Here is a 56,264-nt window from a genome sequence, read left to right on the forward strand (position 1 = left end):
GCCGGGAGCACGTCGTCGGCGCCCGGGACCAACTCGGCCGGGACAGCGCAATCGAGCGGCGGCTCCGGCCCACGGGGATCGACGACCGTCGGCCGACCCGGCAATCCTGCAGGCGGCACCAATATCGGACGCATCGATGGGACCGTCACGCCCGGACCCTCGCTGCAGGGCGACGACCAGATTCGTTCGGAGACCTCCCGCGATTCCGAGGCGGATCGAAAGATCAAAGGCATCTGCAGGGGATGCTGAGTCCATGATGCTGACCCCTTGATCAGCAGGGCTATCGCATTTGAGATTTTCCCTGCGGCCATCCTTCGAGACGCCCGCTTGAGGCGGGCTCCTCAGGATGAGGTCGGAGTACGCGGCAGCAGTTTCAACGGGCACTGACACCGATTAGCCTCATCCTGAGGAGGCGCGTCAGCGCCGTCTCGAAGGACGAGGCGTGCGCGGAGACCGCCGCCACAAGTCATATGCGATTGCCCTGCCCATGATCAGGACGCCGGTTTGACCGGCGTCCAGTCCAGGTCCGCATCATCGCGAGGCTCGGGGTCGGCCGGGCAAGGCCTGATCTTCAACTCGTCCTCGAGCACCGCCTCGCCCTCGGCATGCTCGACCAACCCCGCCTCATCGGCTCTCTCCAGCGCTTCCTCCTTGGTCGGAAACGTGCGGCTCATCTTCTCTCCGTCCTTGAACAGGGCGTATGCCATGATCGCCTCTCTGGTTTCCGTCGCTACGCACTATGCGATTTCCCTGAGGTTACTCAGGGTCGACAATCCGAGGCCACCCAAAGCAAGCAAGAACGATCTTCTCGGCATGTGCATCTCCAACATGTGAGCGACAGACGCAGCGTGATATCGAACGTTCCTATCGGGAATGAAGCCGATGACCAATCGCGCACGCGTGCCGACGAACGTCTCGCTCGCCTTAACGCATGTTAGTCTCGATCAATTGGCACGATTGATCGCAAGCTCGATCCCAGTGAGATGCTGATCGCCATAGGAACGTGTCCGTCTAGCATGGCTTGATTCCGCATCGGAAGTGCCGAGCCGCGCACGAGTTCACCACATGCAAGACAGACAAAGCAATTTCCCGACGTCCGCAGGCGTCCTTCTCGGACTTGGCCTCGGCGCATTCTTCGACGGCATCGTCTTTCATCAGCTGCTGCAATGGCATCATATGTTAAGCGGCTGGTATCCGCTCGATTCCATCGAGAACATCACCCTCAATACGACTTGGGACGGCATCTTTCACAGTACCGCCTATGTCCTCGTGCTCGCTGGGCTTTATCTGTTATGGCAGCGGGCACGCCGAGGCGCGCCGCGGTGGTCCCGCTCGCAGTGTCTCGGGACGATCCTGATCGGGTGGGGCATCTTCAATCTCGTCGAAGGCGTGATCGATCACCAGATCCTGAGATTGCATCAGGTGAACGAGACCGTGCCCGACGGCCAGCGCATTTTCTGGGATATCGGCTTCCTGCTGTGGGGAGCTGCGATGATCGTCATGGGCGTTGCCATGGCACGCGCGGGCGCGCAGGAGGGAGTGCATGCGAAAGGCAGCTTACAGGCTCGTTAGAAACACGCCGCCGGCTCTGGTCTACGTGATCTTTCTGCTGCTGCTCGTGCTCGCGACGGCGCCGGCGTTTCGGCCAGTGCTGTTCGGCCTCTCCGTCGACGATCTCTTGCAGTTGCGCTGTTTTTCGCCGGTCTGAGCGCGGAGGTGACCATGGTGGAGTTCAGGCTTCCAAGAAACTCCCGCATCGAGCAGGGGGTGGTCTGGCCAAAGCCGGCCGGCAAGAGCTTGCGGGAATTTCAGGTCTATCGCTGGAATCCGGACGATGGCCGCAATCCCAGGCTCGACACCTATTTCGTCGATCAGACGGATTGCGGGCCGATGGTGCTGGACGGGCTGATCTGGATCAAGAACAACATCGACTCGACCCTGACCTTCAGGCGATCCTGCCGAGAGGGCGTTTGCGGCTCCTGCTCGATGAACATCGCCGGCCAGAACACGCTGGCATGCACGAGGTCGATGAACGAGGATGTTGCGGAAGGCGAGCCGCTCCGCGTGCTTCCCCTGCCGCATCAGCCGGTGGTGAAGGACCTGGTGCCGGATCTGACCAACTTCTACGCGCAGCTCGCACTCATCGAGCCGTGGCTGCAGACCACGTCCCCCACGCCGCAGAAGGAATGGCGGCAAAGCCACGAGGATCGGGCGAAACTCGACGGATTGTACGAGTGTATTCTCTGCGCGTGCTGCTCGACCTCATGCCCGAGCTATTGGTGGAATTCCGAGCGTTTTCTCGGGCCGGCAGCCCTGATCCAGGCGGCGCGCTGGATCAATGACAGCCGGGACGAAGCCACCGGCGAACGCCTCGACATGCTCGAGGATCCCTTCAGGATCTATCGCTGCCACACCATTCTGAATTGCGCGAAAGCATGCCCAAAGGGCCTCAATCCCGGAGAAGCCATTTCGGCTCTGCGGCTCAAGATGGTCGAGCGGAAGTTCTGATCGCGAGCGAGACGCCACTGCGCAAAACAGGAACCATGGCTGCGGCGCTCGCTTATCAGACGCGAGTTGGAGGCGCCTGATGGGAAAGAAGCAATTTGCCGCTCTGCCGTTTCGGCTGGACAAGTCCGAGCTGCGGGTGATGCTGATCACGACCAGGCGCAAGCGCAGGTGGAGCGTCCCAAAGGGATCGCCGATGCGCAACAAGGAGCCGCACCTGACGGCTGCGCTCGAAGCCTATGAGGAGGCGGGCCTGGTCGGTGTCGTGGCCACGCGCGCACTGGGCAGCTTCAAGCATCGCAAGCGAAAAGGTGATCGCAAGCGGACCATGAACGTTGCCGTCTTCCCCATGAAGGTGCACGGGCGCCAGCGCTGGTGGCCCGAGAAGGGCGAGCGGGAGGCGATCTGGGTCTCGCCCAAGACGGCGGCGCGCCTGGTGCACAAGGCGCAGCTCCGGCGCCTGATCGCCCGGTTCGCGGCGCAGACGGCGCGCGAGACATCCTCGCCGCTCGGCCGGTGAGGGGGGCCGGGATTAGGAACACGTCGCGCGCCCAATCATTCAAGCTTGATGGACCAACAAACCACGGGGCTCATATCGGAGGAGCGGCCGCCTCACGACATCCTGGCAGCGGCGATCGAGCGACGCCGCGCCGTCTTGTTCGTGGGCGCCGGTGTCTCGATGGCCGTCGGCCTGCCGTCCTGGCAGTCCCTGATTGATCATCTCTTGGACGATCTGGGCCTTGAACGCAACGTCATCGACGGAATGCATGGCGGCTATCAGATGCTTGCGGAATATTATCGGATCAAGCGCGGCGGGATCGGCCCGCTGCGCAGCTGGCTCGACCGCAATTGGCGTGTCGACCCCGAGAAGATCGCCGCTTCAGAGCTGCACCGGATGATCGTCGAGCTGGATTTTCCGGTCATCTACACCACTAATTACGACCGCAACCTCGAAACCGCGTTCGACGTGCTGAACAAGCCCTTTGCGAAGATCAGCAACGCGAAGGAGATCGCGAGCGCTCGCGCCGGCGTCACCCACATCATCAAATTCCACGGCGACTTCGATGACGATGCTTCGCTGGTTCTGACCGAGACCGATTTTCTCAACCGGCTCGCCTTCAATTCCCCGCTCGATATCCGCTTTCGCGCCGATGCGCTGGGAAGCACGCTGCTCTTCGTCGGATACAGCATGTCCGATCCGAACATCCGGCTGCTGCTGCACCGGATCTGGCAGATCTGGGACGAGTCCGGGCACAGCCAGGACCGGCCGCGATCCTTCGTATTCGTCGCGCAGCGCAATCCGGTGCAGGAGGCGGTGCTCGCCAACTGGGGCATCACCACCATCGCCCCGCCCGAGGGTATGGCTGCCGATGACGGTCTCAGGCGGCTGCTGCACGACATTCGCGAGCGGCTTGACGGCAGGACAGCGCCTAGCTCGGGTCCCGACACCGAGAGACATCGCTAGGGCCGCCGCACGCTGCAGATCTCGTTCGGGGCTAGAGTGAGGCTTGCGGCATATTGCATATCCAGAAAGCCGGCGCGCCAGCGCTGCGCCATGGCCGTCTCCGACAGATCAAAGGATTTTTCCGGCCCGGCCTCCTCGCGGCCCGGCCGGTAGCTCAGGAGATAGACCTCGTCCTTGTAGTGGAGGTCCTGAAGCTCGGCGCGGAGCTGACGGGCCTCCAGAGCGTAGCCGAGGCGCTGGAAGGTCTGGTTGCCGAAGGTCAGGTCGCTCTTGCGCTCGGAGGCGGCCTCGAGCCCATCGGGGACTTTGCCGTCGCGCGGAAACAGATCGATCACATAGAGGCGGAGCGGGCCTGCAGTCTCCAGGATCGGATCGAACGGCGCGTTCAGCGAGAACCCGCCGTCGACGAGCCAGCGGCCGGCGATCTGCACCGGAGCGAATTCGGGGAGAAAGCCGCAGCTGGCCAGGATATGGTCCATTTCGATCCGCTCCGATGCGGAGTCGAACAACACGGCATCGCCGCTCTCGACATCGGTGGCGCAGATCGTGATGCGCAGATCGCCGCCATTCAGACGTCCGAAATCAATCAAGCGCTGCAGGCGTTGGCGGGTCGGGCCGAGATCGTAGATGCCGCCGTAGTGAGACGCCGGAATGGGGAGGCGGGGGTGGAAGAAACCGGAATGACCCAGCACGCGCGTACTGATCGAGCTCAGCCACGCGAAAGTATGGCGGCCCGCGTTCGGCACGTCGGCTGGACTGCTTGGGGCATGCCAATAGCTGCGTAAATTGCGCAGCCGATCGTCGCACGGGCTCCCCGCGATCAGCGCGGCCGTGATGGCCCCGGCCGACGAACCGGTCAGCCAGTCGATCGGCAGCCGAAGCGAACTGAGAGCTTCAAACACACCGCCATGATAGGCGCCGAGGCCGAGTCCGCCGGAGAACGTGATGGCGGTGAGAGGACGCTCGGCTGTGCCGCCAGGCTCAGCTGCACGGTCGGTCAAGACGGGCGCCAATTGCCGGTCGGGCGGTCGCGCCGATCACCGGTATCTCCCGCAATAGCGAAGATTGATCGCGAGAGCGGCGGCGAGCAATCGACATTCATCTCAAAGCTCCAATGTCGACAATTGAACGCGGCTCTTGATGCCGTGTTCCAAAGGCTCAAACGGCACGCATGGCCGCCCTTTGCGGCGAGCCGTTAACCTGTGTGAAGCCGGTCGCTGCAGATCGCGGCTAAGGTGACGGCTGCGACAGCTCCGACCGGAAGCGGGATGCCAGAACAATCTCCGAGCCTCAGAAACTTCACCATCAACTTCGGTCCTCAACATCCCGCCGCGCACGGGGTGTTGCGGCTGGTGCTCGAGCTGGACGGCGAAGTCGTCGAGCGCGTCGATCCCCATATCGGCCTTCTGCACCGCGGCACCGAAAAGCTGATCGAGGCCAAGACCTATCTCCAGGCCATTCCCTATTTCGACCGGCTCGACTACGTCGCTCCGCTGACCCAGGAACATGCCTTCTGCCTCGCCATCGAACGGCTGATCGGCATTGAGGTGCCGCGCCGCGGCCAGCTTATCAGGGTGCTCTATCACGAGATCAGCCGCATCCTCTCGCACCTTCTGAACGTCACCACCCAGGCCATGGACGTCGGCGCCTTGACCCCGCCGCTCTGGGGCTTCGAAGAGCGCGAGAAGCTCATGGTGTTCTACGAGCGCGCCTCCGGCAGCCGGATGCATGCCAATTATTTCCGGCCGGGCGGCGTGCACCAGGATCTGCCGCCCAAGCTGATCGACGACATCGAGGCCTGGTGTGATCCGTTTCTGAAAGTCGTGGATGATCTCGACCGCTTGCTAACGCTCAACCGGATCTTCAGGGCGCGCAACGTGGACATCGGCAGGGTGACGCTGGAGCAGGCCTGGGCGTGGGGATTTTCGGGCGTGATGGTGCGCGGCTCGGGCGCCGCCTGGGATTTGCGCAAGGCGCAGCCTTACGACTGCTATGCGGAGATGGATTTCGACATCCCCATCGGCAAGAACGGAGACTGCTACGACCGTTATCTCATTCGCATGGAGGAGATGAGGCAGTCCGTCCGCATCATGAAGCAGTGCATCGAGAAGCTGAAGTCGCCGGACGGCGGCGGCCCGGTGATCGTGCAGGACAACAAGGTCGCGCCGCCCCGGCGCGGTGAGATGAAGCGGTCGATGGAGGCGCTGATCCATCACTTCAAGCTCTACACCGAGGGCTTCCATGTTCCCCCCGGCGAAATCTACGTCGCCGTCGAGGCGCCCAAGGGCGAATTCGGCGTGTTTCTCGTCGCGGATGGGACCAACACCGCCTACAAGTGCAAGATCAGGTCGCCCGGCTTCGCCCATCTGCAAGCGATGGATTTCCTCTGCAAAGGGCATTTGCTGGCGGACGTCTCGGCGATCCTGGGCTCGCTGGACATCGTGTTCGGCGAAGTCGATCGCTGATCGTGAACGGCCGGCACGCACCTACTCGGGCAGAGGCGTGTCGGCGATGTCCAGCAGCGCGCCGAGGCCTTGGCGGAGGCGCCGCGTCGCGATGCTGTCGTTGGCAAGGCCGAGCACCACGAGCGAGCGCGCGGTCACCGCGTAAGCATGCCCGAACTCGAACTCGGCCATCGGCGCGTCGGGCCGATTGGTGTCGATCAGGCCGAGCCAGCTGCGTCCGTCGGTGACCTCCGGCAGGGTGAAATTCACGACGTCGTGGTGCGCGTTGTAGACCAGCAGCATGGTCGCATCCGAGCCGCGGCGCTTGATCCCGGTCTCCTGCGCGCGGCCGTCGAGCAGCATGCCGAAGCACTTCGCATTGCCGTCCTGCCATTGCTCCGTCGTCATCTCCTCGCCGGACGGCGACAGCCAGGTGACGTCCTTGACGTCGAGCTCCTCGTTGTGCGAGCCGACCAGGAAGCGGCTGCGGTAGAGGATCGGAAACGCCTTGCGGGTGGCGATCAGCTTGCGCACGAACTCGCGCAGGCTGCGGCCGTTCGCGGTGATGCCCATCCAATTGAGCCAGGTGGTCTCGTTGTCCTGGGCGTAAGCATTGTTATTGCCGTTCTGGGTGTGCCCGAACTCGTCGCCCGCGAGCAGCATCGGCGTACCGTGGGACAGCAGCATCGTTGCCAGCAGATTCCGCTTCTGGCGCTCGCGCAAGGCGGTGATCTCGGCGTCGTTGGTCGGCCCTTCGACGCCGCAATTCCAGGAATGGTTGTTGTCGTGACCGTCGCGATTGTCCTCGCCATTCGCCTCGTTGTGCTTGTCGTTGTAGGAGACGAGATCGTTGAGGTTGAAGCCGTCATGCGCGGTGACGAAATTGACGCTGGCCCAGGGCCGGCGTCCGCGCTTGTTGAAGAGGTCGCCGGAGCCCGAAACGCGCTTGGCGACGTCGGCCAGCGTGCCCGGATCGCCCTTCCAGAAGGCGCGCACCGTGTCCCTGAACTTGTCGTTCCACTCGGCCCAGCCCGGCGGAAACTGACCGACCTGATAGCCACCGGGCCCGATATCCCAGGGTTCCGCGATCAGCTTGACGCTGGAGAGCACGGGATCCTGGCGGCAGGCGTCGAGGAAGCCGCCGCCTTCATCGAAGCCATAGGGTTCGCGCGCCAGGATGGTGGCGAGATCGAAACGGAAGCCGTCGACCCGCATCTCGGTCGCCCAGTAGCGCAAGGAATCGGCGACGAGTTGCAGCACACGCTGATGCGAAAGATTGACGGTGTTTCCGGTGCCGGTGTCGTTGATGTAGTAGCGCTTCTCGTCCGGCAGCAGGCGGTAATAGCTGGCATTGTCGATGCCCTTGAACGACAGGGTCGGGCCGAGCTCGTTGCCTTCGGCGGTGTGATTGTAGACGACGTCGAGAATGACCTCGATGCCATGGGCGTGAAACTGGTTGACCATGGCCTTGAATTCGTTGGCCGATGTCGCTTTCAGGTAACGCGGCTCCGGCGCGAAGAAGGCAATGGAGTTGTAGCCCCAGTAGTTGCGCAGGCCTTTCTCGACCAGATAGCTGTCGTCGACGAAGGCATGGATCGGTAATAGCTCGGCGCTGGTGATGCCGAGCGAGCGCAAGTAAGCCGGGATTTCCGAATGTGCGAGCCCCGAGAACGTGCCGCGATCGGCTTCCGGCACCAGCGGATGCAGCTGGGTGAAGCCTTTGACGTGCATCTCGTAGACGATCGTGCGCTCCCACGGCACTTCCGGCTTGCGCGCCACGCCCCAGGTAAAGGCGGGATCGATGACGCGGCATTTCTGCATCAAGGGCGCGCTGTCGCGTTCATCATAGGACAGGTCCTTGTCGGCGTGATCCAGCCGGTAGCCGAACAGCTCCGGCCCCCAGCGGAGCTGGCCGACCAGCTGCCTGGCGTAGGGATCGAGCACGAGCTTGTTGGGATTGAAGCGGTGGCCGGCGTCGGGTTGGTAAGGACCATGGACGCGATAGCCGTAGACGGTCCCGGGACGGGCGGAGGGCAGATAGCCGTGCCAGACCTCGTCGGTATATTCGGGCAGCTCGATGCGCTCGAGCTCGGCTTCGCCGGTATCGTCGAACAGGCAGAGCTCGACCTTGGTGGCGTGGGCGGAGAACAGCGCGAAATTGACGCCGAGGCCATCCCAGGTGGCGCCGAGCGGGAAAGGTCTGCCTTCGGTGATCCGGGTGCGGCGCAGGCGTGAGGCCGTCCGCGTCAGGGCCTCGTCTGAATGTGCTGGCTGGTCCATCTCTGCCCCCGAGTTGCCCGTCAGGATGTCGGCGCAGTCGCGGCGGTGGGCTCCACGTCGGCCGGCTTGGACGGCGCGTTGGCTTTTTGCAGAGCCGCCTCCTTGCTGATGGCCGGAATGGAGTTGCCGATCCGCCCGACGATCGCGATCAGCTCAGCGTCCGAAAGTCCGAGCCGTTTCTTGACGAGGCGCACCTGGGCGCGGTCGGTCAGGTCGAGCTTGTTGCGGATCAGTTGCGGCTTCGGGCGGCGCATGGCCACGGCTCCTGTCTGGGATGGTAACCGTCGCGCTGCTGATTCCGTTCCCGTTGCGCTGCAAATGTCCGGCGTCGGCGCCGTGGAGGAACGAACGCACACGGCTCCGCTTTGTCGCCCTGACGTGCGCAATTGCATGCCGAAGTGGGCATGCGGCGAAAGGGACGGGCTTGAATCAGAGGCTGGGAATGGCCGAGCAAAATCGGCGCCATGGTCCTCAGATCGTCGATCATGGGGTCTCGTTCAACCTGTGGGCGCCGACGGCGCGATCGGTCGAGCTGCTCGAAATCGGCCAGCCGCCACGCAAGATGCCGCGCGATGCGGACGGCTGGTATCAGCTGTTGAGCCAAACTGCGCGGGCCGGCACGCGCTATCAGTTCAGGATCAACCAAGACCTCGTCGTGCCCGATCCCGCCTCGTGCTTCCAGCCGGACGACGTCGGCGCGCCGAGCGAGGTGGTCGATACGGCCGCGTTGCGGGACCCGGTGCTCTATCCGGGCCGTCCCTGGGCGGAAGCCGTGATCTACGAGCTGCATGTCGGCACGTTCAGCGAGGAGGGGACCTATGCCGGCGTCGAGAAGAAGCTGCCTTATCTTCGCGATCTCGGCATCACCGCCATCGAGCTGATGCCGCTCAACGACGTCCCCGGGCGGCACAATTGGGGCTACGACGGCGTGCTCCTGAACGGGCCGAATGCCCGCTATGGCCGGCCGGAGGATATCAAGCGGCTGCTGCGCGCGGCGCATGCGCTCGACATCATGGTCTATCTCGACGTCGTCTATAACCATTTCGGGCCGCAGCTGAACTATCTGCATCTCTATGCGGAGAATTTCTTCAACCCCCGCCACACCACGGGGTGGGGGCCCGCCGTCAACCTCGAAGGAGCCGATGGCGCGTTCGTGCGCGGGTTCCTGATCGAGAATGCCCTGATGTGGCTGCGGGACTATGGATTCGACGGCCTGCGCTTCGATGCGGTCCATGCGCTGAAGGACGACTCGAAGCGTCATTTCCTGGTCGAGCTCGCCGAGACCCTGCGCAGCCAGCTGGCGGGCCGGCGCATCCATCTGATGCTGGAGAACGAGGCCAATCAGGCGCACCTGCTCGCGCGTTCGCAGGGACGAGCGACGTACTACGATGCGCAATGGGGCGACGATTTCCACAATGCGCTCCACGTCCTGCTCACGGGCGAGGACGAAGGTTATTACCGGGCGTTTGCGGACAAGCCGCTCGAGCATTTGGCGCGATCCCTGACCGAGGGCTTTGCCTATCAGGGCGAGGTGTTTCCCCTGCACGAGGCGCCGCGCGGCGAGCCGAGTGCTCATCTGCCGCCCGAAGCGACCATCTTCTTCGCCCAGAACCACGACCAGGTCGGCAACCGCGCCTTCGGGGAGCGGCTGTCGCGGTTGGTCGGTCCGGACAAGCTGGAGCTGGCCCTCGCACTGGTTCTGCTCAGCCCGCATATTCCAATGCTGTTCATGGGCGAGGAAGCGGCAGCCGAAACGCCCTTCCTGTTCTTCGCCGACTGGACGGGTGAGGCCGCCGAACTGACACGGGAGGGCCGCCGCAAGGAGTTTTCACACTTCAAGGCGTTCGCGACGCCCGAAACGCGCGCCGGAATCCCGGACCCGTGCGACGAAAGAACCTTCCGCGCCTCCAAGCTGGACTGGACCAGCATCGAGCAATCGCCTTCCGGCACCAGGTTCCGAGCACTGACGACGCAGTTGTTGACGATCCGGCGCGAGAAGATCGTGCCGCTGATCAAACGCGGGTTCGTTTCGGCGCAGCGACAATTGCTCGGCGCGGATCCCAGCATGGGCGGCGTGGATGTGCGCTGGCAGACCGAGCAGGGCGACGTTCTGCAGATTGTCGCCAATCTCGCCGACCTCGAACTGCCGATGCCCTCGCTGGTCGACGGCGAGAGCCTGTGGCGATTGCACTCTCATGACGCCGGAGCACTTGGGCCCGGCGACATGATCGTGAGGCTTGGCCGCAAGCGCTGACGACAGACGAGGTTCAGCGCTCTCAGGCTAACTGCCGGCACGGCTCGCGACGGCCGGTGTGGGCGAGGTCGCGAACTTGCCGAGCCCAAGGTAGACGAGGCCCGCCACGCCGATTCCGAACAACCAGCTCAGATCGGCACCGCCCAGCAGATAGATCGAGATCGGCCCCTGCAGCGCGCTGACGAGGCCGTCCTGCACCAGCCATCCGGCAACGAGGCCGGCGAAGAACGCGATCATGCCGGCCCAGTTGATGTCGCCATAGGCGCTGCTCTCCGGCGAGCGATAGAGCTCGGCCACCTCGATCTTGCCTTTGCGCTTGATGTAGAAGTCGGCGAGCACCACGCCGGCCCACGGGCTCATCCACAACAGCAGGCTGATCATCCAATGGTCGAACGCCTTCGCGAAGGACGGCGCGAAGATGAAGTAGAGGGTGACCAGATAGCCGGCGACGCCGACGATGACGGTGAGCCAGAAGCGCGAGAGTTTCAGCCCCGCGCTCAGGGCCGCCAGCGCCGCCGAATAGACGTTGAGGATGTTGGTAGCGATCGGGCCGTGCAGCACCATCAGGAGGACAAGGATGCTGACGGGACCGCCGAACACCGCGCTGACCATCTTGGCGGGATCCGTGTCCAGCGTCGTCGAGGCAATGGTCGCGCCGAGAATGCCGAGCCAGACCGTCGGCACGAACATGCCGACATAGCTGTACCAGAACACGGCTTTCGACGGCGTGGAGCGCGGCACGAAGCGCGAATAGTCGGAGGCCCAGGTGACCCAGGAAATCCCCCAGCCGACGCCGATTGCGGTCATCAGCATCGTCAGCATCGCCAGATGCGCGCCTGGTGGCAGCGAGGTGGTCAGGTTCCAGTTGACGACGCCGGGCCGCGTCCAGGCCAGCACGCTCATCAGCACCATGATGGCGATGGTCGGCGGCACCGTGTACTTCTCGAAGGTGCGGATCGCGTAGAAGCCGTAGACGCCGATCATCACCTGCACCGCCATCACCAGCGTGATGACGATCATCTCGACCAGCCAGGTGTCGGGCACGCCGAACTGGCCGAGGATGCCCATCGAGACCTTGACCGGGAAATAGGTGTTCACGCCGATCCAGCCCAGCGTCATCAGGAACATCAGGATGCTCGGCAGGTAGGCGCCGCGGACGCCGAAGGCGGACCGGCTCAGCACCATCTGGTTGACGCCGGTCTTGTGTCCCATCACCGTGAAGGTCGCGAAGATCGCGCAGCCCACGATGTTGCCGAGCACGATGACCGCGATTGTCTCCATCAGGCCGAGCTTGAGGATGATGCCGAGCGCGCCGAGCGCCCAGTTCACCGGCGCGATGTTGGCGCCGGCCCAGATCCACATCTGCTGCGGCCCGCTGGAGTCCCGGTCCGCGTCGGGAATTGGCTCGATGCTGTGAATATCAGCGCGAAGTTCGGAATCCGTCATGACATCCCCCAATAGGCGACGTGTCTTCGCTTGCCGCAATGCACACACTCCCAAGCCGAAACCCTGCCGCGCTTAGCTCGATTCGAGTGCGCCTGCCACATCGGGATCATGGCACGATGCTTGCTTTTGTCAAAATGCGAAGCATGCTTCGTAATTCGAGGGACGAAGCCGTCGCCCCTCGCAAGAAGAGGAGAGCGCCATGTCCGTCACTGCCAGCTTCGATCTTCTGCTCCGGGGTGGCCGCGTGATCTGTCCGGCCTCCGGCGTCGATGGCCTCAAGGACGTCGCCATCCGCAATGGCAAGATCGCGGCGGTCGCATCCGACATTCTGCCGACCAGCGCGAAGGAGGTCGTCGATGTCAGCGGCAAGCTGGTGCTGCCCGGGCTGATCGACACCCACGCCCATGTCTATCAATATGTCTCCGGCCGTTTCGGCATGAACCCCGACATGGTGGGCGTGCAGTCCGGCGTGACGACGCTGGTCGATCAGGGCGGTCCGTCCTGCATGACGCTGCCGGGCTTCCGTCATTTCATCGCGGACGCCTCGGCCTCGCGCGTCTATGCCTTTATCTCCGCCTATCTCGTCGGCGGCCTCGAGGGCCATTTCTATCCGCAGCTCTACAGCCCCGACGGCGTCGACATCGATGCGACCGTCAAGTCGGCAACCGCCAATCTCGATCTCGTGCGCGGCATCAAGGCTCACGCGGAGATCGGCGGCTTCGCGCGCTGGGGCATTCGCGTGATCGAGATGGCGGCCGAGATCGGCAAGCGCGCCGACCTGCCGGTCTATGTGCATTTCGGCCAGCTCTGGGGCCTGCCCGAGAGCGGCGCCAATGGCGAGGACGCCGACACCATCCTCACCCGCGTCATTCCGCTCTTGCGCGAGGGCGACATCCTCGCTCATCCCTTCACGCGCCATCCCGGCGGCTTCGTCAATCGCGAGGGCGAGGTGCATCCGGTGATCCAGGCCGCGCTCGACCGCGGCCTCAAGGTCGATGTCGGCCACGGCAGCCATTTCTCCTATCGGCTCGCGAAGAAGGCGATCGCTGCCGGCATCATTCCGACCACGCTCGGCGCCGACATCCACGGCTACAACACCCATGTGCCCGCGCCGGCGGGAACGCCCGACCAGCATGAGGACGACGAGAACCATCCTTTCGCTGGCCAGGCCAAGTTCAGCCTGGTTCAGGCAATGAGCTCGATGATGGCGCTCGGCCTGTCGCTGGAGCAGGTGGTGCCGATGGTCACCTCCAATCCCGCGAAAATGCTCGGCCGCAGCGGTGAAATCGGCGCGCTCAAGATCGGCATGGACGCCGACGTCTCCGTGCTCACGGAGAGAAACGGCCGCTTCGTCCTCAAGGACAACGAGAAGAACGAGGTGATTGCCGAGCGCCTGCTGCAGCCGGCCTTCTGCCTGCGCGCCGGCACCCGCTTCGACGCGGTCGCGCCGATCCTGCCGCAGGCCGTCGCGGCATAAGGCCGGGCGGTGAAGGAGAACGCGAAGTTGCGCAACGAGCGAGAATTTCCGGACGGAAAGACGGGGCAGGGCGTTGGCGCGCGACTGCCGCGCAAGGAAGACGACCGCCTGATGCGCGGCCGCGGCCAATATGTCGGAGACGTCAGGCTCGCCGGCCTTCAGGACGTCGCCTTCGTGCGCAGCCCGCTGGCGCATGCGCGCATCCGCGGCATCCATGTGCCCGAACGCCATCGCGGCAGCGTGTTCACGGCGACCGATCTCGTCGGCATCAAGCCGATCCGTGCGGTGTCGGGCCTGCCGGGCTTCAAGATCTCGGAGCAGCCGGTGCTCGCCACCGGCAAGGTGCGCCAGGTCGGTGAGCTCGTCGCGATGTGCCTCGCGCCGACCCGCGCCGAGGCCGAGGACATCGCGGCCTCCGTGACGCTCGATCTGGAGGAGCTGCCGGCGATCCATGACATGCTGAAGGCGCGCGAGCCCGGCTCGGCGCTGGTGCACGAGCATTGGGGCGACAACGTCTTCCTGGAGACCAATCACGAGGTCGACATCTCCGCAGCGCTCGATGCGCCGATCAAGGTGACGCGCGAGATCTCGACGGCGCGGCAATGCATGTCGCCGCTGGAAGGCCGCGGCGTGGTCGCGACCTTCGACAAGAGGCTCGACCAGCTCACGCTGCATTCGGCGGCCCAGATGCCGCACATCACGCGCAGCGGCCTCGCCGAATGCCTCGACATGGAGGAGGGCCAGATCCGCGTCATCTCGCCCGACGTCGGCGGTGGTTTCGGTCACAAGGGAATTTTGCTGCCCGAAGAGGTCTGCCTATCCTGGCTGACGATGCGCTGCGGCCATCCCGTCCGCTGGCTCGAAGACCGCCGCGAGCATCTCGTCGCCAGCTCCAATTGCCGCGAACATCATTACAAAATCACGGTCTATGCTGACCGTGACGGCACGCTGCGCGGCATCGATTGCGAAGCGACGGTGGATTCCGGCGCCTACTCGTCCTATCCGTTCTCCGCGTGTCTCGAAGCCGCGCAGGTCGCCAGCATCCTGCCCGGTCCCTACAAGATGCCGGCCTATCGCTGCCGCACCTTCTCGGTCGCCACCAACAAATGCCCGATCCTGCCCTATCGCGGCGTCGCGCGCACCGGCGTCTGCTTTGCGCTGGAATTGATGCTCGACCTCGTGGCGGCGGAAGCCGGCCTAGAGCCCGGCGAGGTGCGGCTCCGCAATCTGGTGCGCCCTGAACAGATGCCGTTCGACAACATCACCAAGAAGCATTTCGACAGCGGCGATTATCCGGAAGCGATGCGCCGCGCGCTCGCGGCCATCGACATCGACGCCATCCGCGCCAGGCAAAAGCAGGGCGAGGCCGACGGCCGCCGCATTGGCGTCGGCATCTCCATCTATTGCGAGCAGGCCGCGCACGGCACCTCGGTCTATTCCGGCTGGGGCATCCCGATGGTGCCGGGCCATGAGCAGGCCTCGGCGCGCCTGACGCCGGACGGTGGCCTTGAACTGCGCGTCGGCGTGCACTCGCACGGGCAGGGCATGGAGACGACGCTCGCCCAGGTCGCGCACGAAATCCTCGGCGTGGATGTCGCAAACATCCGCATCGTCCTCGGCGACACCGCGATGACGCCCTATTCGACCGGCACCTGGGGCTCGCGCTCGATGGTGATGGCGGGTGGTGCGGTCGCGACGGCCTGCCGCGAACTCGGCGAACGTGCGCGCCGCATCGGCGCGAAACTCTTGCAGCACGATCCGGCCTCGGTGGTGTTGCAGAATGGCGAGGTGCGCGGCGTCAACGGCAGCGTCAGCCTGAAGGCGATCGCCCACACCTGGTACCGCCGCCCGCAGGATTTGCCGCCAGACGTCGATCCCGGCGGGCTCGAGGTCACCCAAGGCTACAAGCCCGTGCGCGACAGCGGCACCTTCAGCTATGCCGCGCATGCAGCCGTGGTCGCGGTCGATCCTGATATCGGCGAGGTCGAGATCCTCGACTATGTGATCGTCGAGGACGGCGGCGTGCTGGTCAATCCGCTCGTCGTCGACGGCCAGATCTATGGCGGCCTCGCGCAAGGCATCGGCACCGCGCTCTACGAGGAAATGCCGTTCGACGCCTCCGGCCAGCCGCTGGCGACGACGCTCGCCGACTACCTGCTGCCCGGCCCGACCGAGGTCCCGGCCGCGCGCCTCGATCACATGGAGACGCCGTCGCCCTATACGCAATTCGGGGTGAAAGGCATCGGCGAGGGCGGGGCCATCGCACCGCCCGCCGCGATCGCCAATGCCGTCAACGACGCGCTGCGCCCGCTCGGCGTCGAGCTGATGCAGTCGCCGATCACGCCGCATCGGATCGTCGCGGCGGTGCTGGCCGCGCGCGCGGCTGAGAGGAGTGCGGCATGAAACCGGCGCCCTTCGCTTACGAGCGCCCGCGCGACCTCGATGCGGCTCTCTCGATGCTGGCCGCAAGCGGCGGATCGGCGAAGATCATTGCCGGCGGACAATCGCTCGGCCCGATGCTCAATCTGCGGCTGGTGCAGCCGGAGCTGATCGTCGACATTTCGGGCCTTGCCGAGCTCAAGCGCGCAGAAGTCTCCGGCAGCGAGCTCGTGCTCGGCGCTCTTATCACCCATGCCGATATCGAGGACGGCCGCACGGCCGACGTGACCCGCGGCTCCATGCGGGCTGTCGCTGCCAACATCGCCTATCGCGCGGTCCGCAATCGCGGCACGATCGGCGGCTCGCTCAGCCATGCCGATCCCGCCGCGGACTGGATCTCGGCGCTGGCGGCCCTGGGTGCGCGCGTGACATTGCGCAGTCTTGCCGGTGTGCGATCGATGGCGGTCGAAGCGTTTGTGGTCGGTGCGCTGGAACCTGCGCTGCATGCCGGCGAGATCGTCGAGGCGGTCCACGTGCCGGCGCGATCGGCGACGGCGCATTGGGGTTATGCCAAGAGCTGCCGCAAGACCGGCGAATTTGCCCACGCGATCGGTGCGGTGCTGGTCGATCCCGCCGCCGCCTCGGCGCGTATCGTGATCGGTGCAATCGACACGCCGCCGATCGTCGTCACAAATGCCGAGCTGTTCGGCGGCCGGATTGCCGCCGACTACAAGCAGCGCTTCGATGTCCGTGCCGCCGATGCCCTGCTCGCAAGCGCCGGCATCGACGATGCCGCGCAGCGCCACATCTATGTCAGCGTGCTGAAGCGCGCCGTTCTGGAGGCCGCGGCATGACCACGATCGCGCTTCAGGTCAATCGCCGCGCGGTGGAGCTGCACGCCGAGCCGCGCACCAGTCTTGCCGATTTCGTCCGCGACAGGCTCGATCTCACCGGCACCCATCTCGGCTGCGAGCACGGCGTCTGCGGCGCCTGCAGCGTGCTGCTCGACGGCGTACCGGCGCGCTCCTGCATCACCTATGCGGCGGCCTGCGAGGGCGCCGATGTCACCACGATCGAAGGCCTCGACGAGGACGAGATCACGACCGAGCTGCGCGCTGCCTTCACCCGCGAGCATGCCCTGCAATGCGGCTATTGCACGCCCGGCATGCTGGTCTCGGCGCGCGACCTGGTGCTGCGTCTGCCCGACGCCGACGAGCGCCAGATTCGCATCGGCCTCAGCGGCAATCTCTGCCGCTGCACCGGCTATGTCGGCATTGTGCGCGCGGTGCAGTCCGTGATCGAGGCAAGGCGCGCGCGCAACGTCGCGCCGATGGCGGATGGGGGTCGGACCGTCCTTGGTCCTGCCGGCTCGGGGCGAGCGGCAACCGCCCGGAACGAGTTGCGGCCTGCGCGGCACGCGCCAGCTCCGGCACTGGAAAGTGCCACCCCAAGCAGCATCCCCGACTTCACGCCGGCAACCGTGCTCGATCAGCGCTTCACGTTGCCGTATCCGCCGGCAAAGGTGTTCGCGATGTTCGAGGACATCGCAGGCATCGCCGCCTGCCTCCCTGGCGTATCGCTGTCGTCGACGCCAAAGCCGGAGCGCGTCGAAGGATCGATCCGCGTCAGGCTCGGTCCGATCGCAGCAAGCTTCGAGGGGGCCGCGCGCGTCGAGCGGGATCCCGCGACACTCTCGGGGCGCATCGTCGGCATCGGCACCGACCAGCGCAGCCATTCCGCGACGCAGGGCGAGATCCGTTACCGCCTGCTGCCACTGGAAGGCGGCGCGGCGACCGCGGTCGAACTGTCGATCGGCTACACGCTCACGGGAATGCTGGCTCAGGTCGGTCGTCCCGGCCTCGTGCGCGACCTTGCAAAACGTCTCGTTGCGGAGTTCGCCGCCAATCTCGACCGCCACATGTCCGGCGCCTCGTCGGGGCAGGCAGGTCCGGCGGAGCTCAGCTTCTGGTCGATTGCATCGGACGTCTTGCGAGCCCGGCTCGCGCAAATATTTCGCCGCACCTTCGGAAGAGGTGGCGCGGAATGATCGGCGAACCGGCGCCGCGGAGTGACGAAGCCTGGACTGCCCTGACATCAACAGCGTGGGATTTGGAGAGACAAACATGACACGAACACTCGGACTGGTTCCGGCAATCGCGTTGGCGACGGCCTTGTTCGGCGGCGCCGCGGGGGCGCAGACCATCAAGATCGGCGTCAACGAGCCGCTCACCGGCGCGTTCGCGGCCTCAGGCACTTACGTCGTTAACGGTGCCAAGATCGCCGCCGACGAGATCAACGCAAAGGGCGGCATCCTCGGCAAGAAGATCGAGCTCGTCATCGAGGACAACAAGAGCAACCCGACGGAGGCCGCCGCCGTCGCCGAGAAGCTCATCACCAGCGACAAGGTGCCGGTCCTGATGGGCGCCTGGGGGTCGAGCCTGACGCTCGCGGTGATGCCGAAGCTGATGGAGTACGAGACGCCGATGGTGGTGGAGACCTCGTCCTCCGGCAAGATCACGACGACGGGCAATCCCTTCATCTTCCGCATCTCGCCGCCCTCCGCGATTGAGGCGGCCGCGTTCAAGAACATCGTCGACAAGCTCGCGCTCAAGAAGGTCGACTTCCTCGTCATCAACAATGACTGGGGCCGCGGCACCGCCGAGGATTTCAGCAAGATGATGAAGGAGAAGGGCATCGGCATCGGCCTCGTCGAGACCATGGACCAGGGCGCGCAGGACATGAGCGCGCAGCTGTCCAAGATCAAGAGCTCGGATTCCGAGACCGTCATCGTCACCACCGCCGTTGACCAGCTCACGCTGATCTTCAAGCAGGCCGCCGCGCTTGGCCTGAAGAAGCGCATCATCACCACCGGCGGCTCGCAGAACCCGGACCAGATCATCGCGCAAGCCGGAGCGGCCGCCAACGGCACCATGCATCTGACCACCTTCCTGCCCTGGTTCCCGGACAAGACCCCGAACCCGGAAGCCACCAACTATTTCATCGCGGAATGGAAGAAGCGCGGCTTCGACTTCGCCGGCTGCACCGAGAGTTTCCGTGGCTATGACGGCATCCGCACCGTCGCCGCCGCGATCGAGAAGGCCGGCAAGGCTGAGCCTGCCGCGATCAAGGCGGCGCTCTGGAACATCAACATCAAGGGGCTGAACGGCGACATCGTGTTCCGCAAGTCCGGGCCCGAGGGCAAGGAAAGCGGTCAGAGCCAGCCGAACGTCTACCTCATCGAGATCGCCGACGGCAAGATCGAGATGAAGACGCTCTGACGCGCTTGTTCGCAGGCGAGGGCGGTACGTCACCGCTCTCGCCGAATACGGACTAATCGGGAACAATCTTGAGCGAATTCCTTCAGCATCTGATCAACATGCTCGTGCTCGGCGGCACCTATGCGCTGCTGGGTATCGGGCTGACCTTGATCTTCGGCATCATGAACGTCGTGAACTTCACGCATGGCGTGCTCTACACGTTCGGCGCCTACATCATGTTCATCGTGGTGCAGCAGCTTGGGCTGAACTTCTTTCTCGCGCTGCCCGTGGCCGTGCTGGCCGGATGGCTGCTGGGTGCGGCCATCGAATTGACCTTGCTGCGTCCGCTGCGCGGCTCCGACATCGACACCACCATGCTGGTGATGATCGGCGCCTGGATCGCGATGCAGTCGGGCACGCTGTGGATCTGGGGCGGAGTCGCGAAAGCGGTGGGGACGCCATTCCCGGAGGCGCCGCTGGTGCTGGGGCCGGTCTCCGTCTCCCGGCTGCGCCTGTTCGTGCTCGCCGCTGCGGCCATGTTGATCCTTGTGACGTATCTGCTCATCAACAAGACCAGCCTCGGCCGCGCGATGCGGGCGACGTTCCAGGATCACGACACGGCGTCCCTCATGGGCGTGAACGTCGATATGATCTACACCTCGACCTTTGCGATCGGCTCCAGCCTGGCGGCCGCCGCCGGCGCGCTGCTCGGGCCGGTCTACGTCATTTTCCCGCAGATGGGCGATCTCGCCGCGGTCAAGGCCTTCGCCATCGTCATCCTCGGCGGCCTCGGCAACATCACGGGCGCGGTGATCGGCGGCTTCATCCTGGCGCTGGCCGAGGAGCTCGGCGCCGGCTACGTCTCGTCCGGCTACCGCGATGCCATGGGCTTTCTCATCATCATCGCGGTGCTGATCTTCCGGCCGACCGGCCTGTTCGCGCGCGCGGAGCGCGTCGGATGAAGACGATCGTCACCATTCTCGCCGTCGCGGCGCTGGCCTCGGTGCCGCTCTGGCTGCGCGATCCCTATCTGCTCAACGCGCTGATCACGACCGGCATCTTCGTCATCGGCGCGATGAGTCTCAATCTGCTGCTCGGCTTCACCGGCCAGCTCAGCCTCGGTCATATCGCCTTCTTCGGCATCGGCGCCTATGTCAGCGCGCTGACGTCGCTTGGTTTCGACATCGGCCTGCCCGGCGGCTTTCGGCTGGTTCACACGCCCTGGCCGCCGATCATAGGCTTCGTGCTGGCGATCCTGATTGCAGGATTGTGCGGCTATTTCGTCGGTCTGTTGTCGTTCCGCGTCCGCGGCGCCTATTTCGTCATTGTGACGATCTCCTTTGCCGAGGTGGTCCGGCTGGTCGCGCTGAACTGGGTCGAGCTGACGCAGGGTCCATTGGCGCTGACCAATATCCCGTCCATCGCGTTGCCCTTGCCCGGCTTTGGCGAGCTGACACTGCGCACGAAATTCCACAACTATTATCTCGTCCTGGTCGTTGCGCTCATTGCCTATCTCCTGATCGCGCGCCTCGTTCATTCCCATTTCGGCCGCTCCATGCGTGGCCTGATGGAGAACGAAACGCTCGCCGTCTCCGTTGGCATCGACGTGACCAGGACGCTGACGATTGCTGCGGTGATCTCCGCCGCGATCGCCGGCGCGGCCGGGAGCCTCTATGCGCACTACATCCGGATCATCGACCCTGAAGTCTTCGCCTTCATCAACACCGTCACCATGGTGATCATGGTCATCAGCGGCGGCAAGGGCTCGCTGGCGGGTCCCGTCGTCGGCGGCCTGATCTTCGGCCTATTGCCGGTTGCGCTGCGGCCTGTGATGGCGCCGGAAGCGCAGTGGATCGCCTATGGCGGCGTGCTGATCGCCATCCTGTTCGTGTTGCCGCGCGGCATCGTGCCGTCGCTGGCGCAGCGGTTGACCCGGCGACGGAGCGGGACGACGGCGCTGGCACCGGTGACGCTCACTGAAACCGGCGCCAAGGAGCCGGCGTGATGACCGCGCGCAGCATCGCCATGACCATCGATCAGGTCGCCGTCCGCTTCGGCGGGCTGGTCGCGATTTCGGACATGAGCTTTGAGGTTGGCGAGGGCGAGATCGTCAGCCTGATCGGGCCGAACGGCGCTGGCAAGACCACCGCCTTCAACGTCATGACCGGCTTCCTGACGCCGAGCGCCGGCCGCGTCACCTATCGCAACACTGCGCTCGCCGGATTGAAGCCGCACGAGATCGCCGATCTCGGCTTGATCCGCACCTTCCAGCGCACCAGCGTATTCCCGAACGACACCGTCTATGACAACCTCCTGATCGGCCTGCACCGGCAGGGCCGGGTCCGGCTGCTCGACGCCATCCTCGGCCTGCCAGGCGCCCGCGCCTCGGAGCGCAAGCTGCGGCAGCGCGCGAGCGAGCTGCTCGAATGGGTCGGGCTCGAACGCCGCGCCCACGATGCGGCGGGCTCGCTCTCCTACGGCGAGCAGCGCTTGGTCGGTGTCGCGCTGGCGCTGGCGGCGGAGCCGTCGATGCTGCTGCTCGACGAGCCCGTCTCCGGCATGAACGCCTCGGAGACGCACCGTTTCGTCGAGCTGATCCGTGGCATCCGCGACCGCGGCATCACGATTTTGCTGGTCGAGCACGACATGCCGATGGTGATGACCGTCTCGGATCGCATCCTGGTGCTCAACTATGGCCGCATCATCGCCGAAGGCACGCCCGATGTGATCCGCAACGATCCTGCTGTCATCGAAGCCTATCTTGGACATGGAGCAGGACGTGCTTGAGATCCGCGACATGGTCTGCGGCTACGGTGGCGTCACCGCGCTGCGCGGCATCTCGCTCGACGTGAAGGCCGGCCAGCTGGTCGCCCTGATCGGAGCCAACGGCGCCGGCAAGAGCACGACGCTGCGCGCGATTTCCGGCCTGGTGCCGCCGCGCTCGGGCCAGATGAAGTTCGAGGGCATCGACATCACCGGCGCGAAGCCGCCGCGCGTGCTGGCGAGCGGCATCGCGCATTGTCCGGAAGGGCGGCGCGTGTTTCCGCATATGAGCGTCGAGGAAAATCTCGATATGGGCGCTTACCTCCGGCGTCGTTCGGGCGAGATCGCGGCCGACCGCGACCGTATCTACTCGGAATTCCCGCGGCTCGCCGAGCGGCGCCGGCAGGCGGCGGGCACGCTGTCGGGCGGCGAGCAGCAGATGCTTGCGATCGGCCGCGCGCTGATGTCGCGGCCGCGCCTGATCATGTTCGACGAGCCGTCGCTCGGGCTCGCCCCCAATATCGTCGAGCGCACCTTTGCGATCATCCGCGGCATTCGCGATGCCGGCACCACGGTGCTGCTGGTCGAGCAGAACGCCTTCGCTGCGCTCGAGATGTGCGACCACGCCTATCTGCTCGAGAACGGCCGCATCGTGCTATCGGGCGCCGGCAGCGAGCTGATCGCGAACGAGCATGTGCGCAGGGCCTATCTCGGTGGGTGACGACGCCGGGTGGATTGCCGTCTGCGATCTCGACCGGTTGAAGGCGGAGACGATCGTCCGCGTCGCCGGGCGCGACCTGCTCGTGATCTGGAACGAGGGCAACGTCGTCGCCTGCGAACGTGCGTGCCCGCACGAGCAGGCGGATCTGGCCTTGGGGCAGGTGACGGCAGGGCGCCTCGATTGTCCCCGCCATGCGGCGTCGTTCGATTTGCGCGATGGCGAGATCAGTGCGGGATGGCCGAGCCGGCCGCTGCGGCTTTATCCGGTGCGGATCACGGGCGAGCGAATCTGGATTGAGATGCAGGAGCGGCAGCCGGGGCGATGATGCCATCATGCCCCTGTTTTGCCCGACGAGTCAAAGCGGCAAAGGCGGTGTCGATCGACCCTCAAACAATTCGCCTTTGCAAACAACGACATCGCTACTGTGCATGGGGTTGTTTTTCGCACTTTTAGTCCAGCAGCCGCCGCGCAGCCTCCACCAGGACTCCGTCCGGCCGGCGCAGAGCCTCGAGAATGGTGAAATGGTCGGCGCCTTCGACCGAAATGAGCTTGCCCGGCGCTCCCGCCGCCACGCGCTTGTCGAAGAGATTGATGGAATCGCAAACGAGCGCCGGCAGTTCGCTGCTGCCATAGGCGATGTCGAGGCGTTTCTGGATGACGGGCAGGCGCAGCGGCGACAGCGTGGCGATCTCCTCGTCCGTCAGCTTCAGCGCATCGTTCAGCCCCGTATCGCGGATCGGCGCGAGATCGTAGACGCCCGAGAGCGCGAGCCCCGCATGGACACGCGGATGATCCAGCGCCATGGCAGCGAGATGGGCGCCGGCGGACCAGCCCGACAGCACGACCGGTCCGGCAATTCCATAGGACGCGCCGTGCGCCGCGAGCCAGTCGAGCGCGCGCGGGATCTCGGCGACGATGTCGCTGAGGGACACCTCGGGCGCCAGCGAATAGCCGGGGATCGCAACCGACCAGCCATGCGCGGCGACGCCTTCGACCAGCATGGCGAACAGCTCGCGCGAATTGCGCTGCCAGTAGCCGCCATGCAGGAACACCAGGCAGGGCGCATCAGGCTTCGCGGCCGGGTAGAGGTCGATCTTGTTATTCGCCCGCTCGCCGTAGGGCAGGTCGAGATGGGACCTGAGCGTGCCCCGCAGCCGGCTTGAGGCTTCGTTGCGCTCGGCGATCAGGGCGGGGCTGTTCTTGACCGCCGCGTTGTTGTCATAGGCCGCGCTGCGCTCCGCCCGGGACAGCTCGGACCAGCGGTCGCGGGGGTCGAGCGGCCGAATTGTCGAATGAGGGTTCTCAACCATGGGAGTCTCCGTTTGCGTCAGGCACTACGTAAGATCGCTTCGATCTCTTGCGCTGCTGCGAGGAGCGAGCGGTCTTGTCCGCGCGCCGCGATGATCTGAAGGCCGAAGGGAAGCCCGCGCCGATCCGTTCCGCACGGAATCGAGATCGCCGGCAGGCGGGCGTGATTGACGAAGGGCGTGAACACCGCGTGGGCCCGCGGGCTTGCAGGCTTTTCGCCGATCATATCAGGGCCGAGCTGCGTCAGCGGCCAGGCGACGCAGGGGACGGTCGGCGCCAGCAGCAGGTCGGCTTCGGTAAAGAACGCTGCGAAGGCATTGGCGATCGCGGTGCTCGCAAGCAGCGCTGCAGCGACCTCCGCACCCGACCAGGAGAGACCTCGCTCGATCTGCTTGGCGATGTCGGGATCGAAGACAGTCGGATCGTTGCGAAAGCGTTCGCCGTGGAGTGCTGCGAGCCCCGCATGCTGCAGCGGCATGATGGCGTCCTCCGTCGCGCCTGCCGGCCAGACGGGATCGCGTCGTGTAATGTGCAAACCCGCTGTGGAAAGCCGTTCGACGGCGGCGGCGAGGCCATTCGCGACGACGTCGTCAATCGGGACGTCGAGACCAAGGCGCGGCGAGAACGCGATGCGCTGACTGCCGATGTCTTTGGCCTGCTGCACCACGACGGCAGACTCCGGATCGCGCGGATCGGCGCCGACCATGGCTTCAAACGCCAGCGCGATATCGGTCACGTCCGATGCGATCGGCGCGATGACGGAGAGGCCAAAGAAGGGCTCGGCGAAACCTGGCCCATAGGGGATCGCGCCATAGGACGGCTTGAAGCCCGCAACCCCGACATGCGCCGGCGGCCTGCGGCTCGAGCCGCCCGCATCGGTACCGATCGCGAGCGGCACCAAGCCGGCTGCAACAGCTGCGGCCGGGCCACCCGATGAGCCGCCGGGCGTCAGCGCGGGATCGAGCGGATGTCGCGTCGGCCCGTATAGTTGCGAGGTCGTCACGCCCTTGCAGGCGAACTCGGAGGTCGCGCCGATGCCGACGACAACGACACCGGCCTTGCGCAGCCGCTCGACCGCGATGGCATCGCGCGGCGCGATGAAATCGCAGAATAGGCGCGAGCCCTGCGTCACGCGCCAGCCGCCGACCCAGACGTTGTCCTTGACGATCACGGGAACGCCGGCGAGCGGCATGATCTCGCCCATACGCAGGCGATCATCGACCGCCGCAGCATCCGACAGCGTGCGCGCAGGATCGATCGTGACGACCGCGTTCAAGGCCTTGGCGACCTCGATGCGGCCGAGCGCTGCTTTCGCAGTCTCGACGGCATTGGTCCGCCCGGCGCTGACGGCGGCAGCGATCTCGCGCGCGTTATTTGTCCGCGTTGTCATGGCCTCCCCAGATCAACGCCAATGTACCGCCAAGGGCAAGGCACGCCAGCGCGAAGAAGGCCATGCCGAGGCTGGCCACGCCATCCAGGATCGACACCAGCGCGGGCGCGGCAAGGAGACCGGCATAGGACGCGGTCAGCACCGCCCCGGTGGTCTCGCCTATCCGGTCCTGCGGGGCGAGGCGGGCGATCTCGGCGACGAAGACGCCGTTCCAGCCCGACGCCGTCAGGCCGAACAATGCGGCGATGATGAATTGTCCGCTGCGGCCGAGCGAAGCGCCATTCAGGCCGAGCAGCGCGGCGCAGAAGGCCATGCCGAGGCCGATGACGACGAGGACGGCGCGCGAGGCATCGAGCCGCATGGCGACATAGCCCCAGCCGAGACGGCCGACCAGACCGCCAGCCTGCGCGCAGGCGAGCGCCATGCCGGCTTCGATATGGCTGAGGCCAAGCTCGCGTGTGCCGAGCGTGACGAAGACCGTGTTGAGCGACACCTGCATCGCGCTGAACGGCATCGAGGCCAGCGCCAGCATCGCGATCCGCCGGTCCGCGATCACCAGCGCCACCCGCGCGCGGAGATCGAGCTTCGGCGGCGGGGCGACCTTGCCGGCATAGGCCGGCCGCAACCGTTCGAACAGCGCGATCGCCAGTAGCGCCAAGGCAGCAACGGCCGCATAGCACCAGACCGGTCCGAACACGATGGCGATCGCGGGCAGGGCCAGCGAGCCGCAAACGGCGCCGATCTGGTTGCCGGTCTGGCGCACCGAGAACACGAAGGCGCGCCGCTCGGCAGTGACGAGCCGCGCCAGCAGCGCCGCGCTCGCCGGCGTCTCCGGCCCCATCGCAAGGCCGATGCAGAGGCCCGCGGCCAGCAGGGCCGCGCTCGTTCCGAGCGAAGCCAGCGCCATGCCGACGACGATGGCCGCCGCGCACAGGCTCGCGATACGCAGCGAGCCCAGCCGCGCGATGAAGCCGCCGCCCCAGAACGAGGCGGGGATGCCGACCGCGAACACGGCGCAGGAGAACAACGAGAGTTGCCAGACCTCGATATGGGCGCGCGGGGCGACCACGCCCGGCGCGAACAGGGCCAGCGCGACGAGAGCCTGCAGCCCGGTCATCGCCCCCAAAGCAGGCAGTAATGCCGGTGCTGGCCGAGCGGCCGTGTTTCCGTCTACCATGGCGGCGTGCTCATGGGAGGAACATTGTGGCAGGCGGTATTTCCATTCACGCGGTCGATGTGGCGAGCGGGCGCCCGGCGCAGGGGCTGCGCGTCGAGATCTGGCGGATCGATCCGGAGTCCCAGCGCATCGCCGATGGGCGGCTCGGCGCCAATGGCGTGCTCGATCATTCCGTTGCGCAAGGCGCCGGTGTGACGGAAGGCGAGTACGAGGTGCTGTTTCATCTCGGCGAGTTCTTTGGCGAGCGCGACGGCTTCCTCACCGTGACGCCGTTCCGCTTTCGCATCAAGAACGTTGACGAGCATTTTCATCTGCCGCTGAAATTCACGCGCTGGGGCTATTCGCTGTTCCGCGGCGCCTGATCAGTTGGTCAGCCGCCGCGACAGGCCGGTGACGCGCTCCATCACCGCGACCAGCGCGACGGTCGCGATGATCAGCACGCCCGAGAGGGCCGCGATGGTGACATCCAGCTTACCTTCGAGATCCTGCCACATCCGGATCGGCAGCATGTCGGTGGCGGCGTCGCGCAGGAACAGCGACACCGGCACGTTGTCGAAGGAAGACATGAAGGCGATGAACGCGCCGGCGATGATTCCCGGCCGGATCAGCGGCAGCACGATGCGGCGGAACGTGTAGAGGCGGCTCGCGCCGAGCACGGCCGAGCTTTCGAGCAGGGTCGGCTCGAGCTGCGCGAGGGCCGCGACCGTGTTGCGCACGACATAGGGAACGCAGACCACGGTGTGGCCGATCACCAGCGTCAGCGGCGACACGGGCAGGCCGACCAGCGAGAACAGCATCAGGGCGGCGAGGCCGAAGGCGAGCGCGGGAAGCACCAGCGGCGACATGAAGAGCGAATCGAGCAGCCGCGCCGACAGCGTCCGCGACCTGGAGATCGCCAGCGCCGCGGCGACGCCAAGGGTAACGGACAGGCCGGTCGCCCATAGCGCCACGATCAGGCTGTTCTTGGCCGCGAAATGCAGCTGCCAGGCATTCCACAGCTCGACGTACCAGCGCAGCGAATAGCCGGGCGGCGGGAAGCGCAGCGAGAAGCCGCTGGTGAAGGAGACGATCAGCACCACGAGCGAGGGGGCGATGATGATGAGAAGCGCGATCATCGCGATCACGGTCATGACGAGCTCGAAGCTGATCGCCTCGAGCGTGCGCTTGCGGCCGCTCATCATGCGCCTCCATAGCCGCGCGACATGCGGCCGAGCGTGGTGAAGACCGAGACGACCGCGAGCACGGCGAGCAGGAAGATGATCGAGATCGCGGCCGCAAACGGCCAGTTCTGCAGCGTCGAGGCCTGCTGGTAGAGATACATCGGCATGAACAGCATCTGCCCGCCGCCGATCAGCGACTGGGTGATGAAGGCGGTGATCGCGGCGGCATAGGTCAGCGTGCAGCCGGCGATGATTCCGGGCAGCGACAGCGGCAGCAAGATCCGGAAGAAAGTGCGCCAGCTTCCGGCGCCAAGCGAGCAGGAGGCATCGTCGAGATTGGGATCGATGCGGCCGAGCGCGGTGATCAGCGGCAGCGTCATCAAGGGCATCTGCACCTGTGCCAGCGCGATTACCACGCCGAACTGGGTGTAGAGCAGTTTGAGCGGGGTATCGATCAGGCCCAGCGATTGCAGCGTCGCGTTGATGATGCCCTGGCGCCCGAGGATGACGATCCAGGCGAAGGTGCGGACCACGACGCTGGTCAGAAGCGGCAGCAGCACGATCAGGATGATGACCGTCTGAAGTTTTGGCCCGACCCGCTGATAAAGCCAGGCGATGGGAAAGCCGAGCACGAGGCAGACGGCCGTCACCTCGGCGCCCAGCAGCAGCGTCGAGCCGAGCACGCCGAGGCTGAAGGGATCGGTGAGGAAGTGCAGGTACTGGCCGAGCCCCCAATGGAGCGCGGCCGTGTCGTTGTGCAGCGAGAGCCAGAACAATTGCAGCAGCGGCGCGACGAAGAAGAAGAGGAAGAACAGCGCCAGCGGCGCTGCCAATCCCATTCCGTAGGACGTCACGTCCCGTGCTGCCGGCGCTGCGCCCATGGCTTGAACCTCGAGGTTTTAGATCTTGATCTCGCGGTTGAAGCGTTCGATCCAGGCCGAGCGCTGCTCGTTGATCTTCTTCCAGTCCTGGAACACGAACTTCTTCTTCAGCTCGGCGGTGTCCTTGGCCAGAACGCGCGCGATCTCGCCGCCCATCATCACTTTGGAATTCGTCGGCACGATCAGGTAGGGCGGGTTCATCAGCGTGGTCTGCACCTCCGGCGTCAGGGCCGCCTCGATCAGCTTGAAGGCGAGCTCGCGGTTCGGTGAGTTCTTGACGATGTGAATCGTGGTCTTGAAGGCGATGGCGCCTTCCTTCGGCGCCACGAACTCGACCGGCACGCCACGCGCTTTCAGGATCTGGATGGCGTTGAAATTGCCGGGCGAGATGTCGATCTGGCCCTGCTGGAACAGGGTCGCGAGCGCGCCGGGATTGGCGGCGACCGCGGCGAGATTGGGCTTGAGCTCCTCCAGTGCCTTGAAGCCCGGATCGACATTGGCCTCCGAGCCGCCGCGCATCTTGGCGATCTCGACCAGCCAGCCGGTGCCGAGTGTCGAGTTGAGGTTGGTGATGCCGACGCGGCCCTTGAATTCCGGCTTCCAGAGATCGGCCCATGACGTTGGCGGCGTCTTGACCGCTTCCGGATTGTAGGTGAGGCCGACGACCTGGAAGAACGGGGCGGGGCCCATCGGTTCCTGTGCCTCGGCGATCAGGTCCTTGTAGTAGGCGCTCTTCTCGACCGGATAAGGCTCGACCAGATCCTGGCCGACGGCGACGAGGGCAGGACCCGGGTCGTGCAGCATGACGTCGATCGGCGGATTTGCTTTCGCCGCGTTGACCTTGGCGATCTGGTCGACAGAGAGCATAGGATCGAGCACCATCGCGGCGTCCGCATTGGCTTTGCGGAACGCCGGCACCAGCACGGCCTTGTGCGCTTCCTCCCAGCTGCCGGTGAAGGTCGCAAACACCAGCGGACGCGCCTGGGCGTAGCTCAGGCCTGGAAACGCCTTCATGGCCCCGAGCGTGAGCGCCGTGGTCAGCAGGCTTCTGCGATTCATGATCATATCAAACTCCCCTCTGGACAAAGACTGGATCTAAAGCGTTGCGGGAAAGGCGTTGGCGAGCGATGGGGCGAGCGGTGCGAGGCGCACCGCAGCGCCGCTCTCCAGGGCGCGCGTCTCGCCGATGCGCGCCTGAGAAACCTTGACGCCGGAGCCATCGGCCGTGGTGACCTCGTGCACGACGGTGGCGCCCAGCGGCAGCGACATGCCAACGACGCCGGCAAAGCCGGTCTCGTCGCCGACGAATTGCAGGTGCTCGGGGCGGATGCAGACGGTGACGCGGCCGCCCTCGCTGAGCGCACCGCCCGCGGGACGCGCGATGATCTCCGCGCCGGCATCGAGGCGCACCTTCGCTGCCGTGCGGTCCGCTGAGACCACGATGCCGGGCATGCGGTTGGTGGAGCCAACGAAGGTGTTGACGAACAGCGTCTGCGGACGGTCATAGACGTCCGATGGCGAGCCGAACTGCTCCAGCTTGCCATGGCTCAGCACGGCGACACGATCGGCCATCGACAGCGCTTCTTCCTGGTCGTGCGTCACGATCAGCGTGGTGATGCCGGAAACGCGCTGCAGCCGCTTGACCTCGATCTGCATGTCCAGCCGCAAATTCTTGTCGAGCGCGGCGAAGGGCTCGTCGAGCAGCAGGATCGACGGCTTGATCGCGAGCGCGCGGGCGAGCGCGACGCGCTGCTGCTGGCCCCCGGAGAGCTGCCGCGGCAGCCGGTCGGCCATAGCAGGCAGCTGCACCAGCTCCAGCAGGCGCTGCGCCTCGCGCTGACGTGAGGCCTTGTCGATGCCGCGGGCGGCGAGGCCGTAGGCGACGTTCTCGCTGATCGACAGGTGCGGGAACAACGCGTAGTTCTGGAACACGATGCCGACGGCGCGTTTGTTCGGCGGCAGCGCATCGACGATGTCGTCGCCGATGATGATCCTCCCTTGCGTCTGTGCGATGAAGCCGGCGATGATGCGCAGCAGCGTTGTCTTGCCGCAGCCGGACGGACCCAGCAGCGCAATGATCTCGCCGCCCTTGATGTCGAGATTGATGTTCTCGACCGCAAGCGCGCCACTCGGATACCGGTGGGTGACCGCATCGACGACAAGCGATCTGCTGCTTGGCGCATCAACCATGGTGTTGCCTCCCGTTGCCCCAGAGGAGAAAGCAAGTCTCGTGCCCGCGACTGTCGCTTTTCGCGGAGCGTTTTGGCATGGTGACCCCATGACATCGGATCGATCGATATGCGACCTCACGGCGACAGAGCTCGCGCGCGCCATTGCAAGGCGCGAAGTGTCCTCCCGCCAGGCCGTCGAAGCGCATCTGGCGCGGATGGCGAGCCTCGACAGCCGATTGGCGGCATTCGTGACGGTGGATGCGGATGGTGCCCGCCGTGCAGCGCAGATGTGCGATGCCGCCTCTGCGCCGATGGGCCCGCTGCACGGCGTGCCCATTGCGGTCAAGGACCTCACTGACACTGCGGGACTTGCGACGACTTACGGATCCCTGCTGTTCGGCGATCACGTCCCGGCCGAGGATGATCTCGTCGTGGCGCGGCTGCGGCGTGCCGGCGCGGTCATTCTGGGCAAAACCAACACGCCGGAGTTCGGCTTCGGCGCGGTCTGCACCAACAGATTGCGCGGGCCGACACGCAACCCCTTCGATCCGGCGCTGACCTCCGGCGGATCGTCCGGCGGCTCTGCCGTCGCGGTCGCATCCGGCATGGTGCCGCTGGCGCACGGCACCGATTTCGGCGGCTCGGTGCGCACGCCCGCCAGCTTCTGTGGTGTCGCCTCGATCCGGCCGACACCCGGCCGCATTGCATCGCCGCGCCGGCCGCTCGGCTGGGACATGCTGGCGACCCACGGCTTCCTCGCCCGCGGTGTCGATGATCTCGAACTCGCGTTGTCGGTCTGCGCCGGAGACGATGCGAATGATCCGCTCTCGCTCGGCAGTACCGATGATGATCGACCGGTCCCCGACCGTGCCCGGATTGCGGTCACGCCCGATTTCGGTGTGGCGCCGGTTGCGCGCGAGGCTCGTGCCCGCTTCGCTGCGGCCTGCCAGGCGTTCGCGCGTGTTGCCGATGTCGTGCCGTCCTCGCCGGATTGCGGCGGGGCGATCGAAGCCTTCCGCACCTTGCGCGCCGCGCACATCGCCAACGCTTACGGCGAGTTGCTGAGAACGCGGCGTGCGGAGCTCACGCCGACCGTGATCTGGAATATCGAAGCCGGTGCAAACCTGTCCGTGCAGGACTACCTCGACGCCGAGCGGCGCCGCACCGCGATCTACCGCAGCTTTCGCCAGCTGTTCAATCGCGCCGACTTCCTGGTCGCGCCGGCCGCGTCCATCTTGCCCTGGCCGAATGAAATCGCCGACGTCACGGCCATCGATGGGGCCGCGCTGGAGACGCCGATCGACTATCTCGCCGTGACCTTCATCGTGTCGCTGGTCGGCTTCCCGGTGCTGACGCTGCCGGTGCCGTGCGGGGAGAATGAGCTGCCCTTCGGCATCCAGATCATCGCGCCGCCGGGATGCGAATCCCGCTTGTTTGCCTTCGGCCGCGTGCTCGAGAACGAACTGGGTTTTTCGCATCGCCGGCCGCCTCTCTGATCAGCTGTCGCGATGCTCGAGCCGCGCGGCGAGCGCATCGGCAAGGCCGATGGTCGGCTTGGCGGCGGGGCGGCGGAAGGTGCCGGCCACGGCCTTGCGCAAACGCAGCGCATGCAGCGCCTCGGCTTGCTTCACTGAAGCTATGACCTGATCGACCACGGGGACGGGGATCCGGTCGGCGACGCGCTCGGCAAGGCCCGAGAGCGGGGCGCCGGCAAAGATCAGCACATCGGCCTCGTCCTCGACGATGGCGCGCCGGGCGAGCTCGACCAGCATGTCTTCCTTCTCGGTGCCGACCTCGGAGATCGCCTGAAACGGCGTATCCAGCATGCGGATGCCGGCGCAGCGCTCCCACAGCCCGTGGGCGCGGACGCATTCCTCGTACCAGGGCCCCAGCGCCTGCGCGAAGGTGACGATGGCAAAGCGGCGTCCGGCCATGCACGCGGTCAGCATCGCGGCTTCCGCCATGCCGATCACGGGAATGTCGAAGGTCTCGCGCGCGGCGAACAGGCCGGGATCGCCGAAGGCCGCGATGATCGCGGCGTCGACCTTTTTGTGCTGCTCGGCAAGCATCTCCAGCGCGATGGCGCCGCCGATCTGCGCTTCGGTGCGCGTGGCGATATAGGGCACGCCGCGGGTCGCGGTGCAGGGGATCAGCTCGGTGCCTTTTGAGGCGGCGCGCCGCCCGACGCCCAGCATCAGCTGCGTGACCTCGGTGCTGGTATTTGGGTTGAGCAGGAGCAGCTTCATGATCACGCCGCCGGCCGCTTGGCCTGAGAGGCGGCGAGAACTTCCAGCAGCGCCGTGCCGGTGCGCGCAACGTGCGCGCCGAGCAGGCGGCCGGCCGCTTCGCCGTCGCGCGCTTCGAGGGCGGCCAGGATGTCGGCGTGCTCGTCGACCGAATTTCTCCAGCGCCTGTCGGCGCCGAGCGCGAGATAGCGCGCGCGCTCGGCGCGGAAGATCAGCGTCTCGTGCGCCTCGCGGAGCGGCGTGTTGCGGGCCATGCGGACGATGGCGTTGTGGATTTCGCCGTTGATGGCGAAATAATCGTCGAGCTTGCCGCTGCGGTGATGACCCTCCATCCGGGTCTGCAGCGTGCGCAGGCGGACGAGATCGCGCTCGGTGGCGCGTTCCGCGGCGAGCTCGGCGGCGAGCCGCTCGATCCCGGCGAGCGCCTCGAACAATTCCGAGATGCCGTCGACCGCGATATCGGCGATGCGCGGGCTGCGGTTGGGACGGAGCTCGATCAACCCTTCCGCCGCGAGCACCTTCATCGCCTCGCGCAAGGGGGTGCGCGACACGCCGAGCTCCTTCGACAGCTTGGTCTCCTGAGTCTGCGAGCCCGGCGGAAGCTCGCCGCGAATGATCATCGTGCGCATCCGCGCGGCGGCGCGCTCATGCAGGCCCATCCGCTTGAGCTTGGGCGACTTTCGTCCCGGGTTCGTTTCGGATTTTTGCTGCACGCGAGGCTTCCTGCTTGCAACTCATCCTAGCCATACCGAGCCGAACGCGATGCTCAAATAGGCGACGTATGTGGCGTAAAACAAATGCATATCGAACAAATTGTATGCAGTATGCAAATTGCGGGTTGCGCACGGCGCCGGGGATGCCGATGATCGTTTCGAGGGAGCGTTTGATGCTCCCAGCGGCAACGGAGCGACTGTGATCGATGTCAGCCATGCGCAAGCGCCTCGGCATGATCACGCCGTCCTCCAACTCGGTGCTCGAGCCCGTCACCAGCGCCATGCTGGCGGGCACCCCCGGCGTCACCGCGCATTTCTCTCGCTTCCGCGTCACCCAGATCGCGCTCGATGCCGCCGCGCTGAGCCAGTTCGATGCCTCGGTGATGTTGCCGGCGGCAGATCTGCTGGCCGATGCCAAGGTCGACGCGATCGCCTGGAACGGAACGTCCGCAAGCTGGCTCGGCATCGGCCGCGACCGCAGCCTGTGCGAGGCGATCACGGCCCGCACAAATGTGCCGGCGACGACATCGACCCTGGCCTGCATCGATGCCGCCTGCGCGCTCGGCGCCAGGCGCGTCGGCCTGGTCTCGCCCTATACCGACGACGTGCAGCGGCGCATTGCCGACGTCTGGGCTGAGGAGGGGATCGCCCCGCATGCCGAGCGGCATCTCGGCTTGCGCGACAACTTTTCCTTTGGCGAAGTCGCGCCGTCGACGATCACGGATATGATCCGCGCCGTGGCGGCGGAGGGGACTGACGCGATCGTCATCCTCTGCACCAATCTCGATGGTGCGGCGCTTGCGGCCACGCTGGAGCGGGAGCTGGATATCGCCGTGCTCGATTCGGTCGCGGTGACGCTGTGGCGGACCCTCTGCCTCGCCGGCGGCGATGTGACGGCCCTTGCGGAATGGGGACGGATCTTCCAGACAATGCCAAATATCAGGTGACGGAGACATCAGTGACGCAGCTCGACCTCGCCATCCGCGGCGGCACCATCGTGACGGCCAGCGACGAGTTTCGCGCTGATATCGGAATTCGCGACGGCCGCATCGTCAGCATCGCCGATAGCGTCGCGGGCGCAGCGCGCGAGATCGATGCGTCGGGCCTATTGGCGCTGCCGGGCGGCATCGACAGCCACGTCCATATTTCCCAGCCCTCGGGCCCCGACGTGGTGATGGCCGACGATTTTGCCTCGGCGACGCGCGCAGCCGCAGCCGGCGGCAACACCATGGTGCTGCCCTTTGCGCTGCAGGAGAAAGGCACCTCGCTGCGCAGCTGTGTCGAGAACTATCGCAAGCTCGCCGAAGGTGAGTGCTACATCGATACGGCCTTCCATCTCATCATCTCCGATCCGACTGCCGTGGTGCTCGGGCAGGAGCTGCCGGCGCTGGTCAAGGACGGCTACACCTCGTTCAAGGTGTTCATGACCTATGACGACCTCGTGCTCAGCGACAAGCAGCTACTCGAAGTGTTCGAGGTCGCGCGCCGCGAGGAGGCGCTGGTCATGGTCCATTGCGAGGGCTACGACGCCATCCGTTTCCTGACCAGCAAGCTGGAGCGCGAAGGTCATATCGCGCCGTATTATCACGGCACCTCGCGGCCGCAGGCGGTCGAGCGCGAGGCGACGCACCGGGCCATCAGCCATGCCGAGGTGATCGGCGTTCCCATCATGATCGTGCACGTCTCCGGACGCGAGGCGATGGAGCAGGTACGCTGGGCGCAGCAGCGCGGTCTGCCCGTTCATGCCGAGACCTGCCCGCAATACATCACGCTGACGGCCGACGACATGAAGGGCCTCAACATAGACATTACGGGCGCGAAATACGTCTGCTCGCCGCCGCCGCGCGATGTCGAGAGCCAGGAGGCGATCTGGGAGGGCATTACGTCGGGCGTGTTCCAGACCTTCTCGTCCGATCACTGCCCGTTCCGCTACGATGATCCCAAGGGCAAGCTGACGCCGAACGCCCGTACCTCGTTCCGCTGGGTGCCGAACGGCATCCCCGGCGTCGAGACGCGGCTGCCGATCCTGTTCTCCGAAGGCGTCTCGAAGGGCCGCATCACCCTGCAGAAGTTCGTCGAGCTGACCGCGACCAACCACGCCCGCATCTACGGTCTCTATCCCCGGAAGGGCTCGATCGGCGTCGGCTTCGATGCCGACATCGTTCTCTGGGATCCCAAGTTGAAGAAGCCGATCCGGCAGGCCGATCTGCATCACGGCGCGGATTACACGCCCTGGGAAGGTTTCGAGGTTACGGGATGGCCGGTGACGACGATCGCGAGGGGAGAGGTGGTCTGCAGCGAGGGCCGGATCGTCGGCGCCAAAGGCGCAGGCCAGGTGCTGAGCCGGGGCAAGTCGAGCCTGATCTGATCCGCTCGACACGCCGCCATCGCGCTTCAGAAGGTCGCGGCCATTGCAGCGAGACGTTGATGGGCCCGTTCGCGGGCGGCATCGATCGGCGCTTGTGGTCCCGTGGTTGGACCGATCAGGACGAAGCGGACATTGCTGATCCCGATGAAGCGCAGGATCTCCCGTAAGTAGGGCGTTGCCATATCGATTCGGCCGCGGTTCATGCCGGTGGCAAAATCGCTGCCGCTGGCGATGATCACCAGCGTCGGCCGGTCCTTGAGCAGCGGCAGATATCCCTGCGACGGATCGAACCGGAAGGTGAGACCGGGCTGGACGATGATGTCGAACCACTGCTTGAGCTTGTAGGGAAGGCCGAAGTTCCACATCGGGGTCGAGATCAGCACCCGGTCGGCGAGCGAGAAGCGCAGCGCCATTCGCTCGGCCTCGGCAAAGCTGTCGCGCTGCGCATCGGTGAAGGCCTGAGCCTTCATGCGGGCGTATTTGGCTTCGACGATCGGACCGGTGAATTCCGGCATCCGCTCACGCCAGATGTCCACGACATCAATGTCCCAATCCGGCCGGGCCTGGCGGAAGCCATCGAGAAAGACCCGCGCGCCGGCCGTCGATTCGGCCTCGGCGCGCGGCGAGCAGGACAAGTGCAGGAGCTTTGCCACAGCTCATCCCAGCGCTCTGATCACGGCATCGGCCCTGGTCACGACCGCGACGTTCTGCATGGCGAAGTTGATCGAGGCATTGTGCCAGTCGGCATTCATGGTCGAGCAGCAATCCTCGGGCACGATCATGAAATAGCCCTTGTCGGCGCCGGTCCGCGCCGTGTGCTCGATCGACATGTTGGTCCAGGCGCCGGTATTGATGATCATGTCGCGACCGGTCGCTTTCAGGATCGTCTCCAGCCGCGTGCCTTCCCAGGCGCTCATCCGCATCTTCTCGACCACGAAATCGCCGGGCCGGGGCTCGAGGCCTGAAACCGGGGCCGCACCCCAGCTCCCGCGCACCATCGCCTTGCTGTCGACCAGGCCCTCGAACAACGGAGCGTTCAGCGTGACGCCGGGCGCGCCGGGCTCGACCACGAACCAGACATGGATGATGGTGACGCCGCGGGCGCGGGCGGCTTCCGCCAGGCGCCGCACATTCTCCACGACATGCTGCTGCTTGGCGTGACCCGGCGCGCCCGACTCGGCGAAAGCCCCGCCGTCCATGATGACGTCGTTCTGGAGATCCTGAATGATCATGGCGCAGCGTTGCGGATCGAGCCGCATCTCGCCCTCGCTCAGAATAGGCGCGGCTGGCGATGAGCCCGGGCTTGCTCCGCCGCCAGCGCGCCGGCCGCTCATATAGGGCTCATGGCGCGGGCCGACCCGGGTCGGGATCGCATACACCGAATGTGTCGAGGTGAGATAGAGCGTGCGGAAATCCGGCCCGCCCCAGGCGAGGTTGGCGACGAGCTCGGGCACGCGAACCTTGCCGAGCAGTTCGCCGCGCGGCGAATAGACCCAGACGCCGCCGGGCGCGGTGACCCAGATGTTGCCGTGCTGATCGCACTTCATGCCGTCGGGCAGACCGGGCTCGAGCTCGGACTTGATGCCGCTCGCAAACACGCGCGCATTGGACAGCGAACCATCGCTGTTGACGTCGAACACGCGGATCAGGGCTTGCACGGTGTCGTTGACATAGAGCAGCCTCTCGTCCGGCGAGAAGCATAGCCCGTTCGGCTGGTCGAACAGATTGCGCTCGACCACGAGCTTCGGCTCGCCGCCCGGCACGACGCGGTAGACGCCCTGGAAGCCGAGCTGGCGCGGCCGTTCGACGCCATAGACCGGCATGCGGCCATACCATGGATCGGAGAAATAGATCGCGCCGGATGAGTGCACGCAGACGTCGTTCGGGCTGTTGAGCTCCTGGCCGCCGAAATGCGAGGCCAGCACCTCGCGCCGTCCGTCCGGGCGTTCGCGGATCAGCGACGAGGTCGCGTGCTCGCAGACGATCAAATTGAGCTCGGCGTCATAGGTCATGCCGTTGCATTTGTTCGACGGGCGTTTGACCTCGACGACGCCGCGCCGCGCATCCCAGCGCCGCCGCACGTCGGCCGGCATGTCCGAGAACAGCAGATAATGATCGACCGGATGCCAGATGGGCCCTTCCGTGAAGTCGAAGCCAGTGCCGATCTGTGCGACCGGCGCATAGGGGTCGATCAGGGTTTCGAACTCGCTTCGCAACGTCACATGCGTCATCGGTCGATCCTCGACAACGTCAAGCCGGGAACCAGTTGCGCTCGGGCAGCGACTGCACGATCGGGCCAGGGACTTGATCGTGCAGACGCCCCACGACATTGCCGCCTTCGATCTTGGCGGGACGGTCGTGGACCGGGAGCAGGTAGCGCGAGCTGCTCAGCAGCTTTTTGATCGCCGCCTTTTCCGCGCGCTTGGTGGTGCCATGGTTGCCGGTGGTACGCGGCTCCCAATCGTGGATCTCATGGAAGGGCGTGACGATCTGGTCGTTGAAGTCGTAGATCACGTCGCCGCAGATGGTGGCGATGCCGTCGGCGGTCTCGACGATGATGTTCATCGAGCCCTCGGTGTGCGCGTTGGCGGCGTCGCAATAGACGCCGGGCATCAGCTCGATCGGCCCGGTGATCTCGAGGTCCAGGAAGCGCAGCGCGCTCTTGGTATGCAGCCGGTCGATCAGGTGCTTGATGTCTGGCGCGGGATATTGCGGATGCATCAGGCCGGAGACGGAATATTCGAGCTCCTTGCGGTTGAGCACGACGGTCGTGTTCATCGGAAACAGGTCGTCCTTGCCGGCATGGTCGATATGCAAATGCGTGTGGCAGACGAAGCGAACGTCGCCCATGCGAACGCCGTGGCGCGCGAGCTGGTTCTCGATCATGTTCTCATGATACTGGAGCCCGCGCATGCCCAGCGTCTCCATGATCTGGTTGGAGCGATAGCCGGTGTCGACGACAACAGGATATTTGCCGCCGAGGATCAAAAAGCCGAGCGTGAGGACGCGGCGGGTGCGGCCGCAGTCGCGGCCGAGCACCAGGAAGCTCGATTCCAGCTCGATATCGCCGTAGTCCAGGATCTTGATCTCCAGCGCCATTCGTTTCCCTCCCGTCTCGTTTCTTGTCTGTCAAAGCCGATAGACGCGCGTCGCCGTCGTCCTGAAGATCGCATCCTGCTGCTCCGCACTGAACGGGGCGGCGGCGGCGCGAAAGGCTGCGACGAGCTCGCGATAACTGGTCCACAATTTCTCGATCGGAAAATTGGAGCCGAACAGGCATCGCTCGGCGCCGAAGATCGCGACGGTATCGGTGAGCACGGCGGCGATATGCGCGGGATCGTTGCGATGGATGAAGGTGCCGAGCCCGGACAGTTTCGAGACCACGTTCGGACAACTCGCGAGCCGGGCCATCCCGGCGCGCCAGGCCGCCCGTCCAGCCGGCGAGAGATCCTCGAGCATGCCGGCATGCTGGAGGATGAAGGTCACGCCGGGACAGGATTCGGCCAGCTGCGCAGCATCCGGCATCTGCGGCGTGAACACCTGCAAATCGAAGCTCCAGCCGTAATCGGAAAGACGTGCGACATTGCGACGGATCGTCGGGTCGGCGCAGAGATCCGGACGCGCCGCGAAGCGATAGAGCGGGTTCTCGTGCCAATGCAGCTGCATGCGCACCCCGCGCAGCAGCGGATAACGCTTGAGGCGGTCGAGCTGCGGACGGACGTCCTCGGCCGCAAAATTGGCGTAAGCGACGATGCCGTGCGGCCAGCCATGTTCGTCGGAGGTACGCTGTACCCACGCTGCTTCCTCCTCAAAATGCTCAGGCGCCCAATTGGTCTGCACATAGACGGAACGGGTGACGTCGCTGTCCTTGAGATCGTCGAGATATTCCTGGATCGGATAATCGCGCCGGATCGGCTCGTACGGTCCGAAGATGCGGGGCTGCATGGGGCCGGTCAGCCAGGGCAGGTCGGCCTGCCGCCAGATGTGATGATGGCCGTCGACGATATCGTTCACGCAGCTCTCCTTCCCAATGCCAGGACGTGGGCGACGATCGAGGCGCTCGACCCGCCGTCCACGAGATCGTCGACGAAGCGTTCGATCGCGACCAGCGCTTCTGTCTGCGGACGGAACGCGGGGCCTGTCGCGAGCGGCGTCAGCCAGCTCAGCCGCCACGCCCGCCGCGACAGTTTCGCGACGGCGTCGCGGAGGGCGTCCGGCTCGCCGCGCTCGAGCCCGTCGGAGACGATGATCACAGCGGCGCCGCGGGCGTAGCCGCCGAACCGCGGGACCGCCAGAAACGCCTGCAGCGCGTCGCCGATCCGGGTGCCGCCGTCCCAGTCGCTGACCAGATGCGCCGCGGCGCTCAGCGCCTGCTCGCGCCGTTTCAGACGCAGTGCACGCGTGACACGGGTCAGCCGCGTGCCGAAGGTGAAGACCTCGACATTGGGCGCGGCCTGCACCAGCGCATGCGCAAGCTTCATGTTCTCGTCGGTGCGGCTTTTCATCGAGCCGGAGACGTCGATCAGCAGTAACACCTTGCGCGGGCGTTGCCGCCGCTTCATGTGACCGAGTCGCAGGATCTCGCCGTCGCTGCGGACAGAGTCGCGTAAAGTGCGGCGGAGGTCGGCAAAGGGGCCGCGGCGCGCCCGCATGCGGCGGTGCCCGCGCCGCCGTGGCAGGCGCCGCGGCGCCTCGCGTGCCAGGCGTCGGAGGGCATCGGTCGTGGATAGCTGCACGAAGCGGCGCTCGACCAGCGCCTCAGTGCGCGATGCAGTCAGGCCGGACTCGTTGGCCTCGTCGGAGAGCAGGGGCTCCTCGTCGCCGCGACCTTCCTCCTGCAGACGGACGGTCTCGTCGTCCTCGCCGTCGTCGGCACGCTCGATCGCCTCGCTGCCGCGGAAATGCAGGTCGAACAGCCGATCGAAGGTGGCGCGGCGCTCGGGCGGAGGGGCGAGGGTGGCGAGCGCAGATTGCTTGATGTCCTCGAGCTTGCGCGGTCCGAGCAGCGCAATCGCGGCGAGGAACGCGGTGGTCTGCTCCGGCGCGACGGCGAAGCCGTTGGCACGCAGCAGGGCGACGAAGGAAACAAAGGTGCGGGCAGCGCGCGGGAGCTGCGGCTCGATGCTCATGCGGTCGCCTCCGCGAGCATGGCATCGAGCCGCGGCGCGATGAAGTGCAGGTCCTCTTCGTCCTTCAGCGCGACGCCGATCGAGCGTTTGAAGGCATCAGGCCAGCGCGCGCCGCCCTTGTTGAGGAGGGTCGCGGCCTCGGCCCAGTCGACGGCTTCGGCGATCCCGGGGGCCTTGCTCAGCGGTTCACGCCGCAATCTCTCGACGGCCGCGACGACGGCGCGGGCCGTGGTTTCGGCGACGCTGGAGGCGCGCATCATGATGATGCGTGCCTCGCGCTCCGCCGTCGGATAATCGATCCAGTGATAGACGCAGCGGCGGCGCAAGGCTTCGTGCAGATCGCGGGTCCGGTTCGAGGTGAGCACGACCACCGGCCGCTCGGCCGCGCGGACCGTGCCGCGCTCGGGAATCGAGATCTGGAAGTCGGAGAGGAATTCGAGCAGGAAGGCCTCGAACTCCTGATCGGCGCGGTCGATTTCATCGATCAGGAGCACGGTGGAATCAGGTGCGCGCAGGGCCGCCAGCATCGGCCGCTCGATCAAGAACGTCTCGCCATAGATGTCGATGCTCTCGTCGCCGGCCTGACGGATCGCCAGCATCTGGCGTGGATAGTTCCACTCATAGAGCGCGGCAGAGGCGTCTATGCCCTCGTAGCATTGCAGGCGGATCAGGCGGCGGCCGAGCACGGCAGCTATTGCCTTTGCCGCCTCCGTCTTGCCGACGCCGGGCGCGCCTTCAAGCAGCAGCGGCTTGCCCAGCGCAAGGCCGAGATAGGCGGCGGTCGCGAGCCCTTCGTCGGCGAGATAATAGGCCGCGCGCAACGCCCGCTCCAGCGCCTCCGGGCTGTCGATGCCGACGATGTTGCTGCGAACCGCCACGGCCGATCCTCTAACGCCGCGCCTGCGGCCGCGCGCCGCCCTGCGCCTTGATCGCCCGCAGCACTTTCTCGGGCGTGATCGGCAGGTCGTCGATCCGCACGCCGACCGCGTTGAAGATCGCATTCGCCACCGCGGGCAGCACCGGATTGGCGCACATCTCGCCGGGGCCTTTTCCCCCGAACGGACCATCAGGCGCAGGGCGTTCAAGCACCGCGATATCGTGCGGGCAGATATCGCCTGGACCGGGCATCAGATATTCGACGAAGTCGCGTGGCCCGTGGACGGGATCGGGATAGTACGGCTCAGGCGTCTCGTAGAGCGCGTGGCTGATGCCCATCCAGGCACCGCCGACCAGCTGCTGCTCGACCAGGCGCGGGTTGAGCGCGCGGCCGAGCTCATAGGCGGAGTCCATCCGGACCATCGCGACCTCGCCGGTCTCATCATCCACCTCGACCTCCGCAACGAGGCATGCATGGGCATAGCAGGTCGCCGGCGACATCTCGCCGGTTTCAGGATCGACATCCGACAGCGGCACGAGAAAGATGCCGCGGCCCGAGATGGTCTTGCCCTGCTTGAACTGCGCGGCAATGGCCACGTCCTTTGTCGAGATCGAGCGGTGCGGGGCGCCCTTGACGTGGATGTTGCCGCGACCGTCGGTTTCGAGATCGGCGGCGTTGACCTCGAGCTCCTCGGCGGCGGCCTCCATCATCACGCCGCGCGCCTCGCGGGCTGCGGCCATCACGGCATTGCCGACGCGATGGGTGCCGCGCGAGGCGAACGAGCCCATGCAGTGCGGGCCGGTATCGGAATCCGCGGTGTCGACATAGACGTCCTCGACCGGCACGCCAAGCGTCTCCGCGCAGATCTGCCGCGTCACAGATTTCATGCCCTGGCCAAGGTCGATCGACGACAGCGCCACGGTGAACTTGCCGCTCGGGTTGGAATGCACCAGCGCCTGGCTCGGATCGCCGCCGAGATTCATGCCGATGGGGTAGTTGATCGACGCCATGCCGCGTCCACGATGCCGGGTCATCTCAGCGTCTCCTGGTGCCGAACACGGAAGAGAATCGGGTCGCGCCGTGAGATGGCGCGGCCGGGCGGGGCGGGGGAGGCGGCGGCGCCGGCGGAGGTGGTTCGCGCGGCGGCTCTCTTGTCGCCGTCACCGGCGCGCGGTCGTAGGTCGTGCGCTGCTGCGCCGGCGCAGCGGGCCGGCTGCGCGAATCCGTCGGTGTTGGCGGGATCACTGCGCGGCTGCCGCCGCCGTCCTTGCGCGAGGAGGCGCGCCTGAACTCGTCGCGGATCGGCCATTTGGCCTTCTCGGCTGCAACCTGGACGCATTCGATCAGCGCGGTGTTCTTGGCTTCGCGCCGGTGCGCCTTCATGTCGCCGTCGCGATAGGCGTTCAGGATCCGGAACTCCATCGGGTCCACGCCGACGAGGTTTGCGAGCTTGTCCATCTGGCATTCGATGGCAAAATCCATCGCGGTGACGCCGAAGCCGCGCATGGCCGTTGCCGGCGTGCGGTTGGTAAAGACGCAATAGACGTCGCCATAGACGTTCGGGATGGTGTAGGGCCCCGGCAGGTGCGCGGCGCATTTCACGGCGGCATAGCTCGACAGCCGCGTATAGGCGCCGCTGTCGAAATAGGCGCGGATCTTGCGCGCGACGATGCGGCCGTCGCGCATCACGCCGTCCTTGATGTAGATGCGCTCGGCGCCGCGCGGCGGGCCGTATTGCATCTCCTCCTCGCGGCCAAACACGTAGCGGACGGGGCGCCCCGTCAACATGGCGCCGAGGATCGCGAGCGGTTCGGTCAAGGTGTCGACCTTGCCGCCAAAGCCGCCGCCGACCGTGCCGCCGATGAAGTGGAAGGTGTTGGAGGGCACGTCGAGGATCTTGGCGCAGGTGTCGACCGAAAAGAACAGCGCTTGCGTCGAGGTATAGACGACGTAGCGGCCGTTGGTATCGGGCGCGGCGATGGCGCCGTTGGTCTCGGTCGGCGCGTGCTCGATCGGCGACATCTGGTAGCGCTGCTCGAGCACCTGGTCGGCGGTTGCGAGCGCGGCATCGGCATCGCCAAAGCGCAGGCGCTGGTGGTCGTAGACGTCGTGATAGATGAAGGCGTTCTTCGGATAGGTCTCGTTCACGACGGGCGCACCCGGCTTCAGCGCATCCTCGACGTCGAACACGGCCGGCAGCGGCTCGTAATCGATCCTGACTTTTGCGATCGCCTCGAACGCCTCGCGCTCGCTGTCGGCGATGATAGCGAGGATCGGTTCGCCCTTGTAGCGGACCTTGTCGACCGCCAGCGACGGCTCGTCGTCCTTGCCGAAGTTGATCAGGCTGAGCAGCGTGTTGAGGTTGCGTGGCACGTCCGCGCCACGGATGATCCGGCGCACGCCTGCCGAGCGCTCGGCCTCGGTGGTATCGATGCGGCGCAGCCTTGCATGGGCCTGGGTCGACCGAACGACCTTCAGGTGCAGCATGCCCTGCAGCTTGTGGTCGTTGAAATAGCTGGACGTGCCCGTGATGTGGCCGAGCATGTCCTGCCGCTGCGTGCCCTTGCCGATTTCCTTCAAATTATCGTCACGCTCGTCGGCGAAGATGTCCTTGCGCAGTTCCAGCATGGTCTGACCTCAGGCGCTGGCCCGGCCGCCCGCGGCGGCGAGGATGGCATTGATGATGGGCTCGTAGCCGGTGCAGCGGCAGATGTTGCCGGAGATCGCCTCGATGACGTCGGCCCGGCTCGGGGTCGGATTGCGGTCGAGCAGCGCCTTTGCAGCCATCAGCATGCCCGGCGTGCAATAGCCGCACTGGGCGGCGAAATTGTCGGCAAAGGCGCGCTGCAGCGGATGCAGGTTCGGGCCTTGCTTCATGCCGTCGAGCGTCTCGACCGAGCGGCCCGCGACGATCTCGGCGAGCGTCAGGCAGGAGAGGTGAAGCTCGCCATCGATCAGCACGCTGCATGTGCCGCAGCCACCCTGGCCGCAGCCGAATTTCGGCGTCATGTCGCCGATCAGCTCGCGCAGCGCGACGAGCAGGTTGGTGCCGCCGTCAACGAAGATCGCGACGTCGCGGCCGTTGTGACGAAACTGCAGGGGGATCTTGGCCATGGCGTCTATTCCTGTCCCGACAGCAGGCGGCGCAGATGCACGCCGACGATCTCGCGGCGATACCAGGCGCTGCCGAGCGCGTTGTCTGAGGGCGATGTTCCTTCTGTGGCGGCAGAGGCCGCAGCTGCGATGGTCGCCGCATCCAGCGAGCGGCCCTCCAGCGCGCGCTCGGCGGCGCGAGCGCGGATCTGGGTCGGCGCCATCGAGCCCAGCGCAATCCGCGCACCCGCGATCCGTCCGCCGCTGACCGGCAGATGCGCGGCAAGCGTGATCACCGAGCCGCCCTTCGGCTTGATGCGCGCGATCTTGCGATATCGGAACGCCTCGCTGCTTGCCGGCCGCGTGCAGGACACCGACAGCACCAAAGTTCCGGCCTGACGCTCGCGCCCCTGCAGAAACTCCTCGATCGGAATATCGCGCGAGCCGAAGCCGCCTTGAACCGCAATGGTGGCGTCGAGCGCCAGCAGCGCCACGGTGAAATCGCCGTAAGGGTTCGGCGCGAACAGATTGCCGCCGACCGTGCCCATGTTGCGGACGGCGGGACCGCCGATCGAGCGGGCAGGGGCATGCAGGAAGGCGAGGTCGCGCTCGGCGAGCACGCGCGCGAAGGTCACGCCGGCGCCCAGCGTGATGCGTGGACTTGAGGCGTCGATCCGGGTCAGCGCCTGGTCCTGCGCCCGGACGATCGTCGAGATCGAGACGTCGCCTTCGTTCAGCGCCCGCATCACCAGCGTGCCGCCGCCGAGATAGCGCGCGCTCCGGTCCGACGACAGCGCGCCAGCCGCCTCGCTCGCATTCGTAAAGGTCTTTACCGTCACGGCCATGGCTTAAGCGGCCTCCTTCAGATGGCGGCGGATCGCCTCGAATCCGGCCTGATAGATGTCTTCCGCGACCATGTGGGTGATGCGGTCCTTGTCCTCCGGCTTCGTCGTGAACCGCGATTCCCAGTGCCAGAAGGTGCGGTCACCGTCGGTCACCGGCAGCAGCCGGACATGCGCGACGTAGTTGAACATCGGGACCGGCGTATCGAGCAGGCAATAGCTGAAGGTCTGTTCCAGGTCGGACAGTGCCAGCAGCTGCTCGCGGAGCTCCGAGCCGTCATTCAGCTTGAACCGTCGCACGCAGCCGATCTTGTCGGCGGATTGCGCGCGTTCGATGGAGGAGGTCGCAACCGCCGGGTGCCAGCGGTCGTGCCCGTTGAAATCGCGCAGCACGTCCCACACCGCGTCCGTCGGTGCGTTCAGGATCGTGCTCTTGACGATATGCGGCACGGCTAGCCTCCGAACACGCGCTTCAACGCGTCGAAGCCGCCCTGGAACACTCCGCCGCCGATATTGTTGACGAGCTCGGTCTCCCGTTCCGGGGCGCAATCGAACTCGGCGGTCCATTCCAAAAACGTCTGGTCACCGTCGGTGACGGGCGTCAGGCGCAGGGTGGCGACGTAGTTCTCGACGCCCATCGGCGATTCCAGGATCGAGTAGGTGCAGAACATGTCGTAATCGGAGAGGCCGAGCAGCTTCTCGCGGATGCGGTCGCCGTTGCGCAGACGGAAATCCCGGACACAGCCGATCTTGTCGGCGGGCTCGCCGCCCTCGATCCGGCTTTCGGCGATGGCCGGGTGCCAGTTCGGCAGGCCGTTGAAATCGCGCACCCGCGCCCAGACGCGGTCGTTGCGGGCGTTGACGACGGTGGAGACGTAGACGCGGGCCATTGCTTAAGACCTCAGCTCTTCTTCCGTGGCCCGCGCTCGGCGGGCGGCTCGCCGCCCTCAGTCGCAGGCGGAGCGGCGGCCGGCTTGTCACCACCGCCACCACCTCCGCCGCCGCCCTTGCGCGCGGCCTCCTTGATGCCCTGCATGTCACGGGCCTCGCGGATCAGTCCCGGCATCTTGGCCAGGCTGCCGCCTTCGACGCCGATATCCGACAGGATCGAGTCGATCAGCGGCGCCTGGACTCGGTAGCGTAGCGCCGAGTCGATCACCTCGTCGGTGGCGCTGCGGCCGCCATTGCCGTTGCCGTGGCCGTTGCCGTTGAGGCCGTCGACCTGGAGGATGCGGATGCCTTCGATCTTCTCCATCGGCTTGACGCTCTCGCGCACGATGCCCTCGATGCGGTCGAGCAGCTTTCTGCGGAACAGCGAATAGCGTGCCTGGTCGGTCAGCACGTTCTCGGCTTCGTTCAGCATGCGTTGCGCTTCGGCTTCGACCGCGGCGCGCACGCGCTCGGCTTCGGCGGCGATGCGGGTCTCTTCGGCCTGCTTCTCCGCCAGCAGAACCTCGACGGTCTTGCGCCGTTTGGCGATCTCGCTCTCGCGGGCGGTGACGACGCGCTCGGCGGCTTCGGTCGCCCGGATCCGCGCCTCCTCGGCGGCTGCGCGCGCGGCCGACTCCTCCAGCGACTTCTGATGGATCGCGATCGCCTTCTCCATCAGCACCGTCTCGACGTCCTTCTCACGATTGACCTCGAGCTTGCGCAGCTCGCGCTCGCGGCCGATGCGGGCCTCGTCGAGGCCGCGGTCGGAGGCGATGCGGGCACGCTCGACTTCCTCGCGCGCAGCAATCTCGGCCTCCTGGAGCGACTGGACGCGGGCGACCTCGAGCTGCTCGATGGCGCGGCGCCGCTCGATGCGGGCGGCCTCCAGCGCCTGCTCGCGCGAAACGTCGGTGGTCTCGACCTCCTTGCGCGCCACGATCTCGGCCTGCCGGACCTGGCGGTCGGCGTCGATCCGCTCGGACTTCTTGGTCGACAGCGCGATGACGCGGTCCTCGTCCGCGATCTCGATCGCCTTCTTCTGCTCGATGTTGAGCACTTCGCGCTTCTTGGAGGAATTGATGCGCTCGGCCTCGAGCGCCAGGTCGACCGTGATGCGCTGCCGCTCGATGGCGTCGCGCCGCTTCAGCTCGGCCGCCTCGAGGACGCCGGTCCGCTCGATCTCGAGCGCGCGCGTCTCCCGTTCGGCCTGGATGCGCTCGGCCGCAACCGCCTTTTCCTGGGCGATGCGGGCCGCCTCGATCGCCTCGCGCGAGGCGATGTCGGCTTCCTCGACGGCGCGGTTGCGGGCGATCTCCAGGGAGCGCACGCGCTCCTCCTGCGCGATGCGCGAGGCTTCCGTGGTCTCGCGCGCGGCGATGCCGGCGACGTCCAGCGCCTGGTTGCGCTCGATCTCCAGCTGCCGTGTGTTCTGCTCGGCAGCGATGCGCTCGGCAGCCAGCGTCCGCTCCCGGGCAATGCGGGCGGCCTCGACCGCGCGCTGCGCTTCGATCTCGGCCTCCTGGATGGTCCGCACCTGCTGGATTTCCAGCGCGCGGGTACGCTCGTCCGAGGAGATACGCTCGACATTGACGATCAGCGTCTGGGCGATGCGCGCCTTTTCGGTGGCCTCGCGTGCGGCAATCTCGGCCTCGTCGACCGCGCGCGTCCGCTCGATCTCGCGGCGCCGCGTCTCTTCCTCGTTGGCGATGCGGGCGTCGGTGACGACGCGGTCCTGCTGGATGCGGGCTTTCTCGATTGCCTCGCGCGCGGCGATCTCGGCTTCCTCGACTGTGCGCATCCGCTCGATCTCGCGCTGGCGGACTTCGCGTTCCGAAGCGATGCGTGTGGTATCGATCGAGCGCTGGTTGGCGATCCGGGTCTTCTCGATCTCCTCGCGCGCCAGCAGCTCCTTTTCCTCGATGGTGCGGGTTCGCTCGATCTCTTTCTGGCGGGTCTCGCGCTCGGAGGCGATGCGGGCCTCGGCGATCGCCTGCTCATTGGCGATGCGGGCGCGCTCGATGGCCTCACGGGCGGAAATCTGCGCCTGTTCGGCCTCGGTCTCGCGCAGTGCCCGCTCGCGCGCGACTTCGGTGCGCTGAAGCGCACGGCGCATCTCGATGTCGCGTTCCTGCTCCAGGCGCGCGGTCTCGCTCTCGCGCTCGATCTCCAGCGCCTGCCGCTCGGCTTCGAGGTTGCGCGAGCGGATCTTGATCATCGAATCCTGCTCGATGTCGTTGCGCAGCTTGCGTCTGGCCTCGATGTCCTCCATCAACCGCGTCAGGCCTTCGGCGTCGAAGCGGTTCGAAGGGTTGAAGAACTCGAGATCGGTCTGGTCGAGATCGGTGATCGCAACCGATTCCAGCTCGAGGCCGTTTTGGGCGAGAGCTTCCGCCGCTTCGGTCTTGACCCGCGCGACGTAGTCGCCGCGACGCTCGTGCATTTCCTCCATGGTCATCTCGGAGGCGACCGAGCGGATCGCGGAGATGAACTTGCCGGCCAGCAGTGCGTGGAGCTGCCCGGGTTCCAGGGTGCGGCGGCCGAGTGTCGCCGCGGCAATCGAGACGGCCTCCCGAGTCGGCTGAACGCGGACGTAGAAGTCGGCCTCGATGTCGACGCGCATGCGGTCGCGGGTGATCACGGCATCCTGCTTCGAACGCACGATGCCCATCGGCAGCACGTTCATGTTGACGGGCGTGTAGTCGTGGATGAACGGCAGCACGAAGGCGCCGCCATTGATCACCACGCGTTCGCCGAGGAAGCCGGTGCGGACGAACGAGGTCTCCTTGGAGGAGCGGTGGTAGAGCCAGTTCACGATATAGACGCCAACCACGATCACGATGATCGCGACGATCAGCCAGAGGATCAATTCACCGACCAACATCCCTGACATCTTTCCCTCCCTCGAACCTATCAGGCGTTATCGCGCGCCGATCGCCTTGAATTGCCGCACCTGTTCCGTCAGCGCCCGCTCCACCGGCAGCCGCTCCATCGAGGACGCCCCGTAGAAGCCGTGGCAATGACGGGTGTTCTTCATAATGAAATCAGCGTCGGCGGGATCTGCGATCGGGCCGCCATGCGCCAGCACCAGGATGTCCGGATTGACGCTGAGCGCGGCACTGGCCCAGGTGTCGATCCGCGCCGGGCAGTCCTTGAGCCTCAAGGCGGTTTGCGCACCGATCGTGCCGCCGGTCGTCAGGCCCATGTGGCAGACGATGATGTCGGCGCCGGCGATTGCCATCGCCGCGGCTTCCTTCTCGCTGAACACGTAGGGCGTGGTCAACATGTCCTTGTCGTGCGCCTTGGCGATCATGTCGATCTCGAGCGCGTAGGACATGCCGGTCTCTTCGAGATTGGCGCGGAAGGTGCCGTCGATCAGGCCGACGGTCGGAAAGTTCTGGACGCCTGCGAAGCCAAGTGCCTTCAGCTGGTCGAGAAAGACGTCCATGTCGCGGAAGGGATCGGTGCCGTTGACGCCCGCCAGCACCGGGGTCTGGTCGACCACGGGGAGCACCTCGCTCGCCATTTCCAGCACGATGGCGTTGGCATCGCCATACGCCATCAGGCCCGCGAGCGAGCCACGCCCGGCCATGCGGTAGCGGCCGGAATTATAGATGACGATGAGGTCGACGCCGCCGGCTTCCTCGCATTTGGCTGAGAGCCCGGTGCCGGCGCCGCCGCCGACGATCGGCTCGCCGCGCCTTGCCATGTCGCGAAACTTCTTCAGCAGCGCCGCGCGTTCAAACCTGGCCATCGGTCACCTCGCGAGTCTCCGCCGCACACCGGTCCGCCCGAACAGGTTTCGGAACGCACTGACGATGGCGGCGGCGAAATCGGAATCGTTGATGTTCTTAGGCGTGCGAATGAGCTGGCGGTTGCCGGTCTGCCGCACGGTCCGCTCCAATGTGCGGAACAGCGCGGCGTCGGCATCCGGATCCCAGAACGGCTGACCTCGCGCGTCGAGGGCCGAGACGCCGCCCTCGGGCAGGAAGAAACGCACCGGGCCATCCATCTGGTTGAGCCGCTCGCCGATCCAGCGGCCCATGCGCTCGTTCTCTTCCGCCGTCGTCCGCATCAACGTCACCTGTGGATTGTGGACGTGGAATTTGCGGCCGCGATAGCGCTCGGGAATGGTGTCAGGCGCGCCGAAATTGACCATGTCGAGCGCGCCCACCGAGCCGACATAGGGCAGGCGGCTGCGGATGATCGCGCCAAAGCGGTCCTCGGCGGCGGGAAATACGCCGCCCATCATGAGGTCACAGATCTCGGTCGTGGTGAGGTCGATGACGCCGGCGAGCTGACCGGATTCGACGAGCTTCTCCATGGACCGGCCGCCGATGCCGGTGGCGTGAAAGACCAGGCATTCGAAATCATCGCGCAGCTCGGCCGCGATCTTCTGCACGGCCGGCGTGGTAACGCCGAACATGGTGATGCCGATTGCGGGCAGCCCGCCGGCTTCGCGCGCCGTTGCGGCACGCGTGTCGAGCCGCGCCTTGACCATGCCGGCGAGCGCATTGGCCCCGTTGGCGAGCACCGCGCGCGAGATCGAGTTCAGCCCCTGCACGTCGGTGACGGAGTACATCATGGTGATGTCGGCCGGGCCGACATAGGGCCCGACATCGCCCGAGGCGACGGATGAGATGATCAGCTTGGGAACGCCCACTGGGAGCGCGCGCATCCCCGGGGCGACCAGCGAGGCCGCGCCGGAACCGCCTGCCGAGATCACGCCGGCGACATTGCCTTGGCGCCGCAACCAGTTGGCAAACGCATCCGCCATTGCGGTGACGGCGACGCCTCGGTCGCTGCCGAACACGGCGGAGCCGCCGCGGCCGTGGTTCAGGGCGATCTCCTGCGCGGAGACATCGCAGGAGGAATGCTTGCCGCTGGTCGAGACGTCGACCAACCGCGTGCGCAGGCCGCTTTCGGCTATGATGTCGCGGATGTAGCGCAGCTCCTGGCCCTTGGTATCGAGCGTGCCGACGACCAGCACCACCGGCGGGCCCGAAGCCTGCGCCGCCACCGGTTCGTGCTTGCGCCGCGCCGTCTCGTCGAGCCGGGCGACCTGCGTCGAGAGCGTCCGCGCCGCGGCCTCGATGCGGGCGATCGGCACCGGTTGCGACCATCGCGTCGGCAGCGTCGGATTGGAGATGTAGATGCGCACCGGCCCGTCGCGCCGTGGCGCCGGCGCCGGCTTCGTTTCGGCGCCGGATGCGGCGATTTCGATATCCGGTTCGAGCTCCGCATGAAGCCCGACGCCGAGCAGGCGCTGCTGCAGCTCGCGATCGGCGGCAAGGCGCGCGGAGTCGATGATGCGGTTGATGCGGCCGTTGACCATGATCGCGACGTTGCGCGAGATCGCGGTGGCGACGCCGATGTTCTGCTCGATCACGAGCACGGACATGTCGCCGTCGTCGCCCAGCCGCAGCAGCATCTCCTCGACCTGCGCGACGATGACGGGCGCGAGGCCTTCGGTCGGCTCGTCCATGATGAGCAAATGCGGATTGGTGAGCAGCGCGCGCGAGATCGCCAGCATCTGCTGCTCGCCGCCGGAGAGCTGGCCGCCGCCGTGGCCCTTGCGCTCGGCGAGGCGCGGGAATGTGTCGTAGATGCGCTCGACGGTCCAGGCGCCCGAACGCAGACCGCCGGCGAGCTGCAGATGCTCGTCGACGCTGAGCGAGCGCCAGAGGCGGCGGCCCTGCGGCACGTAGCCGACGCCGAGCCGGGCGATCTGGGCCGGCGGCCGGCGCGTGACATCCTCGCCGCGGACGCGGATCGAGCCGCCGCTCACGCCGACCAGTCCCATGATCGCCTTGCACAGCGTGGTCTTGCCCATGCCGTTGCGGCCGACGACGGAGAACACACCGCTATCAAGCACGAGATCGACGCCTTGCAGCGCATGCGAGTGGCCGTAGTAGACGTCGAGGCCGCGAACCTCGAGCGCCGGATTGCTGCGGCGGACCTCATTCATGGCCGCCTCCCAGATAGAGCTCCTGCACCTCGGGGTCGGACTGGATCTCCTCCGGAAGGCCTTCCTTGAAGACGCGGCCGTTGTGCATCATCGTGACGCTCTCGACGACGCGCAGCGCAACGTCCATGTCGTGCTCTATGATGATGTAGCCGATGTGTGCGGGCAGGGAGGTCAGGATCTCGATCAGCTCGGCCCGTTCCGTCGGCGACAGACCCGCGGCCGGCTCGTCGAACAGCACGAAGCGCGGCGCACCGGCGAGCGCGAGCGCGATCTCGAGCTGGCGCTGCTGGCCGTGCGCGAGCTCGGCCACGCGCTGGTCCTTCACGGCGGACAGATGCACGGCCTGGATCAGGTTGTCGGCCGCATGCATCAATGCATCGTTCTGCCCCGGTCGCAGGAACGAGAAGCGTCCGCGCGAGACGCCGCGGCAGGCGAGATAGACGTTGTCCTGCACGGTGAGGCCGGGGAACAGCGCCGAAATCTGGTAGGTGCGGCGCAGCCCGCGGCGGATGCGCTCATAGGGCGGGAAGTGCGTGACGTCCTCGCCGAAGAAGCGGATGGTGCCGGAGGAGGGTGGGAAGTCGCCCGTGATGCAGTTGAACAGCGTGGTCTTGCCGGCACCGTTCGAGCCGAGCACGGCGCGCCGCTCGCCCGGCCGCACGGTGATGGTGACGTCGGTCAGCGCGGCGAGCGCGCCGAACAGCCGCGTCACGCCGCGCAGCTCCAGCGCAGCGCCGGCACCGACTGCGGAGAGGCGTTGGGCGACGCTATCCATGGCCGCGCCCTCCACTGGTGCGGCTCACCTCGCGCCGTTGATGCTGGCGCCAGCGCTGCCAGAGGCCGATGACGCCATCCGAGGACCAGAACACGATGGCGAGGAAGCCGAGCCCGATCAGCAGGCGGAAGCGGTTGCCGTCGAGTCCGAGTCGAACCAGGAAGTCGAGCGCGAAGGTGCGCAGCAGCACGAAGATCAGCGCGCCGATGAAGGGCCCGATCGGGCGCGTGATGCCGCCGACGACGGCGATGATCAGCACGTCGATGCAGGCGCCGACGCTGACCGAACCCGGCGAGATCTGGCGATAGTTCCAGACCTGGAGCACGCCGGCCAGCGCCGCGACGAAAGACGCGAAGGCATAGGCCGCGACGCGGTGCGCATTGACGTTGAAGCCGAGCGCCGCCATGCGCCGCGGATTGTCGCGCACGCCCTGGAGCGCAAGGCCGAACGGCGCGCGCGAGAGGTATTCGACGGCGAAATAGCAGAGCGCGGCGACCGCCAGCACGATGTAATAGAAGGGAATGTCGGCGCGCCAGTTCACGCCCCAGAAGTGTGGCGTGGCCACGGTGTTGATGCCGGTATGACCGTTGAAGATCGCCCAGTTCTGGTTGGTGAAATAGTAGAAGGCCGCTCCGATCGCGAGCGTGATCATGATGGTGTAGATGCCTTCGGTGCGCACCGCGAGCGCGCCGCCGAGCGTGCCGAACGCGGTCGCCAGTGCCAGCGCCATCGGCACTGCGAGCCACCAGGGCCAGCCCAGGCTGATATTGGCGTTGCCGCTGACGCCGAACACGGCGACCATGTAGGCCGAGAAGCCTGCGATGGTGAGCTGCATCAGGCTGACCATGCCGCCATAGCCGGCGAGAAACATCAGGCTCAGCGCCACGGTGCCGAGGATCAGCGTGGTCGCGAAGATCTCGATCAGAAAAAAGCTGCTCGCGATCAGCGGCATGACCAGGAGAATGGCCGCGACGGCCCAGGCGGCGGGGTTGTTGATCTCTGGCCATATCCGGGCGGGGGGCTGCGCCTTGGTGGCGCGGCCTACGGCAACTGGGGCATCGTGGGCGAGCGACATCTCAGCGCCTCGCCAACAGGCCTTGCGGCCGGATCGCCAGCACCAGCACCATGATCAGGAAGGTCACGACGATGGCGTAGGTCGGGATGTAGACCGAGCCGAGCTGCTCGGCGAGGCCGATGATCAGCGCGCCGAGCGCGGCGCCCGGAATCGAGCCCATGCCGCCCACGATCACGACGACGAGGGACGCCAGCAGGAAACGGATGTCTTCGCCGGGCGACAATGACTGGAAGGTGCCGCCGACGACGCCAGCGATGCCGGCAAGCCCCGCGCCGAAGGCGAACACGCCGACGAAGACGAGCTGGATGCGCACGCCGGTCGCGGCGAGAATGTCGCGATCGTCGACGCCGGCGCGGATGATCATCCCGATCCGGGTGCGGTTGAGCGCGAGCCACATCGCGACGCCGATGACAACGGAGGCCACAAAGATCACGAGCCTGACGAGCGGATATCTGAGATAGACCGGCTCGCCCGAGGATTTGATCGCGGTCACCAGCGGCAGCTCGATGGGACCGATCAGCCATTTCGGGGTCTGGATCTGGTAGAAGTCGCCGCCGCAGGCCCATAGCATGAGATCGGCAAACACGATGGACAGCCCGATCGTCACCATGGTCTGCCTGAGATCCTGGCCCTCCATCCGGCGGAACACGATCACCTGCAGCAGCACGCCGACGACAGCGGTCAGGACGAAGGCGACGATGAAGCCGAGGATCCACGAGCCGGACGATGTGCTGATGGCATAACCGATATAGCCGCCGAACAGGTAGAGCGAGCCGTGCGCGAGGTTGACGTTGCGCATCAGGCCGAAGATCAGCGTGAAGCCGCTGGCGACCAGGAAGTAGAGACCACCGAGCGTGATGCCGTTGAAGACCGCGTTGAGGAAGACGCGCTTCCGGCCGATCGCCTCTTCCAGCCCCGGCGGCCAGACTGCGAAGATCAGCCAGAGCGCGACCGCAATCGCGATGATCGTAATCAGCGCCCAGGCCGGATGGCGTTCGACGAAGCGGTTCATGGCTTCACCTCGCCCCGCTTGCGGGGAGAGGTCGACGCGTAGCGCCGGGTGAGGGGGACTCTCCGCAAGCCAAACTGCCGCCGCACTTGCGGAGACTCCTCCTCACCCAGACCCTCTCCCCGCAAGCGGGGCGAGGGGGCATGCAAGCCGTTGCCGGCTGC

The 56,264-nt window shown here is 66.0% G+C and carries 53 protein-coding genes and 1 pseudogene; 22 read left to right on the forward strand and 32 right to left on the reverse strand.

Annotation, left to right across the window (positions count from 1 at the left end; all coding sequences use genetic code 11):
• A pseudogene (locus tag I6F09_RS00005) lies at positions 1–249 on the forward strand (hypothetical protein); the annotation flags it as partial.
• Positions 250–491: 242 nt separating this feature from the next.
• Here the strand turns inward: I6F09_RS00005 and I6F09_RS00010 are convergent.
• Positions 492–707 (reverse strand): hypothetical protein, encoded by a 216-nt coding sequence (locus I6F09_RS00010; RefSeq protein WP_225137910.1) that lies wholly within the window; start codon positions 705–707, stop codon positions 492–494.
• A gap of 358 nt (positions 708–1,065) precedes the next feature.
• On the opposite strand from I6F09_RS00010, the gene I6F09_RS00015 reads away from it, so the two are divergent.
• From I6F09_RS00015 to I6F09_RS00035, 5 genes are all read left to right on the forward strand, one after another.
• Positions 1,066–1,572, forward strand: a complete 507-nt coding sequence (locus tag I6F09_RS00015; protein WP_036005029.1) for a DUF2243 domain-containing protein — start codon at positions 1,066–1,068, stop codon at positions 1,570–1,572.
• Entirely contained in the window at positions 1,544–1,708 is a 165-nt protein-coding gene (locus I6F09_RS00020) for a hypothetical protein (RefSeq protein WP_225187198.1), read from the forward strand. Before I6F09_RS00015 ends, I6F09_RS00020 begins: the two co-directional genes overlap by 29 nt.
• A gap of 14 nt (positions 1,709–1,722) precedes the next feature.
• Positions 1,723–2,508, forward strand: a complete 786-nt coding sequence (locus tag I6F09_RS00025) for a succinate dehydrogenase iron-sulfur subunit (protein ID WP_036005027.1) — start codon at positions 1,723–1,725, stop codon at positions 2,506–2,508.
• A 79-nt stretch (positions 2,509–2,587) separates the two neighbouring features.
• Positions 2,588–3,025 carry an NUDIX hydrolase gene (locus I6F09_RS00030; protein ID WP_036005025.1) on the forward strand — a complete coding sequence of 146 codons (438 nt, stop codon included), beginning with the start codon at positions 2,588–2,590 and terminating at the stop codon, positions 3,023–3,025.
• Between the two features lie 48 nt (positions 3,026–3,073).
• Complete coding sequence (locus I6F09_RS00035; protein ID WP_050995899.1) at positions 3,074–3,970, forward strand: SIR2 family protein; 897 nt, start codon at positions 3,074–3,076, stop codon at positions 3,968–3,970.
• Here the strand turns inward: I6F09_RS00035 and I6F09_RS00040 are convergent.
• Positions 3,967–4,971, reverse strand: a complete 1,005-nt coding sequence (locus tag I6F09_RS00040) for a patatin-like phospholipase family protein (protein ID WP_225187199.1) — start codon at positions 4,969–4,971, stop codon at positions 3,967–3,969. The genes I6F09_RS00035 and I6F09_RS00040 overlap by 4 nt on opposite strands.
• 267 nt (positions 4,972–5,238) lie before the next feature.
• On the opposite strand from I6F09_RS00040, the gene I6F09_RS00045 reads away from it, so the two are divergent.
• Positions 5,239–6,435: an NADH-quinone oxidoreductase subunit D gene (locus I6F09_RS00045; RefSeq protein ID WP_036005022.1), complete on the forward strand. Its 1,197-nt coding sequence runs from the start codon at positions 5,239–5,241 to the stop codon at positions 6,433–6,435.
• Positions 6,436–6,456: 21 nt separating this feature from the next.
• Here I6F09_RS00045 and glgX read toward each other — a convergent pair whose 3' ends face one another.
• Together glgX and I6F09_RS00055 are read right to left on the reverse strand one after the other, a co-directional pair.
• The gene (gene glgX, locus I6F09_RS00050; protein ID WP_225149394.1) at positions 6,457–8,694 is read right to left on the reverse strand and encodes a glycogen debranching protein GlgX; all 2,238 of its coding nucleotides are present in this window, start codon (positions 8,692–8,694) and stop codon (positions 6,457–6,459) included.
• A 20-nt stretch (positions 8,695–8,714) separates the two neighbouring features.
• Entirely contained in the window at positions 8,715–8,948 is a 234-nt protein-coding gene (locus I6F09_RS00055; protein WP_036005232.1) for a DUF3606 domain-containing protein, read from the reverse strand.
• 188 nt (positions 8,949–9,136) lie between these two features.
• On the opposite strand from I6F09_RS00055, the gene treZ reads away from it, so the two are divergent.
• A complete protein-coding gene (gene treZ, locus I6F09_RS00060) occupies positions 9,137–10,948 on the forward strand; it encodes a malto-oligosyltrehalose trehalohydrolase (protein ID WP_225187200.1) in 1,812 nt (603 codons plus the stop codon).
• Between the two features lie 27 nt (positions 10,949–10,975).
• Here the strand turns inward: treZ and I6F09_RS00065 are convergent, their stop codons facing one another.
• A complete protein-coding gene (locus I6F09_RS00065) occupies positions 10,976–12,394 on the reverse strand; it encodes a cytosine permease (protein WP_057030087.1) in 1,419 nt (472 codons plus the stop codon).
• A 199-nt stretch (positions 12,395–12,593) separates the two neighbouring features.
• Here I6F09_RS00065 and I6F09_RS00070 point away from each other — a divergent pair, with 199 nt between their 5' ends.
• From I6F09_RS00070 to I6F09_RS00115, 10 genes are all read left to right on the forward strand, one after another.
• The gene (locus tag I6F09_RS00070) at positions 12,594–13,871 is read left to right on the forward strand and encodes an amidohydrolase/deacetylase family metallohydrolase (protein ID WP_225187201.1); all 1,278 of its coding nucleotides are present in this window, start codon (positions 12,594–12,596) and stop codon (positions 13,869–13,871) included.
• Between the two features lie 9 nt (positions 13,872–13,880).
• The gene (locus I6F09_RS00075) at positions 13,881–16,274 is read left to right on the forward strand and encodes a xanthine dehydrogenase family protein molybdopterin-binding subunit (RefSeq protein WP_225187202.1); all 2,394 of its coding nucleotides are present in this window, start codon (positions 13,881–13,883) and stop codon (positions 16,272–16,274) included.
• Positions 16,271–17,104 carry an FAD binding domain-containing protein gene (locus tag I6F09_RS00080; RefSeq protein WP_225187203.1) on the forward strand — a complete coding sequence of 278 codons (834 nt, stop codon included), beginning with the start codon at positions 16,271–16,273 and terminating at the stop codon, positions 17,102–17,104. The genes I6F09_RS00075 and I6F09_RS00080 overlap by 4 nt, the downstream gene beginning before the upstream one ends.
• The gene (locus I6F09_RS00085) at positions 17,101–18,297 is read left to right on the forward strand and encodes a 2Fe-2S iron-sulfur cluster-binding protein (RefSeq protein WP_225187204.1); all 1,197 of its coding nucleotides are present in this window, start codon (positions 17,101–17,103) and stop codon (positions 18,295–18,297) included. The genes I6F09_RS00080 and I6F09_RS00085 overlap by 4 nt, the downstream gene beginning before the upstream one ends.
• A gap of 76 nt (positions 18,298–18,373) precedes the next feature.
• Positions 18,374–19,528: an ABC transporter substrate-binding protein gene (locus I6F09_RS00090; RefSeq protein WP_036004998.1), complete on the forward strand. Its 1,155-nt coding sequence runs from the start codon at positions 18,374–18,376 to the stop codon at positions 19,526–19,528.
• 68 nt (positions 19,529–19,596) lie between these two features.
• Positions 19,597–20,469 carry a branched-chain amino acid ABC transporter permease gene (locus I6F09_RS00095; protein WP_225187205.1) on the forward strand — a complete coding sequence of 291 codons (873 nt, stop codon included), beginning with the start codon at positions 19,597–19,599 and terminating at the stop codon, positions 20,467–20,469.
• Positions 20,466–21,512 carry a branched-chain amino acid ABC transporter permease gene (locus tag I6F09_RS00100; protein WP_225187206.1) on the forward strand — a complete coding sequence of 349 codons (1,047 nt, stop codon included), beginning with the start codon at positions 20,466–20,468 and terminating at the stop codon, positions 21,510–21,512. The genes I6F09_RS00095 and I6F09_RS00100 overlap by 4 nt, the downstream gene beginning before the upstream one ends.
• Positions 21,512–22,294 (forward strand): ABC transporter ATP-binding protein, encoded by a 783-nt coding sequence (locus tag I6F09_RS00105; RefSeq protein WP_225187207.1) that lies wholly within the window; start codon positions 21,512–21,514, stop codon positions 22,292–22,294. The genes I6F09_RS00100 and I6F09_RS00105 overlap by 1 nt, the downstream gene beginning before the upstream one ends.
• On the forward strand, positions 22,287–22,991 hold the full coding sequence (locus I6F09_RS00110; RefSeq protein WP_225187208.1) for an ABC transporter ATP-binding protein: 705 nt from the start codon (positions 22,287–22,289) through the stop codon (positions 22,989–22,991). Before I6F09_RS00105 ends, I6F09_RS00110 begins: the two co-directional genes overlap by 8 nt.
• Complete coding sequence (locus I6F09_RS00115) at positions 22,963–23,316, forward strand: Rieske (2Fe-2S) protein (RefSeq protein WP_225187209.1); 354 nt, start codon at positions 22,963–22,965, stop codon at positions 23,314–23,316. The genes I6F09_RS00110 and I6F09_RS00115 overlap by 29 nt, the downstream gene beginning before the upstream one ends.
• A gap of 124 nt (positions 23,317–23,440) precedes the next feature.
• On the opposite strand, the gene I6F09_RS00120 is transcribed toward I6F09_RS00115, so the two are convergent.
• The 3 genes from I6F09_RS00120 to I6F09_RS00130 are packed head-to-tail and all read right to left on the reverse strand — an operon-like array spanning position 23,441 to position 26,866.
• Entirely contained in the window at positions 23,441–24,301 is an 861-nt protein-coding gene (locus tag I6F09_RS00120) for an alpha/beta hydrolase (protein ID WP_225187210.1), read from the reverse strand.
• Positions 24,302–24,318: 17 nt separating this feature from the next.
• Positions 24,319–25,689 carry an amidase gene (locus I6F09_RS00125; protein WP_225187211.1) on the reverse strand — a complete coding sequence of 457 codons (1,371 nt, stop codon included), beginning with the start codon at positions 25,687–25,689 and terminating at the stop codon, positions 24,319–24,321.
• Positions 25,670–26,866 (reverse strand): MFS transporter, encoded by a 1,197-nt coding sequence (locus I6F09_RS00130; protein WP_225187212.1) that lies wholly within the window; start codon positions 26,864–26,866, stop codon positions 25,670–25,672. The genes I6F09_RS00125 and I6F09_RS00130 overlap by 20 nt, the downstream gene beginning before the upstream one ends.
• A 26-nt stretch (positions 26,867–26,892) precedes the next feature.
• Between I6F09_RS00130 and I6F09_RS00135 the strand changes: the two genes are divergently transcribed.
• Positions 26,893–27,228 carry a hydroxyisourate hydrolase gene (locus I6F09_RS00135; protein ID WP_225187213.1) on the forward strand — a complete coding sequence of 112 codons (336 nt, stop codon included), beginning with the start codon at positions 26,893–26,895 and terminating at the stop codon, positions 27,226–27,228.
• Here I6F09_RS00135 and I6F09_RS00140 read toward each other — a convergent pair whose 3' ends face one another.
• From I6F09_RS00140 to I6F09_RS00155, 4 genes are read right to left on the reverse strand one after another with little or no spacing between them, the layout of a single operon-like run.
• Entirely contained in the window at positions 27,229–28,044 is an 816-nt protein-coding gene (locus tag I6F09_RS00140; protein ID WP_036004967.1) for an ABC transporter permease, read from the reverse strand.
• The gene (locus I6F09_RS00145) at positions 28,044–28,907 is read right to left on the reverse strand and encodes an ABC transporter permease (protein WP_225172522.1); all 864 of its coding nucleotides are present in this window, start codon (positions 28,905–28,907) and stop codon (positions 28,044–28,046) included. Before I6F09_RS00145 ends, I6F09_RS00140 begins: the two co-directional genes overlap by 1 nt.
• An 18-nt stretch (positions 28,908–28,925) precedes the next feature.
• Positions 28,926–29,972 carry an ABC transporter substrate-binding protein gene (locus tag I6F09_RS00150; RefSeq protein ID WP_036023723.1) on the reverse strand — a complete coding sequence of 349 codons (1,047 nt, stop codon included), beginning with the start codon at positions 29,970–29,972 and terminating at the stop codon, positions 28,926–28,928.
• 30 nt (positions 29,973–30,002) lie between these two features.
• Positions 30,003–31,097, reverse strand: a complete 1,095-nt coding sequence (locus I6F09_RS00155; protein ID WP_225145668.1) for an ABC transporter ATP-binding protein — start codon at positions 31,095–31,097, stop codon at positions 30,003–30,005.
• Positions 31,098–31,185: 88 nt separating this feature from the next.
• Here I6F09_RS00155 and I6F09_RS00160 point away from each other — a divergent pair, with 88 nt between their 5' ends.
• Complete coding sequence (locus tag I6F09_RS00160) at positions 31,186–32,574, forward strand: amidase family protein (RefSeq protein ID WP_225187214.1); 1,389 nt, start codon at positions 31,186–31,188, stop codon at positions 32,572–32,574.
• Here I6F09_RS00160 and I6F09_RS00165 read toward each other — a convergent pair whose 3' ends face one another.
• A complete protein-coding gene (locus I6F09_RS00165; RefSeq protein ID WP_036023742.1) occupies positions 32,575–33,324 on the reverse strand; it encodes an aspartate/glutamate racemase family protein in 750 nt (249 codons plus the stop codon).
• Between the two features lie 2 nt (positions 33,325–33,326).
• A complete protein-coding gene (locus I6F09_RS00170; RefSeq protein WP_225187215.1) occupies positions 33,327–34,037 on the reverse strand; it encodes a GntR family transcriptional regulator in 711 nt (236 codons plus the stop codon).
• A 206-nt stretch (positions 34,038–34,243) separates the two neighbouring features.
• Between I6F09_RS00170 and I6F09_RS00175 the strand changes: the two genes are divergently transcribed.
• Together I6F09_RS00175 and hydA are read left to right on the forward strand one after the other, a co-directional pair.
• Entirely contained in the window at positions 34,244–34,984 is a 741-nt protein-coding gene (locus tag I6F09_RS00175; protein ID WP_225187216.1) for an aspartate/glutamate racemase family protein, read from the forward strand.
• On the forward strand, positions 34,945–36,405 hold the full coding sequence (gene hydA, locus I6F09_RS00180; RefSeq protein WP_225187217.1) for a dihydropyrimidinase: 1,461 nt from the start codon (positions 34,945–34,947) through the stop codon (positions 36,403–36,405). The genes I6F09_RS00175 and hydA overlap by 40 nt, the downstream gene beginning before the upstream one ends.
• A gap of 26 nt (positions 36,406–36,431) precedes the next feature.
• On the opposite strand, the gene I6F09_RS00185 is transcribed toward hydA, so the two are convergent.
• From I6F09_RS00185 to I6F09_RS00270, 18 genes are read right to left on the reverse strand one after another with little or no spacing between them, the layout of a single operon-like run.
• Positions 36,432–37,058, reverse strand: coding sequence for an NAD(P)H-dependent oxidoreductase (locus tag I6F09_RS00185; RefSeq protein WP_036013316.1), 627 nt, complete (start codon positions 37,056–37,058; stop codon positions 36,432–36,434).
• A 3-nt stretch (positions 37,059–37,061) separates the two neighbouring features.
• Complete coding sequence (locus I6F09_RS00190; RefSeq protein WP_225172526.1) at positions 37,062–38,636, reverse strand: isochorismatase family protein; 1,575 nt, start codon at positions 38,634–38,636, stop codon at positions 37,062–37,064.
• A gap of 19 nt (positions 38,637–38,655) precedes the next feature.
• Positions 38,656–39,504: an MBL fold metallo-hydrolase gene (locus I6F09_RS00195; RefSeq protein ID WP_036023756.1), complete on the reverse strand. Its 849-nt coding sequence runs from the start codon at positions 39,502–39,504 to the stop codon at positions 38,656–38,658.
• Between the two features lie 30 nt (positions 39,505–39,534).
• A complete protein-coding gene (locus I6F09_RS00200; RefSeq protein ID WP_225172527.1) occupies positions 39,535–40,419 on the reverse strand; it encodes an amidohydrolase family protein in 885 nt (294 codons plus the stop codon).
• Positions 40,416–41,534 (reverse strand): VWA domain-containing protein, encoded by a 1,119-nt coding sequence (locus I6F09_RS00205; RefSeq protein WP_225172528.1) that lies wholly within the window; start codon positions 41,532–41,534, stop codon positions 40,416–40,418. Before I6F09_RS00205 ends, I6F09_RS00200 begins: the two co-directional genes overlap by 4 nt.
• Positions 41,531–42,412 carry a MoxR family ATPase gene (locus I6F09_RS00210; RefSeq protein WP_109144209.1) on the reverse strand — a complete coding sequence of 294 codons (882 nt, stop codon included), beginning with the start codon at positions 42,410–42,412 and terminating at the stop codon, positions 41,531–41,533. The genes I6F09_RS00205 and I6F09_RS00210 overlap by 4 nt, the downstream gene beginning before the upstream one ends.
• Positions 42,413–42,422: 10 nt before the next feature.
• Positions 42,423–43,445 carry a molybdopterin cofactor-binding domain-containing protein gene (locus I6F09_RS00215; protein WP_036034633.1) on the reverse strand — a complete coding sequence of 341 codons (1,023 nt, stop codon included), beginning with the start codon at positions 43,443–43,445 and terminating at the stop codon, positions 42,423–42,425.
• Between the two features lies 1 nt (position 43,446).
• A complete protein-coding gene (locus I6F09_RS00220; RefSeq protein WP_225187218.1) occupies positions 43,447–45,039 on the reverse strand; it encodes a molybdopterin cofactor-binding domain-containing protein in 1,593 nt (530 codons plus the stop codon).
• Positions 45,040–45,048: 9 nt separating this feature from the next.
• A complete protein-coding gene (locus I6F09_RS00225; protein ID WP_225187219.1) occupies positions 45,049–45,525 on the reverse strand; it encodes a (2Fe-2S)-binding protein in 477 nt (158 codons plus the stop codon).
• Positions 45,526–45,530: 5 nt separating this feature from the next.
• On the reverse strand, positions 45,531–46,349 hold the full coding sequence (locus tag I6F09_RS00230; protein WP_225125947.1) for an FAD binding domain-containing protein: 819 nt from the start codon (positions 46,347–46,349) through the stop codon (positions 45,531–45,533).
• 3 nt (positions 46,350–46,352) lie between these two features.
• Positions 46,353–46,796, reverse strand: coding sequence for an SRPBCC family protein (locus I6F09_RS00235; protein WP_225125945.1), 444 nt, complete (start codon positions 46,794–46,796; stop codon positions 46,353–46,355).
• A 2-nt stretch (positions 46,797–46,798) separates the two neighbouring features.
• Complete coding sequence (locus I6F09_RS00240; RefSeq protein ID WP_225125943.1) at positions 46,799–47,236, reverse strand: SRPBCC family protein; 438 nt, start codon at positions 47,234–47,236, stop codon at positions 46,799–46,801.
• 11 nt (positions 47,237–47,247) lie between these two features.
• Positions 47,248–50,166, reverse strand: a complete 2,919-nt coding sequence (locus I6F09_RS00245) for a flotillin family protein (RefSeq protein ID WP_225171369.1) — start codon at positions 50,164–50,166, stop codon at positions 47,248–47,250.
• Between the two features lie 27 nt (positions 50,167–50,193).
• Positions 50,194–51,027 carry a phosphoenolpyruvate hydrolase family protein gene (locus tag I6F09_RS00250; RefSeq protein WP_225187220.1) on the reverse strand — a complete coding sequence of 278 codons (834 nt, stop codon included), beginning with the start codon at positions 51,025–51,027 and terminating at the stop codon, positions 50,194–50,196.
• Between the two features lie 3 nt (positions 51,028–51,030).
• Positions 51,031–53,241, reverse strand: coding sequence for an ABC transporter permease (locus I6F09_RS00255; protein ID WP_225187221.1), 2,211 nt, complete (start codon positions 53,239–53,241; stop codon positions 51,031–51,033).
• Positions 53,234–54,016 (reverse strand): ABC transporter ATP-binding protein, encoded by a 783-nt coding sequence (locus I6F09_RS00260; RefSeq protein ID WP_057030084.1) that lies wholly within the window; start codon positions 54,014–54,016, stop codon positions 53,234–53,236. The genes I6F09_RS00255 and I6F09_RS00260 overlap by 8 nt, the downstream gene beginning before the upstream one ends.
• The gene (locus I6F09_RS00265) at positions 54,009–55,091 is read right to left on the reverse strand and encodes a branched-chain amino acid ABC transporter permease (RefSeq protein WP_225187222.1); all 1,083 of its coding nucleotides are present in this window, start codon (positions 55,089–55,091) and stop codon (positions 54,009–54,011) included. Before I6F09_RS00265 ends, I6F09_RS00260 begins: the two co-directional genes overlap by 8 nt.
• A gap of 1 nt (position 55,092) precedes the next feature.
• Positions 55,093–56,103, reverse strand: coding sequence for a branched-chain amino acid ABC transporter permease (locus I6F09_RS00270; protein WP_225143093.1), 1,011 nt, complete (start codon positions 56,101–56,103; stop codon positions 55,093–55,095).
• Positions 56,104–56,264 lie beyond the last annotated feature (161 nt).

Origin of the sequence: Bradyrhizobium sp. IC3195 (assembly GCF_020193585.1) — a bacterium.
Lineage (GTDB): Bacteria > Pseudomonadota > Alphaproteobacteria > Rhizobiales > Xanthobacteraceae > Bradyrhizobium > Bradyrhizobium yuanmingense.

What these genes read in the sequence shown, in the direction of transcription:
- I6F09_RS00010 (WP_225137910.1), bottom strand. Translation starts at nt 707, where the DNA reads ATGGCATACGCCCTGTTCAAGGACGGAGAGAAGATGAGCCGCACGTTT.
- I6F09_RS00015 (WP_036005029.1), top strand. Translation starts at nt 1,066, where the DNA reads ATGCAAGACAGACAAAGCAATTTCCCGACGTCCGCAGGCGTCCTTCTC.
- I6F09_RS00020 (WP_225187198.1), top strand. Translation starts at nt 1,544, where the DNA reads ATGCGAAAGGCAGCTTACAGGCTCGTTAGAAACACGCCGCCGGCTCTG.
- I6F09_RS00025 (WP_036005027.1), top strand. Translation starts at nt 1,723, where the DNA reads ATGGTGGAGTTCAGGCTTCCAAGAAACTCCCGCATCGAGCAGGGGGTG.
- I6F09_RS00030 (WP_036005025.1), top strand. Translation starts at nt 2,588, where the DNA reads ATGGGAAAGAAGCAATTTGCCGCTCTGCCGTTTCGGCTGGACAAGTCC.
- I6F09_RS00035 (WP_050995899.1), top strand. Translation starts at nt 3,074, where the DNA reads ATGGACCAACAAACCACGGGGCTCATATCGGAGGAGCGGCCGCCTCAC.
- I6F09_RS00045 (WP_036005022.1), top strand. Translation starts at nt 5,239, where the DNA reads ATGCCAGAACAATCTCCGAGCCTCAGAAACTTCACCATCAACTTCGGT.
- glgX (WP_225149394.1), bottom strand. Translation starts at nt 8,694, where the DNA reads ATGGACCAGCCAGCACATTCAGACGAGGCCCTGACGCGGACGGCCTCA.
- I6F09_RS00055 (WP_036005232.1), bottom strand. Translation starts at nt 8,948, where the DNA reads ATGCGCCGCCCGAAGCCGCAACTGATCCGCAACAAGCTCGACCTGACC.
- treZ (WP_225187200.1), top strand. Translation starts at nt 9,137, where the DNA reads ATGGCCGAGCAAAATCGGCGCCATGGTCCTCAGATCGTCGATCATGGG.
- I6F09_RS00065 (WP_057030087.1), bottom strand. Translation starts at nt 12,394, where the DNA reads ATGACGGATTCCGAACTTCGCGCTGATATTCACAGCATCGAGCCAATT.
- I6F09_RS00070 (WP_225187201.1), top strand. Translation starts at nt 12,594, where the DNA reads ATGTCCGTCACTGCCAGCTTCGATCTTCTGCTCCGGGGTGGCCGCGTG.
- I6F09_RS00080 (WP_225187203.1), top strand. Translation starts at nt 16,271, where the DNA reads ATGAAACCGGCGCCCTTCGCTTACGAGCGCCCGCGCGACCTCGATGCG.
- I6F09_RS00085 (WP_225187204.1), top strand. Translation starts at nt 17,101, where the DNA reads ATGACCACGATCGCGCTTCAGGTCAATCGCCGCGCGGTGGAGCTGCAC.
- I6F09_RS00090 (WP_036004998.1), top strand. Translation starts at nt 18,374, where the DNA reads ATGACACGAACACTCGGACTGGTTCCGGCAATCGCGTTGGCGACGGCC.
- I6F09_RS00100 (WP_225187206.1), top strand. Translation starts at nt 20,466, where the DNA reads ATGAAGACGATCGTCACCATTCTCGCCGTCGCGGCGCTGGCCTCGGTG.
- I6F09_RS00105 (WP_225187207.1), top strand. Translation starts at nt 21,512, where the DNA reads ATGACCGCGCGCAGCATCGCCATGACCATCGATCAGGTCGCCGTCCGC.
- I6F09_RS00115 (WP_225187209.1), top strand. Translation starts at nt 22,963, where the DNA reads ATGTGCGCAGGGCCTATCTCGGTGGGTGACGACGCCGGGTGGATTGCC.
- I6F09_RS00120 (WP_225187210.1), bottom strand. Translation starts at nt 24,301, where the DNA reads ATGGTTGAGAACCCTCATTCGACAATTCGGCCGCTCGACCCCCGCGAC.
- I6F09_RS00125 (WP_225187211.1), bottom strand. Translation starts at nt 25,689, where the DNA reads ATGACAACGCGGACAAATAACGCGCGCGAGATCGCTGCCGCCGTCAGC.
- I6F09_RS00130 (WP_225187212.1), bottom strand. Translation starts at nt 26,866, where the DNA reads ATGGTAGACGGAAACACGGCCGCTCGGCCAGCACCGGCATTACTGCCT.
- I6F09_RS00140 (WP_036004967.1), bottom strand. Translation starts at nt 28,044, where the DNA reads ATGAGCGGCCGCAAGCGCACGCTCGAGGCGATCAGCTTCGAGCTCGTC.
- I6F09_RS00145 (WP_225172522.1), bottom strand. Translation starts at nt 28,907, where the DNA reads ATGGGCGCAGCGCCGGCAGCACGGGACGTGACGTCCTACGGAATGGGA.
- I6F09_RS00150 (WP_036023723.1), bottom strand. Translation starts at nt 29,972, where the DNA reads ATGATCATGAATCGCAGAAGCCTGCTGACCACGGCGCTCACGCTCGGG.
- I6F09_RS00155 (WP_225145668.1), bottom strand. Translation starts at nt 31,097, where the DNA reads ATGGTTGATGCGCCAAGCAGCAGATCGCTTGTCGTCGATGCGGTCACC.
- I6F09_RS00160 (WP_225187214.1), top strand. Translation starts at nt 31,186, where the DNA reads ATGACATCGGATCGATCGATATGCGACCTCACGGCGACAGAGCTCGCG.
- I6F09_RS00165 (WP_036023742.1), bottom strand. Translation starts at nt 33,324, where the DNA reads ATGAAGCTGCTCCTGCTCAACCCAAATACCAGCACCGAGGTCACGCAG.
- I6F09_RS00175 (WP_225187216.1), top strand. Translation starts at nt 34,244, where the DNA reads ATGTCAGCCATGCGCAAGCGCCTCGGCATGATCACGCCGTCCTCCAAC.
- hydA (WP_225187217.1), top strand. Translation starts at nt 34,945, where the DNA reads ATGGGGACGGATCTTCCAGACAATGCCAAATATCAGGTGACGGAGACA.
- I6F09_RS00190 (WP_225172526.1), bottom strand. Translation starts at nt 38,636, where the DNA reads ATGACGCATGTGACGTTGCGAAGCGAGTTCGAAACCCTGATCGACCCC.
- I6F09_RS00195 (WP_036023756.1), bottom strand. Translation starts at nt 39,504, where the DNA reads ATGGCGCTGGAGATCAAGATCCTGGACTACGGCGATATCGAGCTGGAA.
- I6F09_RS00205 (WP_225172528.1), bottom strand. Translation starts at nt 41,534, where the DNA reads ATGAGCATCGAGCCGCAGCTCCCGCGCGCTGCCCGCACCTTTGTTTCC.
- I6F09_RS00215 (WP_036034633.1), bottom strand. Translation starts at nt 43,445, where the DNA reads ATGACCCGGCATCGTGGACGCGGCATGGCGTCGATCAACTACCCCATC.
- I6F09_RS00220 (WP_225187218.1), bottom strand. Translation starts at nt 45,039, where the DNA reads ATGCTGGAACTGCGCAAGGACATCTTCGCCGACGAGCGTGACGATAAT.
- I6F09_RS00225 (WP_225187219.1), bottom strand. Translation starts at nt 45,525, where the DNA reads ATGGCCAAGATCCCCCTGCAGTTTCGTCACAACGGCCGCGACGTCGCG.
- I6F09_RS00230 (WP_225125947.1), bottom strand. Translation starts at nt 46,349, where the DNA reads ATGGCCGTGACGGTAAAGACCTTTACGAATGCGAGCGAGGCGGCTGGC.
- I6F09_RS00240 (WP_225125943.1), bottom strand. Translation starts at nt 47,236, where the DNA reads ATGGCCCGCGTCTACGTCTCCACCGTCGTCAACGCCCGCAACGACCGC.
- I6F09_RS00245 (WP_225171369.1), bottom strand. Translation starts at nt 50,166, where the DNA reads ATGTCAGGGATGTTGGTCGGTGAATTGATCCTCTGGCTGATCGTCGCG.
- I6F09_RS00250 (WP_225187220.1), bottom strand. Translation starts at nt 51,027, where the DNA reads ATGGCCAGGTTTGAACGCGCGGCGCTGCTGAAGAAGTTTCGCGACATG.
- I6F09_RS00255 (WP_225187221.1), bottom strand. Translation starts at nt 53,241, where the DNA reads ATGAATGAGGTCCGCCGCAGCAATCCGGCGCTCGAGGTTCGCGGCCTC.
- I6F09_RS00260 (WP_057030084.1), bottom strand. Translation starts at nt 54,016, where the DNA reads ATGGATAGCGTCGCCCAACGCCTCTCCGCAGTCGGTGCCGGCGCTGCG.
- I6F09_RS00265 (WP_225187222.1), bottom strand. Translation starts at nt 55,091, where the DNA reads ATGTCGCTCGCCCACGATGCCCCAGTTGCCGTAGGCCGCGCCACCAAG.
- I6F09_RS00270 (WP_225143093.1), bottom strand. Translation starts at nt 56,103, where the DNA reads ATGAACCGCTTCGTCGAACGCCATCCGGCCTGGGCGCTGATTACGATC.